Annotated in this window: 54 protein-coding genes, 1 pseudogene and 1 riboswitch (2 of these 56 cut by a window edge); of the genes and pseudogenes, 34 read left to right on the top strand and 21 right to left on the bottom strand. The window is 70.4% G+C overall.

What is annotated here, in order from left to right; translation table 11 throughout:
- Positions 1-910, top strand: the 3' portion of a protein-coding gene (locus HQQ85_RS05570) for a 4-hydroxy-3-methylbut-2-enyl diphosphate reductase (RefSeq protein ID WP_173181741.1). 125 nt of this gene lie to the left of the window's left edge; only the last 910 of its 1,035 coding nucleotides appear in the window; its start codon lies off the left edge, out of view; it ends in the stop codon at positions 908-910.
- Between the two features lie 73 nt (positions 911-983).
- On the opposite strand, the gene HQQ85_RS05565 is transcribed toward HQQ85_RS05570, so the two are convergent.
- Both HQQ85_RS05565 and fbaA read right to left on the bottom strand, forming a co-directional pair.
- Positions 984-1,643, bottom strand: a complete 660-nt coding sequence (locus tag HQQ85_RS05565) for a DUF6264 family protein (RefSeq protein WP_173181454.1) — start codon at positions 1,641-1,643, stop codon at positions 984-986.
- An 8-nt stretch (positions 1,644-1,651) separates the two neighbouring features.
- Positions 1,652-2,677 carry a class II fructose-bisphosphate aldolase gene (gene fbaA / locus HQQ85_RS05560; protein ID WP_173181453.1) on the bottom strand — a complete coding sequence of 342 codons (1,026 nt, stop codon included), beginning with the start codon at positions 2,675-2,677 and terminating at the stop codon, positions 1,652-1,654.
- A 177-nt stretch (positions 2,678-2,854) separates the two neighbouring features.
- On the opposite strand from fbaA, the gene glpX reads away from it, so the two are divergent.
- A complete protein-coding gene (gene glpX, locus HQQ85_RS05555; protein WP_173181452.1) occupies positions 2,855-3,835 on the top strand; it encodes a class II fructose-bisphosphatase in 981 nt (326 codons plus the stop codon).
- A gap of 190 nt (positions 3,836-4,025) precedes the next feature.
- Here glpX and rmuC read toward each other — a convergent pair whose 3' ends face one another.
- Positions 4,026-5,624: a DNA recombination protein RmuC gene (rmuC, locus tag HQQ85_RS05550; protein ID WP_173181451.1), complete on the bottom strand. Its 1,599-nt coding sequence runs from the start codon at positions 5,622-5,624 to the stop codon at positions 4,026-4,028.
- A gap of 209 nt (positions 5,625-5,833) precedes the next feature.
- Between rmuC and HQQ85_RS05545 the strand changes: the two genes are divergently transcribed.
- The 5 genes from HQQ85_RS05545 (at position 5,834) to HQQ85_RS05525 (ending at position 10,196) form a co-directional block, all read left to right on the top strand.
- Positions 5,834-7,348, top strand: a complete 1,515-nt coding sequence (locus HQQ85_RS05545; RefSeq protein WP_173181450.1) for a CoA-acylating methylmalonate-semialdehyde dehydrogenase — start codon at positions 5,834-5,836, stop codon at positions 7,346-7,348.
- Between the two features lie 96 nt (positions 7,349-7,444).
- Positions 7,445-8,518, top strand: coding sequence for a redox-regulated ATPase YchF (ychF, locus tag HQQ85_RS05540; protein ID WP_173181449.1), 1,074 nt, complete (start codon positions 7,445-7,447; stop codon positions 8,516-8,518).
- A gap of 39 nt (positions 8,519-8,557) precedes the next feature.
- On the top strand, positions 8,558-9,019 hold the full coding sequence (locus HQQ85_RS05535; protein ID WP_173181448.1) for a hypothetical protein: 462 nt from the start codon (positions 8,558-8,560) through the stop codon (positions 9,017-9,019).
- Positions 9,020-9,135: 116 nt separating this feature from the next.
- The gene (locus tag HQQ85_RS05530) at positions 9,136-9,624 is read left to right on the top strand and encodes a helix-turn-helix domain-containing protein (protein WP_173181447.1); all 489 of its coding nucleotides are present in this window, start codon (positions 9,136-9,138) and stop codon (positions 9,622-9,624) included.
- Complete coding sequence (locus HQQ85_RS05525; protein WP_173181446.1) at positions 9,621-10,196, top strand: DUF6036 family nucleotidyltransferase; 576 nt, start codon at positions 9,621-9,623, stop codon at positions 10,194-10,196. The genes HQQ85_RS05530 and HQQ85_RS05525 overlap by 4 nt, the downstream gene beginning before the upstream one ends.
- A gap of 22 nt (positions 10,197-10,218) precedes the next feature.
- Here the strand turns inward: HQQ85_RS05525 and HQQ85_RS05520 are convergent, their stop codons facing one another.
- Positions 10,219-10,392 (bottom strand): hypothetical protein, encoded by a 174-nt coding sequence (locus HQQ85_RS05520; RefSeq protein ID WP_173181445.1) that lies wholly within the window; start codon positions 10,390-10,392, stop codon positions 10,219-10,221.
- 178 nt (positions 10,393-10,570) lie between these two features.
- Between HQQ85_RS05520 and HQQ85_RS05515 the strand changes: the two genes are divergently transcribed.
- Entirely contained in the window at positions 10,571-11,959 is a 1,389-nt protein-coding gene (locus HQQ85_RS05515) for an FAD-binding oxidoreductase (protein WP_173181444.1), read from the top strand.
- On the opposite strand, the gene HQQ85_RS05510 is transcribed toward HQQ85_RS05515, so the two are convergent.
- Positions 11,945-12,442 (bottom strand): DUF427 domain-containing protein, encoded by a 498-nt coding sequence (locus tag HQQ85_RS05510; protein ID WP_173181443.1) that lies wholly within the window; start codon positions 12,440-12,442, stop codon positions 11,945-11,947. The two genes, HQQ85_RS05515 and HQQ85_RS05510, sit on opposite strands and share 15 nt — an antisense overlap.
- Positions 12,443-12,493: 51 nt before the next feature.
- Between HQQ85_RS05510 and HQQ85_RS05505 the strand changes: the two genes are divergently transcribed.
- A complete protein-coding gene (locus tag HQQ85_RS05505) occupies positions 12,494-13,162 on the top strand; it encodes an LON peptidase substrate-binding domain-containing protein (protein ID WP_254069120.1) in 669 nt (222 codons plus the stop codon).
- A gap of 13 nt (positions 13,163-13,175) precedes the next feature.
- On the opposite strand, the gene HQQ85_RS05500 is transcribed toward HQQ85_RS05505, so the two are convergent.
- The 3 genes from HQQ85_RS05500 to HQQ85_RS05490 all read right to left on the bottom strand — a co-directional run bounded on the left by HQQ85_RS05500 (position 13,176) and on the right by HQQ85_RS05490 (position 14,937).
- Positions 13,176-14,120, bottom strand: a complete 945-nt coding sequence (locus HQQ85_RS05500) for a homocysteine S-methyltransferase family protein (protein ID WP_173181442.1) — start codon at positions 14,118-14,120, stop codon at positions 13,176-13,178.
- 108 nt (positions 14,121-14,228) lie between these two features.
- Positions 14,229-14,402, bottom strand: coding sequence for a hypothetical protein (locus tag HQQ85_RS05495; protein WP_173181441.1), 174 nt, complete (start codon positions 14,400-14,402; stop codon positions 14,229-14,231).
- A 79-nt stretch (positions 14,403-14,481) separates the two neighbouring features.
- Positions 14,482-14,937, bottom strand: coding sequence for a hypothetical protein (locus HQQ85_RS05490; protein WP_173181440.1), 456 nt, complete (start codon positions 14,935-14,937; stop codon positions 14,482-14,484).
- A gap of 156 nt (positions 14,938-15,093) precedes the next feature.
- On the opposite strand from HQQ85_RS05490, the gene HQQ85_RS05485 reads away from it, so the two are divergent.
- Positions 15,094-15,876 (top strand): hypothetical protein, encoded by a 783-nt coding sequence (locus tag HQQ85_RS05485; protein WP_173181439.1) that lies wholly within the window; start codon positions 15,094-15,096, stop codon positions 15,874-15,876.
- Positions 15,877-15,920: 44 nt separating this feature from the next.
- Here HQQ85_RS05485 and lgt read toward each other — a convergent pair whose 3' ends face one another.
- The gene (lgt, locus tag HQQ85_RS05480; RefSeq protein ID WP_173181438.1) at positions 15,921-16,937 is read right to left on the bottom strand and encodes a prolipoprotein diacylglyceryl transferase; all 1,017 of its coding nucleotides are present in this window, start codon (positions 16,935-16,937) and stop codon (positions 15,921-15,923) included.
- A gap of 224 nt (positions 16,938-17,161) precedes the next feature.
- Between lgt and HQQ85_RS05475 the strand changes: the two genes are divergently transcribed.
- The 7 genes from HQQ85_RS05475 (at position 17,162) to HQQ85_RS05445 (ending at position 25,141) form a co-directional block, all read left to right on the top strand.
- The gene (locus HQQ85_RS05475; protein ID WP_173181437.1) at positions 17,162-17,368 is read left to right on the top strand and encodes a cold-shock protein; all 207 of its coding nucleotides are present in this window, start codon (positions 17,162-17,164) and stop codon (positions 17,366-17,368) included.
- 191 nt (positions 17,369-17,559) lie between these two features.
- Positions 17,560-18,654, top strand: a complete 1,095-nt coding sequence (locus tag HQQ85_RS05470; RefSeq protein ID WP_371741798.1) for a fatty acid desaturase — start codon at positions 17,560-17,562, stop codon at positions 18,652-18,654.
- A 37-nt stretch (positions 18,655-18,691) separates the two neighbouring features.
- Positions 18,692-19,444, top strand: coding sequence for a copper resistance CopC family protein (locus tag HQQ85_RS05465; protein WP_173181436.1), 753 nt, complete (start codon positions 18,692-18,694; stop codon positions 19,442-19,444).
- A gap of 101 nt (positions 19,445-19,545) precedes the next feature.
- Positions 19,546-19,635: riboswitch (glycine riboswitch) on the top strand.
- 168 nt (positions 19,636-19,803) lie between these two features.
- Positions 19,804-20,970 carry a glycine cleavage system aminomethyltransferase GcvT gene (gcvT, locus tag HQQ85_RS05460; RefSeq protein WP_173181435.1) on the top strand — a complete coding sequence of 389 codons (1,167 nt, stop codon included), beginning with the start codon at positions 19,804-19,806 and terminating at the stop codon, positions 20,968-20,970.
- 1 nt (position 20,971) lies between these two features.
- Positions 20,972-21,343 carry a glycine cleavage system protein GcvH gene (gene gcvH / locus HQQ85_RS05455; protein ID WP_173181434.1) on the top strand — a complete coding sequence of 124 codons (372 nt, stop codon included), beginning with the start codon at positions 20,972-20,974 and terminating at the stop codon, positions 21,341-21,343.
- 3 nt (positions 21,344-21,346) lie between these two features.
- Positions 21,347-24,301 carry an aminomethyl-transferring glycine dehydrogenase gene (gene gcvP, locus HQQ85_RS05450; RefSeq protein ID WP_173181433.1) on the top strand — a complete coding sequence of 985 codons (2,955 nt, stop codon included), beginning with the start codon at positions 21,347-21,349 and terminating at the stop codon, positions 24,299-24,301.
- A gap of 48 nt (positions 24,302-24,349) precedes the next feature.
- Positions 24,350-25,141 carry a pentapeptide repeat-containing protein gene (locus HQQ85_RS05445; RefSeq protein ID WP_173181432.1) on the top strand — a complete coding sequence of 264 codons (792 nt, stop codon included), beginning with the start codon at positions 24,350-24,352 and terminating at the stop codon, positions 25,139-25,141.
- Here HQQ85_RS05445 and HQQ85_RS05440 read toward each other — a convergent pair.
- Positions 25,138-25,917 (bottom strand): CPBP family intramembrane glutamic endopeptidase, encoded by a 780-nt coding sequence (locus HQQ85_RS05440; RefSeq protein ID WP_173181431.1) that lies wholly within the window; start codon positions 25,915-25,917, stop codon positions 25,138-25,140. The two genes, HQQ85_RS05445 and HQQ85_RS05440, sit on opposite strands and share 4 nt — an antisense overlap.
- A 196-nt stretch (positions 25,918-26,113) precedes the next feature.
- Between HQQ85_RS05440 and HQQ85_RS05435 the strand changes: the two genes are divergently transcribed.
- The 6 genes from HQQ85_RS05435 (at position 26,114) to HQQ85_RS05410 (ending at position 34,026) form a co-directional block, all read left to right on the top strand.
- Positions 26,114-27,730 (top strand): ABC transporter substrate-binding protein, encoded by a 1,617-nt coding sequence (locus HQQ85_RS05435; RefSeq protein WP_173181430.1) that lies wholly within the window; start codon positions 26,114-26,116, stop codon positions 27,728-27,730.
- A gap of 109 nt (positions 27,731-27,839) precedes the next feature.
- On the top strand, positions 27,840-28,769 hold the full coding sequence (locus tag HQQ85_RS05430) for an ABC transporter permease (RefSeq protein WP_173181429.1): 930 nt from the start codon (positions 27,840-27,842) through the stop codon (positions 28,767-28,769).
- Positions 28,759-29,709: an ABC transporter permease gene (locus tag HQQ85_RS05425; protein ID WP_173181428.1), complete on the top strand. Its 951-nt coding sequence runs from the start codon at positions 28,759-28,761 to the stop codon at positions 29,707-29,709. Before HQQ85_RS05430 ends, HQQ85_RS05425 begins: the two co-directional genes overlap by 11 nt.
- Positions 29,706-31,466 (top strand): ABC transporter ATP-binding protein, encoded by a 1,761-nt coding sequence (locus tag HQQ85_RS05420; RefSeq protein ID WP_173181427.1) that lies wholly within the window; start codon positions 29,706-29,708, stop codon positions 31,464-31,466. The genes HQQ85_RS05425 and HQQ85_RS05420 overlap by 4 nt, the downstream gene beginning before the upstream one ends.
- Positions 31,467-31,561: 95 nt before the next feature.
- A complete protein-coding gene (gene typA, locus HQQ85_RS05415; RefSeq protein ID WP_173181426.1) occupies positions 31,562-33,469 on the top strand; it encodes a translational GTPase TypA in 1,908 nt (635 codons plus the stop codon).
- An 89-nt stretch (positions 33,470-33,558) separates the two neighbouring features.
- Positions 33,559-34,026, top strand: coding sequence for a hypothetical protein (locus HQQ85_RS05410; protein WP_173181425.1), 468 nt, complete (start codon positions 33,559-33,561; stop codon positions 34,024-34,026).
- Between the two features lie 23 nt (positions 34,027-34,049).
- Here HQQ85_RS05410 and HQQ85_RS05405 read toward each other — a convergent pair whose 3' ends face one another.
- The 4 genes from HQQ85_RS05405 to efeU are packed head-to-tail and all read right to left on the bottom strand — an operon-like array spanning position 34,050 to position 38,880.
- Positions 34,050-35,477, bottom strand: a complete 1,428-nt coding sequence (locus HQQ85_RS05405; RefSeq protein ID WP_254069119.1) for an MFS transporter — start codon at positions 35,475-35,477, stop codon at positions 34,050-34,052.
- Positions 35,474-36,772: an iron uptake transporter deferrochelatase/peroxidase subunit gene (gene efeB / locus HQQ85_RS05400; protein WP_173181424.1), complete on the bottom strand. Its 1,299-nt coding sequence runs from the start codon at positions 36,770-36,772 to the stop codon at positions 35,474-35,476. Before efeB ends, HQQ85_RS05405 begins: the two co-directional genes overlap by 4 nt.
- A gap of 17 nt (positions 36,773-36,789) precedes the next feature.
- Positions 36,790-37,977 carry an iron uptake system protein EfeO gene (gene efeO, locus HQQ85_RS05395; protein ID WP_173181423.1) on the bottom strand — a complete coding sequence of 396 codons (1,188 nt, stop codon included), beginning with the start codon at positions 37,975-37,977 and terminating at the stop codon, positions 36,790-36,792.
- A 42-nt stretch (positions 37,978-38,019) separates the two neighbouring features.
- A complete protein-coding gene (efeU, locus tag HQQ85_RS05390) occupies positions 38,020-38,880 on the bottom strand; it encodes an iron uptake transporter permease EfeU (RefSeq protein ID WP_173181422.1) in 861 nt (286 codons plus the stop codon).
- A gap of 208 nt (positions 38,881-39,088) precedes the next feature.
- Here efeU and HQQ85_RS05385 point away from each other — a divergent pair, with 208 nt between their 5' ends.
- The 6 genes from HQQ85_RS05385 to HQQ85_RS05360 all read left to right on the top strand — a co-directional run bounded on the left by HQQ85_RS05385 (position 39,089) and on the right by HQQ85_RS05360 (position 45,415).
- A complete protein-coding gene (locus HQQ85_RS05385; protein ID WP_173181421.1) occupies positions 39,089-40,765 on the top strand; it encodes a helicase HerA-like domain-containing protein in 1,677 nt (558 codons plus the stop codon).
- Positions 40,766-40,896: 131 nt separating this feature from the next.
- On the top strand, positions 40,897-41,445 hold the full coding sequence (locus tag HQQ85_RS05380; RefSeq protein WP_173181420.1) for a DUF6113 family protein: 549 nt from the start codon (positions 40,897-40,899) through the stop codon (positions 41,443-41,445).
- A 20-nt stretch (positions 41,446-41,465) separates the two neighbouring features.
- Positions 41,466-41,786 carry a ferredoxin gene (gene fdxA / locus HQQ85_RS05375; protein ID WP_173181419.1) on the top strand — a complete coding sequence of 107 codons (321 nt, stop codon included), beginning with the start codon at positions 41,466-41,468 and terminating at the stop codon, positions 41,784-41,786.
- 27 nt (positions 41,787-41,813) lie between these two features.
- A complete protein-coding gene (gene dapC / locus HQQ85_RS05370) occupies positions 41,814-42,926 on the top strand; it encodes a succinyldiaminopimelate transaminase (protein WP_216851422.1) in 1,113 nt (370 codons plus the stop codon).
- Positions 42,927-43,017: 91 nt separating this feature from the next.
- Positions 43,018-44,307 (top strand): citrate synthase, encoded by a 1,290-nt coding sequence (locus HQQ85_RS05365; RefSeq protein ID WP_271206534.1) that lies wholly within the window; start codon positions 43,018-43,020, stop codon positions 44,305-44,307.
- A gap of 181 nt (positions 44,308-44,488) precedes the next feature.
- Complete coding sequence (locus HQQ85_RS05360; protein ID WP_173181417.1) at positions 44,489-45,415, top strand: endonuclease domain-containing protein; 927 nt, start codon at positions 44,489-44,491, stop codon at positions 45,413-45,415.
- Positions 45,416-45,508: 93 nt separating this feature from the next.
- On the opposite strand, the gene dapD is transcribed toward HQQ85_RS05360, so the two are convergent.
- Positions 45,509-46,462 carry a 2,3,4,5-tetrahydropyridine-2,6-dicarboxylate N-succinyltransferase gene (gene dapD / locus HQQ85_RS05355; protein ID WP_173181416.1) on the bottom strand — a complete coding sequence of 318 codons (954 nt, stop codon included), beginning with the start codon at positions 46,460-46,462 and terminating at the stop codon, positions 45,509-45,511.
- Between the two features lie 39 nt (positions 46,463-46,501).
- On the opposite strand from dapD, the gene dapE reads away from it, so the two are divergent.
- The 3 genes from dapE (at position 46,502) to HQQ85_RS05340 (ending at position 49,153) form a co-directional block, all read left to right on the top strand.
- Entirely contained in the window at positions 46,502-47,602 is a 1,101-nt protein-coding gene (dapE, locus tag HQQ85_RS05350) for a succinyl-diaminopimelate desuccinylase (RefSeq protein WP_173181415.1), read from the top strand.
- Positions 47,599-48,837, top strand: coding sequence for a mannosyltransferase family protein (locus tag HQQ85_RS05345; RefSeq protein ID WP_173181414.1), 1,239 nt, complete (start codon positions 47,599-47,601; stop codon positions 48,835-48,837). The genes dapE and HQQ85_RS05345 overlap by 4 nt, the downstream gene beginning before the upstream one ends.
- A gap of 142 nt (positions 48,838-48,979) precedes the next feature.
- A complete protein-coding gene (locus HQQ85_RS05340) occupies positions 48,980-49,153 on the top strand; it encodes a DUF3117 domain-containing protein (protein ID WP_022897336.1) in 174 nt (57 codons plus the stop codon).
- Positions 49,154-49,228: 75 nt separating this feature from the next.
- Here the strand turns inward: HQQ85_RS05340 and HQQ85_RS05335 are convergent, their stop codons facing one another.
- On the bottom strand, positions 49,229-49,858 hold the full coding sequence (locus HQQ85_RS05335; RefSeq protein WP_371741772.1) for an O-methyltransferase: 630 nt from the start codon (positions 49,856-49,858) through the stop codon (positions 49,229-49,231).
- A gap of 255 nt (positions 49,859-50,113) precedes the next feature.
- Between HQQ85_RS05335 and HQQ85_RS05330 the strand changes: the two are divergent.
- Positions 50,114-50,366 (top strand): annotated as a pseudogene (locus tag HQQ85_RS05330) (Sec-independent protein translocase TatB); the annotation flags it as partial.
- A gap of 381 nt (positions 50,367-50,747) precedes the next feature.
- On the opposite strand, the gene HQQ85_RS05325 reads toward HQQ85_RS05330, so the two are convergent.
- The 4 genes from HQQ85_RS05325 to HQQ85_RS05310 are packed head-to-tail and all read right to left on the bottom strand — an operon-like array spanning position 50,748 to position 54,937.
- Positions 50,748-51,746 carry a hypothetical protein gene (locus HQQ85_RS05325; protein WP_173181413.1) on the bottom strand — a complete coding sequence of 333 codons (999 nt, stop codon included), beginning with the start codon at positions 51,744-51,746 and terminating at the stop codon, positions 50,748-50,750.
- Positions 51,743-52,978, bottom strand: coding sequence for an Mrp/NBP35 family ATP-binding protein (locus HQQ85_RS05320; protein ID WP_371741797.1), 1,236 nt, complete (start codon positions 52,976-52,978; stop codon positions 51,743-51,745). Before HQQ85_RS05320 ends, HQQ85_RS05325 begins: the two co-directional genes overlap by 4 nt.
- Positions 52,979-53,022: 44 nt before the next feature.
- A complete protein-coding gene (locus tag HQQ85_RS05315) occupies positions 53,023-53,613 on the bottom strand; it encodes a DUF1003 domain-containing protein (RefSeq protein WP_173181412.1) in 591 nt (196 codons plus the stop codon).
- Positions 53,600-54,937, bottom strand: a complete 1,338-nt coding sequence (locus HQQ85_RS05310) for a magnesium transporter MgtE N-terminal domain-containing protein (protein ID WP_173181411.1) — start codon at positions 54,935-54,937, stop codon at positions 53,600-53,602. The genes HQQ85_RS05315 and HQQ85_RS05310 overlap by 14 nt, the downstream gene beginning before the upstream one ends.
- Positions 54,938-55,168: 231 nt before the next feature.
- Between HQQ85_RS05310 and HQQ85_RS05305 the strand changes: the two genes are divergently transcribed.
- Positions 55,169-55,657: a general stress protein gene (locus HQQ85_RS05305; RefSeq protein WP_271206536.1), complete on the top strand. Its 489-nt coding sequence runs from the start codon at positions 55,169-55,171 to the stop codon at positions 55,655-55,657.
- Positions 55,658-55,696: 39 nt separating this feature from the next.
- Here the strand turns inward: HQQ85_RS05305 and HQQ85_RS05300 are convergent, their stop codons facing one another.
- On the bottom strand, positions 55,697-56,107 hold the final stretch of the coding sequence (locus tag HQQ85_RS05300) for an aminopeptidase P family protein (protein ID WP_173181410.1). 1,068 nt of this gene lie beyond the right edge of the window; 411 of the gene's 1,479 nt are visible here — the last part of the coding sequence; its start codon lies off the right edge, out of view; the stop codon is at positions 55,697-55,699.

Raw genomic sequence — 56,107 nt, 5'->3', positions numbered from 1 at the left:
GAAGGCGCTCGAGAACTACGGCGCCCCGGTCTATGTGCGCAAGCAGATCGTGCACAACGTGCACGTCGTCTCGACGCTCGAGAAGCGCGGTGCCATCTTCGTCGAGGAGATCGACGAGGTGCCCGAGGGCGCCCACGTCGTGTTCTCGGCCCACGGCGTCTCGCCGGCGGTCGTGCAGGGTGCCGCTGACCGGGGCCTCCAGGCCATCGACGCCACCTGCCCGCTGGTCACCAAGGTGCACCGCGAGGCCGTGCGCTTCGCCCGCGACGACTTCGAGATCCTCCTCATCGGCCACGAGGGCCACGAAGAGGTCGAGGGCACGGCGGGCGAGGCCCCCGAGCACATCACCCTGGTCGGCAGTCCGGATGCGGTGGCCGACATCGAGGTCAAGGACCCCGACAAGGTGGTCTGGCTCTCGCAGACGACGCTGTCCGTCGACGAGACCATGGAGACGGTGCGCCGGCTGCGGGAGAAGTTCCCCAACCTGCAGGACCCGCCGTCCGACGACATCTGCTACGCCACCCAGAACCGCCAGGTCGCCATCAAGAAGGTGGCGCAGGGCGCCGACCTCGTGATCGTGGTCGGCTCGGCCAACTCGTCCAACTCGGTGCGCCTCGTCGAGGTCGCCCTCGAGTACGGGGCGAAGGCCGCGTACCGCGTCGACTACGCGCACGAGGTCAAGCAGGAGTGGCTCGACGGCGTCGAGACGGTCGGCGTCACCTCCGGCGCCTCTGTGCCCGAGGTGCTCGTGCAGGAGCTGCTGGATGACCTCGCGGCCGCCGGCTACGGCGACATCGAGACCGTGCAGACGGCGGAGGAGGACCTCGTGTTCTCGCTGCCCAAGGAGCTGCGTCGCGACACCGCGGGCAACCGCGACGCCCGCGCGCTCGGCGGCCGCCACAGCGCCTAGCGGCTGCGGCGTAGGGCTCGCGCCGCCGAGCCGGGGCGTCCCGCGCCGGGCCGCCCCGGCGCAGGTCCGGTCGCTACGGCGTCGGCGTGATGGTCACGACCGCCGGCAAGGTCGTCAGCGAGTCGAGCAGCTCCGGCGCCTGCGAGAACGCGATCGCGACGCAGATGCAGGTGATCAGGAACGACACCACGGCCGCCGTCAGCGGCACCCAGAACGCGAGCTTCTGCCGCTTGATGCGCCGGATCGACAGCCACACCGTTCCCGCGATCAGCAGCACGTGCAGCACGGCGCCGGTCACGCCCGTGACGCGGGTCACCTCGTTGGCGGGATAGCCGCCGAGCCCGAAGGCGGCTCCGGCCGTCGTCATGTAGCCGTTCAGGTCGAGCAGCGTGGCGACGCTCGACCCGACCGAGAGGGTGCCGAGCACCAGCAGCACGATCGTGATGTTGACGTCGACGGCGAGGCCGCGCCTCGGGGCCGGGACGTCAGACGGTTCGGCACCCGGGGCGGGGTCGCCCGACGGGGCACCCGTCGAGGAGCGCGCGGCACGAGCATCTGGAGCCGGCCAGCGCGGATCGACCGGGGGCCGGCCCGACGGACGAGCGGCCGGAGCCGGTGCCGGAGGGGTCTCGGCCTCGGGGACGGGGTCGGGGGTCGCCTCTTTCGGCGGCTGCCAGACCCAGCCCTCGGGGGCCAGTTCTCCGTACTTGGGCTTCGGTCGCTCGTCGGTCACGCGGTTCCCTACTTGCCGGAGTGGCCGGCGGAGCCCAGCTGCTGGGTGGCCTCGACCACGCGAGCGGCCATGGCGGTCTCGGCGATCTTGCCCCAGGCGCGCGGGTCGTAGACCTTCTTGTTGCCGACCTCGCCGTCGACCTTCAGGACGCCGTCGTAGTTCTTGAACATGGTGTCGGCGATGGAGCGGGTGAAGGCGTACTGGGTGTCGGTGTCGATGTTCATCTTCACGACGCCGTTCTGCACCGCCTCGTGGATCTCGGCGTCGGTCGAGCCCGATCCACCGTGGAAGACGAGGTCGAGCGGCTTCGGGCCGTGTCCGTACTTGGCGGTCAGGCCGTCCTGGATCTCCTTCAGGAGCTCGGGCTTCAGCTTGACGTTGCCGGGCTTGTACACGCCGTGCACGTTGCCGAAGGTGAGGGCGGCCATGTAGCGGCCGTTCTCGCCGAGGCCGAGCGCCTCGACCGTCGCGATCGCGTCGTCGAGCGTGGTGTAGAGGTGCTCGTTGATGTCGTGGCTGACACCGTCCTCCTCGCCGCCGACGACGCCGATCTCGACCTCGAGGATGGCGTTGATGGCCTTGGTGCGCTTCAGCATGTCTTCCGCGATGCGGAGGTTCTCGCCGAGCGGCACGGCCGAGCCGTCCCACATGTGCGACTGGAAGATGGGGTTGCGGCCGGCCTTGACCTCCTCCTCCGAGGCTGCGATGAGCGGCAGCACGAAGTCAGCGAGGGCGGGCTCGGGGCAGTGGTCGGTGTGCAGCGCGACCGTGATGGGATAGTTCTTCGCGACCTCGTGCGCGAACGCGGCGAAGGCGAGGGCGCCGGTGGCGCGGGCCTTCACGGTCTGGCCGGCGAAGTAGTCGGCGCCACCGGTGGTGACCTGGATGATGCCGTCCGACCCGGCCTCGCTCAGGCCCTGCAGCACGGCGTTCAGCGTCTGCGACGACGAGACGTTGACGGCGGGGTAGGCGAAGGCTCCGGCCTTGGCCTTGTCGAGCATCTCGGCGTACTGGTCGGGGGTTGCAATGGGCATGTCATCTCCTTTGGTGGGCAGAGCGGCCGGCGAGCGAAGCCGTGCGCTCCAGCCGGTGCCGTGTCAACGACGAGTCTAGCCAGCCGCCGGGTTCCAGCCAGGCGGATGCGCGTGGGCGGCGGTTCCCGCCGCGGCCCACCCGGATAGGCTGGCGGGGAACCCTCGGAAGGAACGTCGATGAACGACAGTGCACCTCTCTATGAGAATCCCGACCGCAACCTGGCGATGGAGCTGGTGAGGGCCACCGAGGCCGCCGCCATCCGAGCCCAGCCCTTCATCGGCAAGGGCGACAAGAACGCCGCCGACGGTGCTGCCGTGGATGCGATGCGCAAGTTCCTCGGAACCGTCGACTTCGCCGGGGTGATCGTCATCGGCGAGGGCGAGAAGGACGAGGCGCCGATGCTCTTCAACGGCGAGCACGTCGGCACCGGCCGCGGGCCCTCCTGCGACATCGCGGTCGACCCCATCGACGGCACCTCGCTCACCGCCGCCGGCCGCCAGAACGCCATCTCGATGCTTGCCGCCTCCGACCGCGGGTCGATGCTCGACGCCTCCAGCGTGTTCTACATGAAGAAGATCGTGACGGATGCGGACGGGATCGGCGTGATCGACATCGACCGGCCGATCGGCGACAACATCCGGGCGCTGGCGGCGGCGAAGGGCAAGGACGTCGGCGACATCCGCGTCGCCGTGCTCGACCGGCCGCGGCACGCGCAGCTGATCGAGGACATCCGGGCCACCGGCGCCGGCACCCGGCTGATGCTCGACGGCGACGTCGCCGGCGGGATCAACGCGGCCCGGTACGGCACGCGCATCGACATGTGCGTCGGGATCGGCGGGAGCCCCGAAGGCGTGGCCACGGCGTGTGCGATCAAGGCGCTGGGCGGGTTCATCCAGACGCGGCTCGCACCGAAGGACGACGAGGAGCGGCAGAAGGGGATCGACGCCGGACTCGACCTGGACATGATCTACGGGGCGGATGATCTCGTGCGGAGTGACAACACGTTCTTCGTGGCTACGGGGGTGACCGACGGGGGGCTCGTGGCCGGCGTGAAGCGGTTGGGGCCGATCATCCGGACTGAATCGATCGTGCTGCGGTCGCATTCGGGGACTATTCGGCGGATCGAAGCTGACCATCTTTTGGAGAAGTGGCTGTAGGTACCACTACCCGGCGGGCCGGGTGGATTTCCGCCTCAGCCTAGGGGTTGAGCGGAGCTCAAAGGCGGCTGAGACAAAAACCCACCCGGCCCGCCGGGCGCCGCCGCGGGATGGTGGAGTAGGGGCTGCGCCCACTACCCGTGGGATGGTGAGGTAGGGGTTGCGTCCACTACCTGCGGGTGGGTGGGGGTCAGGCGTTGGCGGCTTTGTCGTCGCCGAAGTCGAGGGTGACCACTGTGGAGGGGGCTTCCGGGTGGGAGGACTCGTGGGCGAGGTAGTCGGCGTCGCGCTTGGTGTCGGTGTCGGGGGCGGCTGCCTCTAGTTCGGCCAGGAGTTCGTGGCCCGAGAGTTCGCGGGGGGTTTCTTCGAGGGGGGCGAGCTCGGGGAAGAGGCTCTCCGAGGAGAGGGCGCCCAGCTTGCGGGCGGTGGGGAAGACCTGGCGCTCGAAGGAGCCGATGAAGGCGTTGTAGTCCTTGACCGTTCGGTCGATGGTGCGGCCCAGCTTGTCGATGTGCGAGGCCGTCTTGCCGAGGCGCGTGTAGAGCTGCTGGCTCAGGTCGAAGAGCTGGCGCGCCTCTTGGGTCAGTACGTCTTGCTGCCAGCTGAACGCGACGGTCTTGAGCACCGACCACAGCGTGACCGGTGACGCGAGCGCCACGCGCTTGCCGAAGGCGAACTCCATGATCGACGGGTCGGCCTCGAGCGCGCTCGACACCAGCGACTCGCTCGGGATGAACGCGATCACGAGCTCGGGGGAGGCCTCGAGCCCGTTCCAGTAGCCCTTCGTGCCGAGCGCCGTGATGTGGCTGCGCAGTGCGGCGACGTGCTTCTTCATCAGCTGGGTGCGGCGGTCGCCCTCGGCACCGGTGGCCGAGGCCGGGATGGACGAGGCCTCGAGGTACGCGTCGAACGGCACCTTCGCGTCGACGGCGATGTTCTTGCCGCCGGGCAGGTGCACGACCATGTCGGGCCGGCCCACGCCCGAGTCGCTCTGGATGCTCGTCTGCACGTCGAAGTCGACGCGCTCGATGAGCCCGGCCGCCTCGACGACACTGCGCAGCTGGGTCTCGCCCCAGACACCGCGTGTGCTGTTCGATCGGAGCGCCGAGGCCAGCGACTCCGCTGTCGAGCGCAGGCGTTCCTCGGACTCGGTGGCCGACTTCAGCTGCTGCGAGAGCTCGCCGTACTGCTGCTGGCGCTGCGTCTCGAGCTCGACGACCTTCGCCTGCACGGCCTTCAGGCTCTCCTGCACGGGGCTCAGGGCCACGAGCACCTTGCTGTCTTCGTCGATACGGGCGGCCTCGGCCTCCTTCAGCTCGGCGAGCCGGCGCTGGAAGTCGCTCAGTCGCTCCTCGAGGCTCGCGATCTGCGCCTTGTACTGCGCATCCTGCTGGGCCAGGCGCTCGCGCGCCTGCTCCTTCGCGAACGTGAGCTGCGCCTCGAACTGCGCGGCCGCCGCGGCGGCCTGCTCGCGGTGGGCGCGGGCGGCCGACTCGATCTGCTCGCGGTGGGCGAGCGAACCGATGTCGACCTGCTCGCGCAGCGCGGTGGCCGTGGCGTCGACCGCAGCGAGCCGGCTCTGCAGCGCCGCCCGCTCGTCGACGAGCTGCTCGACGCGACCGCGCACCTCGGTGAGGTCGGCGGTGCGTTCGGCCAGTGCGGCTTCGACGGCCGGGTCGGCCGCGGAACGAGCATCCGCCCGCCGACTGCGTGCGAGCAGCCACCCGCCGGCCACGCCGAGCGCGAGGCCCAGGAGGAGACCGATGACGAGGGGGAGGAGTGCGTCCATGCCCCCAGTGTGTCAGCGGCCACCGACAACGGCGGATCGCCACGTCGACACGCCCTCCCAACGTCGGCCCGAAGCCCTAGGCTGGCGTGATTCAGCTCCATCGATGAAGCACCCGTTCCACCGAAGCACCCGTTCCACCGAAGCACCCGTTCCACCGAAGTGACCCGTTCCATCGAAGCAACCCGTTCCCACCGAAGAAGTCAGGAATCATGTCAGACGATGTCTCCACCGGCCAGCTGCCCGTCGTGAACCACTGGGTCGGCGGGGCCGAGCTCGTGTCGACGAGCGGCCGCACCGCCCCCGTGTTCGATCCGGCCCTCGGTCGCCAGTCCAAGAGCGTCGCGCTCGCGAACGGCGCCGAGATCGATGCCGCCGTCGCCGCCGCGAAGGCCGCCTTCCCCGCGTGGCGCGACACCAGCATCACGAAGCGCCAGCAGGTCATGTTCTCGTTCCGCGAGCTGCTGAACGCGCGCAAGGGCGAGCTCGCCGAGATCCTCACCGCCGAGCACGGCAAGGTGCTCTCCGACGCCGCCGGTGAGATCACGCGCGGCCTCGAGGTCGTCGAGCTGGCCACCGGCTTCCCGCACCTCCTGAAGGGCGAGTACTCCGAGAACGTCTCGACCGGTGTCGACGTCTACTCCACCAAGCAGCCGCTCGGCGTCGTGGGCATCATCAGCCCCTTCAACTTCCCGGCGATGGTGCCGATGTGGTTCTTCCCGATCGCTATCGCGGCCGGCAACACGGTCGTGCTGAAGCCCTCCGAGAAAGACCCGAGCGCCGCCAACTGGCTCGCCGCCCTGTTCTCCGAAGCGGGACTGCCCGACGGCGTCTTCAACGTGCTGCACGGCGACAAGGAGGCCGTCGACGGCCTGCTGAACCACAGCGACGTCAAGAGCATCTCCTTCGTCGGCTCGACCCCCATCGCGCACTACATCTACGAGACCGCCGCCCGCAACGGCAAGCGCGTTCAGGCCCTCGGCGGGGCGAAGAACCACATGCTGGTGCTGCCCGACGCCGATCTCGACCTGGCCGCCGACGCCGCCATCAACGCAGGCTTCGGTTCGGCGGGCGAGCGCTGCATGGCCATCTCGGTGCTCGTCGCCGTCGACACGATCGCCGACGAGCTGGTCGCCAAGATCCAGCAGCGGATGTCCGGCCTGAAGATCGGCGACGGCCGCCGCAACTGCGACATGGGCCCGCTCGTCACCGAGGTGCACCGCGACAAGGTGGCGTCCTACATCGACATCGCGGCGGCAGACGGCGCCACCGTGGTCGTCGACGGCCGCGGCATCGAGGTCGACGGCGAGGCCGACGGCTTCTGGCTCGGCCCGACGCTGATCGACAACGTGCCCACCACGAGCAAGGTCTACCTCGACGAGATCTTCGGCCCGGTGCTCTCGGTCGTGCGCGTGCACTCCTACGAGGAGGGCGTCGACCTGATCAACAACGGCGCCTACGGCAACGGCACGGCCATCTTCACCAACGACGGCGGGGCGGCCCGCCGCTTCCAGAACGAGGTCGAGGTCGGCATGATCGGCATCAACGTGCCCATCCCCGTGCCGGTCGCATACCACTCCTTCGGCGGCGTCAAGGACTCCATCTTCGGCGACTCGAAGGCCTACGGCCTCGCGGGCTTCCGCTTCTTCACCCAGGAGAAGGCGATCACGTCGCGCTGGCTCGACCCCTCGCACGGCGGCATCAACCTGGGCTTCCCCCAGAACTAGCGAAATGCTCCGGATGCGCGGGGCGCTGCTTCGGGCGGGCAGGCCCCGCGCACCCCGAAGCTCGGCTCGCGCATCCGGAAGCTAAGCTTGACGCTCGTGGCTCTTACTATCGCGATCGTCGGACTGCCCAATGTCGGCAAGTCCACCCTGTTCAACGCCCTCACCAAGAACCAGGTCCTGGCGGCGAACTACCCGTTCGCCACCATCGAGCCGAACGTCGGGGTCGTGAATCTGCCCGACCCGCGGCTGGACAAGCTGGCCGAGATCTTCAGCAGCGAGCGCATCCTGCCGGCGCCGGTGTCGTTCGTCGACATCGCGGGCATCGTGAAGGGCGCGAGCGAGGGCGAGGGGCTGGGGAACAAGTTCCTCGCGAACATCCGCGAGGCCGACGCCATCGCGCAGGTCATCCGCGGCTTCGTCGATGACGACGTCGTGCACGTGGACGGCAAGGTCGACGCCGCGAGCGACATGGAGACCATCAACACCGAGCTCGTGCTCGCCGACCTGCAGACCCTCGAGAAGGCGGAAGCGCGCTTCGAGAAGGAGGTCAAGGGCAAGAAGCTCGAGCCCGTCGTGCTCGCCACCGCGCAGGAGGCCCGCGCCTGGCTCGACACCGGCAAGCCGCTCTCGGCGTCGTCGATCGATCTCGCGCCCATCAAGGAGCTGGGCCTCTTGACGGCCAAGCCCTTCATCTACGTCTTCAACGTCGACGAGGCCATCCTGAACGACCCGGCCCGCAAGGGTGCGCTCGCCGACCTCGTGGCCCCGGCGAAGGCGATCTTCCTCGACGCGAAGCTCGAGTCGGAGCTGATCGACCTCGACCCCGCCGACGCCGCCGAGCTGCTCGAGTCGACCGGCCAGGAGGAGAGCGGCCTCGACCAGCTCGCCCGCATCGGCTTCGACACGCTGGGCCTGCAGACCTACCTCACCGCGGGCCCCAAGGAGTCGCGCGCCTGGACTATCGGCAAGGGCTGGACGGCGCCGCAGGCGGCCGGCGTCATCCACACCGACTTCCAGAAGGGCTTCATCAAGGCGGAGGTCATCTCGTTCGACGACCTCGTCGAGACCGGCTCGATCGCCGAGGCCCGCTCGCGCGGCAAGGCCCGCATCGAGGGCAAGGACTACGTCATGCAGGACGGCGACGTGGTTGAGTTCCGCTTCAACAACTGACCGCTCCTCCGTGTGCTCGCCCTGAGAGAAGGACCGTCGATGACGTCGTCACCCACCGCCCCTGACCTCCGCTCCGTCGGCGGTCTCGCCATAGCGGCCGGAGGCCTCTTCGTGACCGTCGGAGCAGGTGCCTGGATCGCCGTGGCCACGCAGTTGCGCGCGGAGAAGATCGACGTGCCGGGCAACGCACCGATGCTCAAGGGCAAGCGGGTGCAGGGCCCGGTCACGGCCTACGTCGAGGCACTCGTCATCAAGGGCAACGCCGAGCGCGGGGCGGGCGGGCGCACCTTCGCCGCCATCAGCGCCGCCCTGCGCGGCGTGGACGGCGCGAGCGACGAGGCGGCCGAGCTGCGCAAGCAGAGCGCGGCCCTGTCGACGGCGGCGGCGCTCCGCACCTCGCTGATGACGGCGGTGCTCGCCTTCGGCGTGAGCGCCTTCGCGGGCGGCATCGGCACCCTCCTCATCGCGACGGGAACGCTGCTCCGCCGCTCCGGCCGCTGACCCTGCGGCGCCTGTCCCGGCGGACCGGGTAGAGCTTGCCTTAATTCTGGGCAGTCCATAGCATTCACTGCTATCATCGCGCCATGCAAGAACGCGCAGCGGTCCTTCGGGAGGTGATGGCGGCGACCGGCACGAGCCAGTCGTCGCTCGCTCGCATGAGCGGGGTGCGGCAGCCGAGCATCAGCCAGTTCCTGAGCGGGCGCACGTCGTTCAGCGAAGAGATGCTGGCGCGGCTCCTCGCGTGCATGGGGCATCGCTCGGAGACGGTCCGTGTGGTGGAACCGGTCGAGTTCTCGCGGTCCGACCGGCTTCGGTGGGCGCTGCATCGTCGGCTGGCCGAAGATCTCGACGCCGAGTCTCTGGTGCTCTGGCTGCCGGTCATCGACCGCAATCTGGAACGGCTGGCTCGAGGTGTCCAGGGTGAGCCTCACACGGGGAATCTGCGCGTCTGGGAGCAGCTGATCCGAGAGCACGACCTGCGCGGCCTCCGCGATGCCATGATCGGGGTCGACGAGAGGTCGCAGCAGCTGCGCGAGGTCTCGCCCTTCGCGGGCGTGCTGCCTCAGGATGCCCGCGCCGAGGTCATCCGCCGGCTGGCTGCATGAGGCGCGATCAACTCGAGCACGCGATCCGGGCCGCTTGCCAGATCATCGGCGCGTCCGAGGTCATCGTGGTCGGGTCGCAGTCGATCCTCGGCAGCTACGACGAGAGCGTGCTGCCGCGGGCGGCGACGATGTCGCTCGAGGTCGACGTGCTGCCGATCGCGCCGAGCAACGCCGAGACCGCAGAACTCGCCGATCTGATCGAAGGCGTCGCGGGCGAGTGGTCGCCGTTCGAGCAGCAGCACGGCTTCAGCATCGACGGAGTGGACCTCGAGACCGCGATCCTGCCGCTGGGCTGGCGAGACCGGTTGGTCAAGGTGCAGAACGCGAACACGGCAGGCGTCTCAGGAACCCAGTACACGGGGTGGTGCCTGGACAAAGAGGATCTCTGCGTCGCGAAGCTCTGCGCGAATCGGGAGAAAGACGTGAACTTCGTGCACGCTCTGCTCGGGGAACGCTTGGTCGACGGTCGTCTCATCGCGGAGCGCCTGACCATCGTGCCGGACCGGTACTCCGTGAACGCGAGGCGAGCCGAACGGTGGCTCGCGGCGGCCCTCCGAGGGCTCGATCGTTGAAGTCCCGGCAGGTGGGCTGACGTCAGTCCTCGGCGCCTGAGCCGTCGGGGGCGCCCGGGGCGCCCACGGGTGGGGTGATCGTGGGCTCGTCGGTGAGCTGGTCGGGCACGGCGGTGCCGGCGGCGAGTTCCGGATGCTCGTCGGGCTCGGTTCCGTCGGGCGCGGTGTCAGGGGCGGGGGTGCCGGCGTCGGTCATGAGGGACTCCTTCGTGGGTCGGTCGGGGCGGCAGGCCCGAGGGCCGGATCGTGACCTCAACCTAGGACCGCGGCGGCGGGGCGGCAACGGCGGCCCCGTTCTAGGGCGCGCGGGGTGGGGAGCCGGCGGCCCCGTTCTGGGGCGGGCGGGGCGGGGGAGCGGTGGATAGCGTGAGGCCGTGACCGCTGAGCAGAGTCCCGAGACCATCCGTGCCGGGGACGAGGGGTTCGAGGGGGCCGTCGTCGAGGGCGTGTTCAACGCGATGGTGGTCAGCGGGCGGCCGGTGGCGGTGGTGCGGCCGCGCACCGAGGCCGAGGTCGTGCAGGCCGTGCGGGATGCCGCCGCGGCGGAGGAGCGGGTCGCCGTGCGCTCCGGCGGGCACAGCTGGGTGGCCGCGTCGGTGCGCGAGGGCGGGGTGCTGATCGATCTGGGGGAGCTCGACGGGATCGCCGTCGACGCCGAGGCGATGGTCGCGACGATCGGGCCGGGCGTTCGGGGGAAGGTCCTGTCGGCGACGCTCGAGGCCCACGGGCTGGCGTTTCCGGTGGGGCACTGCGGTGATCCCGGGGTCGGTGGCTTCCTGCTCGGGGGAGGGCTCGGCGTGAACTGGGGGGCGTGGCTGCCGTCGTGCTTCTCGATCCGGAGCCTCCGGGTGGTGACGGCGGACGGAGAGCTGCGGACGGCGTCCGTCGACGAGAACGAAGAGCTGTTCTGGCTGGCGCGCGGCGCCGGGCCGGGATTCCCGGGCGTCGTGACGTCGTTCGAGGTGCAGCTCCGGCCGGCGCCGGCCGCCGTGCGGGTGAGCACGTGGACCTATCCGCTCGAGGAGCTGGACGCCGTCACGAGGTGGGTGACCGAGGCCTCGGCGGGGCTGGCGCCGAACGTCGAGGTGGCGGTGGTGACGCAGGGTGTGGGGCGGCCGGGAGGGACCGCCGAGCATCCGCTGGTCGTGGGAGTGGCTGCCGCGGTCGTCATCGAGGCGGACGGCGCCGTCGACGGCGACGCACTCGCACCGCTCGGCGACGGCGCGGCCGGGCTCGTGTCACTGGAACGGTTCGAGGGGCCGGCGCGGCTGAGCGAGCTGCACGTGCCCGTCGACGCCACCTACCCCGAGGGGGCGCGGTACCTCGCCGACACCTTCTGGACGCACCTGCCCCTCGACGAGGCGATGGCACCGCTCATGGCGCTGATGGCCTGCGCGCCGTCGGGCGAAAGCTACGTGCTGACCGGGATGCCGGCGAACGGCCGGGGTGCCGAGCTGCTGCCCGTGGGCGAGGCGGCCTACGGGATGCACGACACGACGCTCCTGATCGTCTACGTGATCTGGGACGACCCGGCCGACGACGCCGCCAACCGCGCCTGGCTCGACGAGGTCGCCGCTGCGCTGCTGCCGACGTGCACGGGGCACGTGCTGAGCGAGGCCGACATCCGCGAGCACCCGGAGCGCATCGCGCGCTCGTTCCGGGAGGAGGACTGGCCGCGCATCCAGAGGCTCATCGCCCGCTTCGACCCGGCCGGGCTCTTCCACGGCTTCCCCGCAGCGCCCCCGCGTTTACCAGCCGAATGACCCGGGCGTGCCTTTGAAGGGCCCGACGACGGCGCGGGTGATCCAGCCCCCGTAGAAGCCTCCGGGTTGCGGCGTCACGACCTCGCCGTCGACCGTGCACTCGTCCATCTGCTGGGCGTAGACGGCGACGCGGTCCCGGAGCTGCTCGAACCCGGGAGACGGCTGCGGGTAGTTCCACGCGCAGGCCGGGCGCACCTCGTTTCCGCCGCGCACGTCGAGGTACCGTGCGGTGCCCTTGAACTCGCAGAACGACGAACCGGCGGCGGCGGTCAGGGTGCCCGGTGCGAAGTCGGCGATCGGGAGGTAGTAGACCGGCGGATGGCTGGTCTCGAGCACCCGGACGGCGTCTCGGGTCTCGACGATGAGTTGCCCGCCCAGACGGATCGTGACGGGCGCGGTGACCCGCTCGATGCGCGGCGGCCGCGGGTAGTCCCAGACGGATTCCTGCCCTGATGCGGGGATCTCTGGACGCGGTCGGGGCACCTCTTCACCCTATGTCAGCTTCACTCCGCACCAGCAGTGCTTCACTGGAGCATGGCCGCCTCACCGATGTTCCCGCTCGGATCAGTGCTGTTCCCCGGCGTGCCCATTCCGTTGCGGGTGTTCGAGCCCCGGTACCTCACCCTGGTTGGGCGGTTGCTCGACGAGGACGAGCCGGGGTTCGAGTTCGGCGTCGTCCTCATCGAGCGCGGACCGGAGGCCGGGGGTGGCGACGAGCGCGCCTCGGTCGGAACGATCGCGCGTCTCGTGAGCGTCGCCGCGGGTGCCGATAGCCTTCTCATCGTCGGCCTGGGCACCCGGAGGTTCACGGTCGAGCGCTGGATCGACGAGGACCCGTACCCCCGGGCCGAGCTCTCGATGCTGCCGGAGCTGGAGTGGTCGGAGGAGCTCGCAGCTCTGCGGGAGGAGGCTGAAACGGTCGTCCGGCGCGCGATCGCCCGCGTCGCGGAGTCGGAGCCGGAGCTGGAGCCGGACTCGGGGCCGCAGGCGGAGACGGGGTCGCAGGCAGAGTCGGGGTCGCAGGCCGAGGACGACCTCGAGCTGTCGGAGGATCCTGTGACGGCCGTGTGGCAGCTGGCGGCGATCGCTCCGCTCGGAGAGTACGACCGGTACGCGCTGTTGACGTCCACTTCGATGGAGGATCTTCTGCGTCAGCTGATCGGCCTGGTCCTCGAGGCGGAGGTGCTCTGGTCCGCCGAGTGAGGCCTCACTGGCGTCACCTCGTCGAGTCGGGCTCCGCCGACGGTTGAGCGGCGCCGACGTCGCCGGACCCCGCACCCCAGAGCGCCGCGACGTGGCGGCTGTCGGTGCCGCAGCATCCGCCGAGCACGGCGAGCCCGGGGAGCTCTGCCCGCACGGCGTCGGTGGCGCTCACGAGCAGCGGCAGGTCGCCCGCATCCAGTTCCTCCGCCTCGTCGAGCTCGGCGTGGGACAGCACCGACGCGTTGGGGCGGAAGAACTCCAGGTGCTCCTGCCAGGCTCCGCCGTCGAGAGCGGCCAGGAGGTGAAGCGGGTGCGCGCAGTTCACGCCGTAGAAGTCCGCCGGGTCGGCGGCTTCCATGGCGGAGATCGCGTCCGCGAGGGTACCGCCGTCCGGAAGCCGGCCATCGGTCTCCACTGTGAACGAGACGGCGACCGGCGCACCGGCCGAGCGCGCCGCTCGCACCACACCGATCGCTTCCGCCGAAGTGGTCATGGTCATCGCATGCACCAGATCCACCCCGGCGGCCGCCAGAGATCGCACCTGTGGCGAGTGGTATTCGGCGGCCTCAGCGGCGTCGTGACCGGCCGCGCGATACCCGTCTCCGCGGGGACCGACACACCCCGAGACACGCCGGTCGACGACGTCGGCGGCCGTGGTCGCCGCACGGACGAGGTCGACCGAGGCGCGATTGGCCCGGTCGAGCGCGCGAGCGTCGTAGCCGAGCGCGCGGCCCCAATCCGGATTGGCGCGCCAGGTCGGCGTCTCCAGGAGCAGACCGGCTCCCACCTCGGCGGCGATCTCCGCGTACCGGGCGTAGTACCGGGTCAACAACGCCGCGCCTGCAGGCTCGTCGAGGAGCGGGAAGGCCGCGAACTCCGGCAGATCGACGCCGTGGTTGAAGATCAGATCGGTCTCGAGACCGCCGTCGGTGACCCAGGTCGTGTGCCGGAGCTGCATCGGGAATCCCTTCGCCGCTCCCGTTCTAGCAGACGCGCTCCCGACGCGGTCGGCGCCACCCTGCTGCCGACGGGCACCCGCGAGGTGGCGTGATCTGCGAGGGCCGCGTCAGGCGTCGGCGACTGAGCCGTCGAGGGCGCCCGGGGCGCCGACGGGTGGGGTGATCGTGGGCTCGTCGGTGAGCTGGTCGGGCACGGCGGTGCCGTCGGCGAGTTCCGGATGCTCGTCGGGCTCGGTTCCGTCGGGTGCAGTCTCAGGCGCTGGGGTGCTGGCGTCGGTCATCGGTCCTCCAGAGTCTTCTGCGACCAAACCTAAGAGGGTGCGCCGCTGGCGGCAACGGCGGCCCCGACGGCTTCCCGGCTCAACCGATCGAGTAGATCAGGGCCAGCCCGGCGCGGGCGTACTCGTCGCACCTCTGCCGGGCCCGGTCGAGCATCTCGCCGAGGTAGCCGTATTCGTCAGCGCGATCGGAGGCACTGTCGTCGAGATGATCGTCGTCAGGCGAACGAGGGAGCACGACCGACCGCAGATCGTCGGCGACCGCCCGCACCTCGTCGGGGTCGAGCACGCCGTAGTGGCTGCGCCAGCCGCAGCAGGTGTGGGTGACGTTCCCCGCCACGAGGCGGCCGGCCGGGCGCTCGCCGAAGATCGCCTGGAAGTCCCGCCAGGCCTTGTCCAGATCGATGGCAACGGGGAGCGGGTCGCCGTGATGTGCGAACGCGTGGTGCCGGTCGCTCCACAGGTGGGCGACAGGATCAGCGCGCGCCTCGGCGACGGCGGCGGGGTCGAGCGGTTGTGCGAAGTATCGGATTCCCATGGGGAGACGCTGCCGGACGGGCGGGCAGGCCGTCGAAGCTGTCCCCGATCTGTGGACGCGAGCTGCCGAAGCCCGATCGGTGCAGGAGGCAGCGAGCCGCTACTCTCGGAGGCGCGAGGGTCGCGGAGGGCGGCCCCGGCCCGGGGGAGCAGCGCCATGCAGACGCACGTCAGCCATCACAACCACATGATCACCGTCGTGAAGAACGGCAAGCTGAACCCCGACGTGCGGCTGTGGACGGGCATCGCCGCGATCAGCGTCGCCGTGCTGACCGCGAGCGAGTTCCTCGTTCAGGTGCTGCTGGTGGGCGCCCGGCCGCCCCTCGACGACGACGTCGCGCTGGTCGAGTTCATGGCCCGAACGGCGAATCAGACGCTGTTCACGATCCTGATCGACACCTTCCTGATGGCGGCGCTGCTCGTCTTCCTCTCGGGCTTCCGGCAGCTCATCACGCACACGCGGCCCGACCTGCAGTGGGTGGCGAACATCGCCTACGGCGCCGGGGTGCTCTTCATCGCCGTGACGCTCGTGGGCGACGGGCTCGAGGGCGCGACCGCGCTCGACACCACCGACCTGCGGCCCGACGCGTCCTCGCTCCGGGCGTTGACCGTGGGCCACACCCTGATGTTCGGGTCGATCGGATGCACGCTGAATGCGCTCGTGGCGGCGGCCGCGGGGTACGTGACCCTCGCATCCGGTGCCCTGCCGAAGTGGACGGGGTACATCGCCTATTCCGTGGCGGTGCTCAACGTGCTCACCGTGCCGATGATGTTCGGAGGCACCAGCCCCGACAGCTTCTTCGCTGCCGGGGGAGCGGCGACCGCCATGCTCGCGACTTTCCCGTGGCTGGTCTGGGTGACCTGCGTGGGGATCGTGGCGATCCGCGACCGGCGGCGGCTCGAGCACCTCTCGCCCGACGTGCGCGCCGCGCTCGACTGAGGCGGGGCGGGCGCGAGGCAGCGACGCCGCGCAAGCAGCGCGGGTCAGCGCAGCGGCGCCGAGGTGCCCGAGGCCGCCTTGAGCTCGTCGTCGGTCCACCGCTCGCCCGAGCCCTCGCCGGATGCGGCCGACTCGTCCACCGACTCGAGCCCGGTCGACACCTCGTCGTCGGCACCCTTCTTCTTCTTGTTCACGACCGGACGCGGCCCGCGGCCGGCGCGGTACACCGAGGTCTCGATGCCCGGGTGACGGCGGCTCTGCACCACGAACAGGATGATGCCGAGCAGCACGGCCGCGAACGAGGCCCACACGTTGGCCGGAACGCCGAGGAAGCCGTCGCTCGACGGATCGATGCGGATCGACTCGAGCCAGGCGCGGCCGAGGCCGTACCAGACGAGGTAGAGGGCGAACAGCTTGCCCCAGCGCAGACGGAAGCGGCGCTCGAGGGCGAGCAGCAGCACGACACCGACGAGGTTCCAGATGATCTCGTACGCGAACAGCGGGTGGAACAGGGTGCCCTCGGGCAGGCCCACCGGGAACGCGCCGTTGGTCGACTCGATCTCGAGCCCCCACGGCAGCGTGGTGGGAAGACCGAACAACTCGTGGTTGAACCAGTTGCCGAGACGGCCGATGGCCTGGGCCACGAGCATCGCCGGCGCGAGCGTGTCGGCGAACGACCAGAGCCGGATGCCCGCGAAGTGGCAGCCGATGGCCGCACCGATGGCGCCGCCGATCAGTGAGCCGTACAGGGCGTTTCCACCGTCCCAGATCTGCACGACACGCCAGAGGTCGGCGCCCTCGTAGAAGTAGTCGCTGCCGTGCGTGAGCACGTGATAGATGCGGGCTCCGACGATGCCGAGCGGCACCGCCCAGAGCACGATGTCGATCACGACGCCCGGCTCGCCACCGCGCTTGGTGAGGCGGTGGTTCACCATGAGCATGGCGGCCACGATGCCCGCGAGGATGAAGAGCGCGTAGATGTGGATCGTCAGGGGCCCGATCTGGAACTGCGAGAACTCCAGGGGAGGGCTGGGAATGCTGAGCGGGCTGAGAGAAGGCACGCTGAATTCTAAAGCTTCACGACACGAGAAAGAGAACCTAGTAGCCGTGGGGCCGGGTTAGCGGCTAAGCTGATCTCAGTTGTTGTGTTACCCATGAATCTTGAATAGGGTCATTCGCCGCTTTTCTCGCGGCGAGCGGCTTGCTTTTCTGAGGAGCGGAACAAAGTGCACCGCGACGGTAGGTTCCGACAAGCGGAACCGCTTACCTCGAAAAGAGAAAAATAATGGCTCAAGGCACCGTGAAGTGGTTCAACTCCGAAAAGGGCTTCGGCTTCATCTCCCCCGATGACGGTGGAGAAGACGTCTTCGCCCACCACTCGGGCATCAACGGCTCCGGCTACAAGAACCTCGAAGAGAACCAGCGCGTCGAGTTCGACGTGACGCAGGGCCGCAAGGGCCTGCAGGCCGAGAACATCACCCCCCTGGGCTGATCTCGCCTCACCCCCATCGCCGTAGGCGGTGAACGAAGAACCCGTGTCCTGAAAAGGGCGCGGGTTCTTTTTTCGTCCCCTGCCGGGGGTTACGCAGGTTCGGCCCTTAGGTTGAGATCATCTACAGGGCATCTGCTCGAACACCGCGGTTGTGAAGCCGAACCCGAATTCAGTGACGAGGCCTTGTGACCATCACGAGCAACCCGACCCCGCGCGCGACGACTCCCCGTAAAGCCGGTGCCGCGCATCCCACCGCCGCCTATTCCGAGCTGCTGTCGACCGTGCGCGACATGGGCCTGCTGCGCAAGCGCCAGGGCTTCTACATCGGAATGTTCGTGGCCCTCATGCTCGCCCTGGGCGGAGCCGTGACCGGCTTCGTGCTGCTCGGCGACACCTGGTACCAGCTGCTGATCGCCGGCGCGCTCGGCATCATCTTCACCCAGTTCGCCTTCCTCGCCCACGAGGCCTCGCACCGCCAGGTCTTCGCGTCGAACAAGGCCAACGACCGCGCGGGCCGCACGCTCGCCACCGCCTTCGTGGGCATGAGCTACACGTGGTGGATGTCGAAGCACACCCGCCACCACGGCAACCCGAACACCGTCGGCAAAGACCCCGACATCGACCGCGACACCGTCTCGTTCCTCGAGAAGGACGCCGCGGCCACGAAGGGCGTCGCCGCCCTGATCACGCGCAAGCAGGGCATCCTGCTCTACCCGCTGCTGCTGCTCGAGGGCTTCAACCTGCACTTCCACTCGTTCAAGACCCTCTTCAGCCGCAAGCCCGTCGAGGGCCGTGCGCTCGAGCTGACCTTCATCGGCATCCGCCTGATCGCCTACCTCGCCGTGGTCTTCTACTTCCTGCCGCTCGGCATGGCCTTCGCCTTCGTCGGCGTTCAGGTCGCCGTCTTCGGCTTCTACATGGGTGCCTCGTTCGCCCCGAACCACATCGGCATGACGATCTTCCCGGCCGGCTCGCGCATCGACTTCCTGTCGAAGCAGGTGCTCTCCTCGCGGAACATCGGCGGCGGCTGGGCGATGACCATCGGCATGGGCGGGCTCGACCTGCAGACCGAGCACCACCTGTTCCCGAACATGGCCCGCCCGAACCTCGTGAAGGCTCGCCCGGTCGTGCAGGAGTACTGCGCGACGCACAACATCCCCTACACCCAGGTGTCGCTGCTCGCGGCGCACAAGGCGGTCGTGGTCTACATGAACAAGGTGGGCCTGTCGGCTCCCGACCCGTTCGACTGCCCGCTGGTCAACCAGTACCGGGTGCGCCGCAGCTAGACCGCCCGCTGTCAGGGGCCCCGGCTATCGTGAAGACGTGAGCCGCACCCACCGCCCCCTGACCCTTGTCGCAGCGACCGCGCTCGCCGGCACGGCCCTCCTCTGGGCCGGGTTCGGCGGCGCGGTCGTTTCGGCGTCCGCCCACGACTCGCTGGCCAGCGCGACGCCCGGCGACGGCGACTCCATCACCGCCGACCCCGGCTCGGTGGTGCTCGGCTTCACCGACGAGCTGCTCGTGCAGCCGGGCGGAACGACCGACGGCTTCGCGGTGCAGATCGTCGACAGCGAGGGCCTGCACTACGAGTCGGGCTGCGTCAGCCTCGACGGCAGCAGCGTCGCCGCGCCCATCGCCCTGGGCGACGCGGGCGGCTACCAGGTGCTCTGGCAGGTCGTGTCCTCCGACGGCCACCCGACGAGCGGCCAGTACAGCTTCGACTACGAGCCGACCTCGCTCGAGGGCGCCCACGACGGTCTGACGAACGCCCCCACCTGCGGCGCACCCTGGGCGGGCGAGCCCGACGGGGGAGCCCCGGCGGTGGCCACCCCGTCCGACGCGGCGGCTGCTCCGACCGAGGCGGCGGCGACGGATGCTCCCGCCGCCGACGAGGCTCCCGCCACCCTCCAGGCCACCGAGACGGCCGGGCCGGTCTCGGGCGAGCTGCAGCAGGCCGGGGCGATGCTGCCGTGGCCGGTCATCGTGCTGATCGTCCTCGTGGGGCTCGGTGCGATCGCCGCCATCGTGGTGCTCACCCTCCGCCGGAGCCGCGGTGGGGGCTTCGGCGGCAGCTGAGCCCGCGCTATGCTGGCCCGAGCACGTCTGGGCACTGCCTCCGGGCAGCACCTCACGGCACCGCCTCCGGGCAGCGCCTTCAACTGAATACCGCTGGCCACTAGGCCGACGCGGGAGAGCCCGGCACGACCGGGCACCGAAGGAGCAATCCTCCCCGATAATCTCTCAGGTCCTCGTACCGCGTCGAACTGGCCACTCTGGAAAGCAGTCCGCGGCATCGACGGCGGCTCGCCCATGGTGAAAGCACCCGTTCACGGGTGTGAAACTCTCAGGCACGATGACAGAGGGGGAGTTCTCGCAGGGCGCCACCGCGCCCTCCTCTCGCGAAGCCCCGCTTCGCCGAACGGAGAACTCCACTCGTGACCGACGCACCCGCCACTCCCGCTTCACCACCGTCCCGGCTCTCGCCGCCGTCCCGCTTCTCACCGCTCGACGCGGTGCACCGCGCCGCCGGCGCCACCTTCACCGACTTCGCCGGCTGGCAGATGCCGGTGCGCTACTCCAGCGACCTCGCCGAGCACCACGCCGTGCGCTCGGCAGCCGGCCTCTTCGACCTCTCGCACATGGCCGAGTTCCGGGTGAGCGGCCCCGACGCCGCCCCGTTCCTCGACCACGCACTGGCGGGGCTGCTGTCGGCCACCACGATCGGCCAGGCCAAGTACTCGCTATTGCTCGCCGAGGAGGGCGGGGTGATCGACGACGTCGTCGTCTACCGCCTGGGCGACGAGGAGTTCCTCGTCGTGGCCAACGCCTCCAACCGCGAGCCGGTCGCCGCCGCGCTCGCCGAGCGCCGCGCCGGCTTCGACCTCGTGCTCGCCGACGAGAGCGACGACACGGCGCTCGTCGCCGTGCAGGGCCCGGCATCGCGAGAGATCCTCGAGCGCACCGAGGGCTTCGAGGCCCCCGGGCTCGACGAGCTGCGCTACTACCGCTCCACCCCCGCCCGCTTCCGCGGCGAGCCCGTGCTGCTCGCCCGCACGGGCTACACGGGCGAGGACGGCTACGAGCTCTACCTCGCCCCCGATCACGCCGAGGCCCTCTGGCGAGCCCTCGAGGCGGCGGGCGACCCCCTCGGCCTCGTGCCGGCCGGGCTCGCGAGCCGCGACACGCTGCGCCTCGAGGCCGGCATGCCGCTCTACGGCCACGAGCTGTCGCTCGAGACGCTGCCTGTGCAGGCGGGCCTCGGCCGCGTGCCGGCGCTCGCCAAGGAGTCCTTCGTCGGCCGCGACGCCCTGGTGGCCGGCCCGGACGAGGACGCCCCCGTACTCGTCGGCCTCGTCGCCGAGGGCCGCCGCGCGGCCCGCGCCGGCTACCAGGTCTTCCCGATCGACGGGGGTGCGGATGCGCCTCCCGCCGGTCTCGTCACGAGCGGTGCGCTCTCGCCCACGCTCGGGCATCCCATCGCCCTCGCCTACGTCGACCCCCGCCTCGCGGCCGAGGGCACGGAGGTCACCGTCGACATCCGGGGCACCCGCCTCGCGTTCCGCACCACGACCCTGCCGTTCTACCGCCGGAAGAAGGACTGACATGCCTGAGAACACCGAACTCCGTTACACCGCCGAGCACGAGTGGGTGCTCGTCGAGGGCTCGGTCGCCACGATCGGCATCACCGCGTACGCGGCGGCCCAGCTGGGCGACATCGTCTACCTCGACCTGCCCGACGCGGGCACCGAGGTCGCGGGCGGCAGCATCGTCGGCGAGATCGAGTCGACGAAGTCGGTCGGCGAGCTCTTCGCCCCGGTCGACGGCACGGTCGTCGAGAAGAACGAGGCCGTCGAGAGCTCGCCCGAGCTCGTCAACAGCGACCCGCTGGGCGAGGGCTGGCTGCTCAAGGTGGAGTTCACCGAGCTGCCCGAGCTGCTCTCCTTCGACGAGTACACCGCGCTGATCGGGGGCTGACGGATGACCGACCTCCTCGAGCCCGTCGTGGCCACCTCGCCCGGCGGCACCCTGACCGACCGTCCCGCCGCCTCCGGCCTGTTCTCGGCCCGCCACATCGGCACCGACGCCGCGGCCCAGGCCCGCATGCTGGAGGCCGTCGGCTACTCCAGCGTCGCCGAGCTGATGCGGGCGGCCGTGCCGACCGCGATCCAGTTCGACCGCTCGCTCGCCGATTCGCTCGTGCCGCCGGCCGCCACCGAGCGCGAGGCGATCGACGAGCTGCGCGCGCTCGCCGGCCGCAACACCGTCTCCACCTCCTACCTCGGGCTCGGCTACTACGGCACCGTCACGCCGGCGGTCATCCTGCGCAACGTGCTCGAGAACCCGAGCTGGTACACGGCCTACACGCCGTACCAGCCCGAGATCTCGCAGGGCCGGCTCGAGGCGCTGATCAACTTCCAGACGATGGTCGCCGACCTCACCGGGCTCGCCACGGCGAACGCGTCGATGCTCGACGAGTCCACGGCCGCCGTGGAAGGCATGCTCCTGGCGCGCCGCGCCTCGAAGTCGAAGTCCCACCGCTTCCTGGTCGACGCCGACGCGTTCCCGCAGACGAAATCGTTGCTGAAGGCCCGCGCGGAAGCCGTCGGCATCGAGATCGTCGAGACGGTGCTCGACGCGGTCGACCACCCCGCGCATCCGCTAACCGGTGACGACGTCGACGCCTTCGGCGTGTTCGTGCAGTACCCGGGCGCCTCGGGCCGGCTCTGGAACCCCACCGACGTCATCGCCCGGGTGCACGCCTCAGGTGGCATCGCGGTCGTGGCGGGCGACCTGCTCGCCCTCACGCTGGTCGCCTCCCCGGGCGAGCTCGGGGCCGACGTGGCCGTCGGCACCAGCCAGCGCTTCGGCGTGCCGATGGGCTTCGGCGGACCGCACGCCGGGTACATGGCGGTGCGCGCCGGGCTCGAGCGCCAGCTCCCCGGCCGGCTCGTCGGCGTGAGCGTCGACGCGGCCGGTCACCCGGCCTACCGGCTCAGCCTTCAGGCGCGGGAGCAGCACATCCGCCGCGAGAAGGCGACGTCGAACATCTGCACCGCACAGGTGCTGCTGGCCGTGATGGCGGGCATGTACGCGGTCTACCACGGCCCGGAGGGGCTCCGCGCGATCGCCGAGCAGGTCAACGCCACCGCACGCTCCCTAGCGGCCGCGCTCGCGGCGGCGGGCCTCGAGATCGTTCACGCCGACTACTTCGACACCGTGCAGGTGCGGGTACCGGGCCGCGCCCGGGGTCTCGCCGAGCACGCGCACTCGCGGGGCATCCTGCTGCACGTCGTCGACGACGACACGGTGAGCATCGCGGTCGACGAGACGACCCGCGATCGCGAACTGCTCGAGCTGGTGCGCGTGTTCGACGCCTCGCCGCGGGCCGACGGGTCGGCCCTCGTCACGAGCATCCCGGATGCCCTGCTCCGCACCTCGGGCTACCTGACGCACCCCGTGTTCAGCGCCCACCGCTCGGAGACGAGCATGATGCGCTACCTCAAGCGCCTCGCCGACGCCGACTACGCACTCGACCGCGGCATGATCCCCCTGGGGTCCTGCACGATGAAGCTCAACGCGGCGAGCGAGATGGAAGCGGTGACCTGGCGGGAGTTCTCGGGCATCCATCCCTTCGCCCCCAGGGAGGACGTGGGCGGCTACCTCGAGCTGATCGCCCAGCTGGAGCGCTGGCTCGCCGACGTCACCGGCTACGACTCGGTCTCGCTGCAGCCGAACGCGGGCAGCCAGGGCGAGCTCGCGGGACTCCTGGCCATCCGCGGCTACCACCGCTCGCGCGGGGACGTCGACCGCACGGTGTGCCTGATCCCGTCGAGCGCGCACGGCACGAACGCGGCCTCCGCGGTGCTCGCCGGCATGAAGGTCGTCGTGGTCGCCTGCGACGAGCTCGGCAACGTCGACCTCAACGACCTGCGCGCGAAGATCGAGGCGCACGCCGCCGACCTCGCCGCGCTGATGATCACGTATCCGTCGACCCATGGCGTCTACGAGCACGAGGTCGCCGAGATCTGCTGGCTCGTGCACGCCTCGGGCGGCCAGGTGTACGTCGACGGCGCGAACCTCAACGCCCTGCTCGGCTTCGCCCGCTTCGGCGACTTCGGCGGAGACGTCTCGCACCTGAACCTGCACAAGACCTTCTGCATCCCGCACGGCGGCGGCGGTCCTGGTGTCGGACCGGTGGCCGCGAAGGCCCACCTGGCTCCATTCCTTCCGGGGCATGTGTTCGCGCAGGAGGTCGAGCACCTCCAGGCCGACGGCACTCCGGACGTGCACGGCGGCGGGCCGATCTCGGCCGCGCCCTACGGCAGCCCGAGCATTCTGCCCATCAGCTGGGCCTACGTGCGGATGATGGGGCTCGAGGGCCTCGCCGACGCCACGGCGTCGGCCGTGCTCGCCGCCAACTACGTCGCCGCCCGCCTGGCACCGCACTTCCCGGTGCTCTACACGGGCGACAACGGCCTGGTGGCGCACGAGTGCATCCTCGATCTGCGGGGCATCACCGCGGCGTCGGGCGTCTCGGTCGACGACGTGGCGAAGCGGCTCGTCGACTACGGCTTCCACGCCCCGACGATGAGCTTCCCGGTGGCCGGCACGCTGATGGTCGAGCCGACCGAGAGCGAGGACCTCGCCGAGATCGACCGTTTCATCGACGCGATGATCGGCATCAAGGCCGAGATCGACGCGGTCGCCGCGGGGGAGTGGCCGGTCGAGGACAACCCGCTCCGGAACGCGCCTCACACGGCGCAGTCGGTGATCGAGGGCGAGTGGTCGCACCCCTACGACCGGGAGCGCGCGGTGTACCCCGTGAGGAGCCTGATCCGGGGCAAGTACTGGCCCCCGGTGCGGCGCATCGACCAGGCCTTCGGCGACCGCAACCTGGTCTGCGCGTGCCCGCCGCCGGAGGCGTTCGCCTGAGCGTCCCCTGCCGGGCGCGCGTCGGGGCGGTGAGGTAGGGTTCGGGTCATGCCCGCCCCGCTCGACACCCGTCCTCGTCGACCCCGGGGGAGGGCCATCGCCGGTGCCGGCGTGCTGCTCGGCGCGGTGCTCGCTCTGGCCTCGTTCGCGCCGGCGCATGCCGACCCGCTGTTCGCCGAGGGCGACTGCGTCATCTCGCCGATCAGCGACGGCGGCCCCGGCGGTGCCCAGTGCCCGGGCGTCGACCTGAGCGGCACGCGCTTCGGCGAGGGCGACTTCCGCACCGCGAACCTCACGGGAGCGTCCTTCGCGGGCGGCGACGTGCAGGGCGCGGTGTTCGAGGGGGCGGTGCTCGAGGGCGCCGACTTCAGCGGCACCCGCATCGTGGGCGCCGACTTCACCGGGTCGAGCATCCTGCCCGGCCAGCTCGACCTCGAGGCCGACGCGAGCGGCGCAGCGCCGGTGCCCATCCAGGCGGCGCTGCCCGCCGGGCTGACGCTCGACGGCTGCGCCATCGCCGGCACGCCCGTGGAGTCGGGTCAGGCCTTCCCGATCGGCACCTCGACCATCCTCTGCACGATCTCGAGCTCGTTCCAGGGCACGGCCTCGGCGCGGCTGACGGTGAACGTCACCGCGTCCGCCACGGCCACGCCCACGACGGAGCCGCTGTTCACGCCCGAGCCGGCGGCCACCGGGGGCGGTGGTTCGGACGGGGGAGCGGACTGGATCGCGATCGGCGGCTGGGCATCCGTCGCCGTGCTCGTCGGGGGAGCGGCCCTGATGGTCGTCACCGCGGTGCGGGGCGGCGGGTCGCGCCGGCGGCCCCGGCGTTCGGCCTAGCCGAAGAGCGCGGGCGCGAGGCCGACCGCGAGCGGGTAGCCGACGAACGAGATGATGTCGATGATCCAGTGCGCCACGACCAGCGGCATCACGCGGCCCCAGCGCCAGTAGCACCAGCCGAAGATCAGGCCCATCGCGACGTTGCCGACGAAGGGCCCCGGCCCCTGGTAGAGGTGATAGCTGCCGCGCAGCACGGCGGCGCCGGCGATGATCTGCCACTTCCGCCAGCCCAGCTGACGCAGGCGGGTGAAGAGGTACCCGACGACGATGACCTCCTCCTGGAGGGCGGCCCGCAGCGCGGCGAGCACCAGAACGGGCACGGTGTACCACTGGCCGTCGAGCGGCGCGGCGACGACCGCGGCGCTGAAGCCGAGCAGGCGCCACACGACGTAGAGGACGATGCCCGGCACGCCGACGACGAGCACCAGCAGGGCTCCGCGCCCGAGGTCCTGGCCCGGCCGGGTGAGGTCGAAGCCGATGCGGCGGAACGGGTTGCCGCCGGAGATCGCGAGCAGGTAGAGCACGAGCGCCACCGGCACCAGATCGAAGCCGATCGCGAGCAGCTGGTAGGTGAGATCGAGCCACGGACGGTCGCTCAGCGAGCCGTTGATGGTGGCTGTCTGATCGGCCAGCGCGGTGCCCGAGGTGGCCTTCGCGACGAGGCTCACGACGGAGTACACGGCGGATGCCCCGAGCGACAGCCCGAGCACCAGGAGGATCTCCGTGCCGAGTCGGCGGCGCCGCATCGGGAACCAGGATTCGGCTCGCACCATCATTTCGCTTTCTTGCGCCAGGCGCGGTTTTCGAGCGGGTACTGTCGAATGTGCACAAAGATCCTGCGGAGATAGTTTCGTGTATGTAACTTTTTCGGCCCGCATTTGATCTCGTGTTTACCCCCACTTAGGGTACTTCCTTAGGTCTCGGCCCTCACAAGGGGATCGTCGCCTGCCCCTATTCTGCACAGGAGGAAAATTGAAGAAGAGACGGTATGGCATCGGCGCTATCGCGCTGATCGCCGCGAGCGCGCTCGCACTGTCCGGCTGCGCCAGCGGCGGTTCGGACGACAGCTCGTCGGGCGACACCTCGGCGGTCATCACGGCGAACGGCTCCGAGCCGCAGAACCCGTTGATCCCCACCAACACGAACGAGACCGGTGGTGGAAAGATTCTCGACTCGATCTTCGCCGGCCTGGAGTACTACGACGCCACCGGTGCGCCGCAGCTCGACATGGCCGAGTCGATCGACACCGACGACTCCAAGACGTTCACCATCAAGGTGAAGGCCGACCAGACCTTCAGCAACGGCGACCCGGTCGACGCGGACAGCTTCATCAACGCGTGGCAGTACGGCGCCCTCCTGTCCAACGAGCAGCTGAACAGCTACTTCTTCGAGGACATCGAAGGCTTCAGCTATGACGCCGACAGCCCCCTCACCGGTCTGAAGAAGGTCGACGACCTGACCTTCACCGTGACCCTGAACGAGGCGCGCTCGGACTTCCCGCTGCGCCTCGGCTACTCGGCGTTCTACCCGCTGCCCAAGTCGGCGTTCGACGACATGGAGGCCTTCGGCCAGAACCCCGTCGGCAACGGCCCGTACAAGCTCGCCAGCGACACCGCGTGGGCTCACAACGAGAAGATCGACCTCGTCCCGAACGAGAGCTACCAGGGCGGCCGTCAGGCGAAGAACGGTGGCCTGTCCATCGTCTTCTACGCCTCGGAGGACGCGGCCTACGCCGACCTGCTCGGTGGCAACCTCGACGTGCTCGACGCCGTTCCCTCGAGCGCCTTCGGCAACTACGAGTCCGACCTGGGCGACCGTGCGGTCAACCAGCCGGCCGCCATCTTCCAGTCGTTCACGATCCCGGAGCGCCTCGCGCACTTCGGCAACGACGAAGAGGGCAAGCTGCGCCGCCAGGCCATCTCGATGGCCATCAACCGCGACGAGATCACCGACGTGATCTTCTCGGGCACCCGCACCCCGGCCTCCGACTTCACCTCCCCGGTGATCGACGGCTGGAGCGACTCGCTCGAGGGCGCCGACGTGCTGGCGTACAACCCCGACGAGGCGAAGAAGCTGTGGGCCCAGGCCGACGCCATCTCGCCGTGGTCGGGCTCGTTCCAGATCGCCTACAACGCCGACGGCGGCCACGCCGACTGGGTCGACGCGGTCTCGAACAGCGTCAAGAACACGCTCGGCATCGACGCGTCGGGTGCTCCGTACCCGACCTTCGCCGAGGCGCGTACCGCGATCACCGACCGCAGCATCCAGACGGCGTTCCGCACCGGATGGCAGGCCGACTACCCCGGTCTGTTCAACTTCCTCGGCCCGCTGTACGCGACCAACGCGTCCTCGAACGACGGCGACTACTCGAACCCCGAGTTCGACGCGCTGCTCCAGGAGGGCTCGTCGACCGCTGACGCGGACGAGGCGAACACCGACTTCCAGAAGGCTCAGGAGATCCTGCTGAAGGACCTCCCGGCCATCCCGCTGTGGTACTCGAACGTGGTCGGTGGCTACGGCGAGACCGTGCAGGACGTGGAGTTCGGCTGGAACTCGGTGCCGCTCTACTACGAGATCACCAAGAGCTAGTTCCCGCATCTACGGGGGCGGCAGCCATGCGCTGCCGCCCCCGTATCATGTTGTCTGTGATTCGCGCGGCGGCTCTCGCCCCTTAGTTTCGATTGGTTCGGTCTGATTCGTGGCCGGTTACATCCTCAGGCGTCTGCTCCAGGCGATCCCCGTCCTGCTGGGTACGACGTTCCTCATCTACTTCATGGTCTTCGCGATGCCCGGAGACCCCCTTCTCGCCCTGTTCGGCGACAAGACGCCCAACCCGGCACTGCTCGAGCGGCTCCGTCAGGAGTACAACCTCGACCAGCCGTTCATCGTGCAGTACTTCCTGTACCTCGGCGGCATCCTCCGCGGTGACTTCGGCACCTCCTTCTCCGGTGAAGCGGTGTCGGACATCCTCGCCCGCACCTTCCCGGTGACCATCCGCCTCGCCATCCTCGCGCTCATCATCGAGTTCGTCGGCGGCGTGCTGATCGGCCTCTACTCCGGTCTCCGCAAGGGCAAGCTGTTCGACGGCACCGCCCTGATCGTGAGCCTGGTGTTCATCTCCCTGCCGATCTTCGTGATCGCCTTCGTCGGGCAGTACGTGTTCGGCATCCAACTCGGCTGGGCCAGGACGACGGTGTCCAGCGGTGCCCCGATCCAAGACCTGATCCTGCCGGCCTTCGTGCTGGCGAGCATCTCGCTGGCGCAGCTGATCCGGCTCACCCGGGCCTCCGTCATCGAGACGGCGGGCCTCGACTTCGTACGCACCGCGTACGGCAAGGGCCTCAGCCGGCGGCGCATCATCCCGGTGCACATCCTCCGCAACTCGCTCATCCCGGTGGTCACCTACGCGGCGACCGACTTCGGCGTGCTGCTGGTCGGTGCGACCGTGACCGAGGGAATCTTCAACGTGCCCGGCGTCGGTCGCACGCTCTACCAGGCGATCATCCGAGGCGAGGGGCCCACCGTCGTCTCGTTCGTGACCGTCATGGTGCTCATCTACCTGGTGGTCAACCTCGTCGTCGACCTCCTGTACGGCCTTCTCGACCCGAGGATCCGCTATGTCAAATAAGCCACTCTCCCCGACGCACTTCGTCGCACCGCTGGAGGAGACCCCTCTCGTCGCGATCGACGCCGTCAACGTCGGCGAACGCAAGAGCAACCTCTGGATCGACGCCTGGCGCGACATGCGCCGCCGGCCCATGTTCTGGATCTCGGCGGTCATCATCCTGCTCGTGGTCGTCGTCGCCCTGTTCCCCGGTCTGTTCACGCCGGTGGCACCGAACTCCGACTGCCAGCTGTCCAACAGCAACGACGGCCCGACCGGCGAGCACATCCTCGGCTTCACCAAGCAGGGCTGCGACGTGTTCTCGCGCATCGTGCACGGCACCTCGACGTCGCTGTCGGTGGGCATCATCGTGACGATCCTCACGACGGTGCTCGGCATCCTGTTCGGCGCCTTCGCCGGCTTCTACGGCGGCTGGCTCGACGCGGTGCTCTCCCGTGCGGGCGACATCTTCTTCTCGATCCCCTACATCCTGGCCGCCGTGGTCATCATGTCGGTGTTCTCGGCCTACCGGAACGTGTTCGTCATCTCCCTGGCGATCGGCATCTTCGCGTGGCCGTCCACGGCCCGCGTGCTGCGGGCCGAGATCCTGAGGGTCAAGCAGAGCGACTACGTGATGGCCGCGCAGGCCGTCGGCGTCTCGAACTTCAAGATCCTGATGCGCCACGTGCTGCCGAACTCGATCGCCCCGGTGATCGTCGTCACCACGATCTCGCTCGGTGCCGCCATCGTCGCGGAGGCGACGCTGTCCTTCCTCGGCGTCGGCCTGCCGAACTCCACCATGTCCTGGGGCAACGACATCAGCGCCGCCCAGGTCGACCTGCGCAACGCGCCGCAGACCCTGATCTACCCCTCACTCGCGCTCTCGATCACCGTGCTCGCCTTCATCATGATGGGCGAAGTGGTTCGCGACGCACTCGACCCGAAGGCGAGGGCCCAGCGATGAGCGACCCGACACCCCGTTCCGCCGGCATCGCGCCGCTGCTGGAGATCAAGAACCTCGAGGTCGGCTTCCAGTCGACCAACGGCATCGTGCCGGCCGTGCGCGGCGTCGACCTGACGCTGATGCCCGGCCAGACCCTGGCCATCGTCGGCGAGTCCGGCTCGGGCAAGTCGACGACCGCTCACGCGATCATCAACCTGCTCCCGGGCGCCGGCCGCATCACCGGCGGCACCATCATGTTCGACGGCAAGGAGCTCAGCTCCTACTCCGAGAAGCAGATGGAGGACATCCGGGGCCGCGAGATCGGCTTCGTGCCGCAGGACCCGATGTCGAACCTCAACCCCGTGTGGAGCGTCGGCTTCCAGGTCGAGGAGACCATCCGGGCGAACGGCATCGCGTCGGGTCGCAAGGAGGTGCGGGCCCACGCCATCCAGGTGCTGAAGGAGGCCGGCCTCGCCGACGCCGACAAGCGCCTGAAGCAGTTCCCGCACCAGTTCTCGGGCGGTATGCGCCAGCGCGTGCTGATCGGCATCGGTCTGTCGTCGCGCCCGAAGCTGCTGATCGCGGACGAGCCCACCTCGGCTCTGGACGTGACCGTGCAGCGGCGCATCCTGGACCACCTCGAGACGCTGACCCGCGACATCGGCACCGCGGTGCTGTTCATCACGCACGACCTCGGCCTCGCCGCCGAGCGCGCCGAGCAGCTCGTCGTGATGTACAAGGGCCGCATCGTCGAGGCCGGGCCCTCGAAGGAGATCCTGCAGAACCCGGTGCACCCGTACACGCAGCGCCTCGTCGCCGCGGCACCGAGCCTCGCCTCGCGGCGCATCCAGAGGGCGACCGCCGAGTCGGAGACGCACGCCCTGAGCGACCTCGACTACGCGCCCACGAAGGTCACCGAGGGTCTCGACCTGATCGCGGCCGCCGAGGAGCGCGTCGAGCACCGCGCCGCGACCAAGCGCCCCGACGCGATCGTGGTGAAAGACCTCACGAAGGTCTACAAGATCCGCGGCCAGGGCAAGGGCTCCTCGGGCGAGCTCATCGCCGCCGACAAGGTCTCGTTCGCCGTGGAGAAGGGCACGACCACCGCGCTCGTCGGCGAGTCGGGCTCGGGCAAGTCGACCGTCGCCAAGATGATCCTGCGCCTGGAGAACCCGACGTCGGGTTCCATCCTGATCGACGGCACCGACGTGGCGCCGCTGAAGGGCAAGGAGCTGCTCGGCCTCCGCCGCCGCATGCAGCCGGTCTTCCAGGATCCTTACGGTTCGCTCGACCCGCTGCGGAACATCGGCAACACGATCGCCGAGCCGCTGCAGGTGCACAACGTCGGCGACCGAACCGCGCGCCGCGACCGCGTGCTCGAGCTGCTCGACCAGGTGTCGCTGCCGCAGTCGCTGATCACCCGCTACCCGAACGAGCTCTCGGGCGGCCAGCGTCAGCGCGTGGCGATCGCCCGGGCGCTCGCGCTGAAGCCCGACATCGTCGTGCTCGACGAGGCGGTGTCGGCGCTCGATGTGCTGGTGCAGGCGCAGATCCTGCAGCTTCTCGCCGAGCTGCAGAACGAGCTGGAGCTGACCTACCTGTTCATCACGCACGACCTGGCGGTGGTCCGGGTGATCGCCGACAACGTGTGTGTGATGCAGCAGGGACGCATCGTGGAGGCCGCTTCGACGGATGCCGTCTTCGACAACCCCAAGGAGCAGTACACTAGGGAGTTGCTGAACGCTATTCCGGGCGCTGGAATCACCCTGGGCGTTTAGCGGTCCGGGCCACGACGCCCACCCACACCCCGTTATTCGAGCCCGCGGGTGGCTTCTGCCATCAGTCCCGGGTTCAAGAGACCTGAGGACTCCCCATGGCACAAGCCACCCGCGACGACCTGCGCAATGTCGCGATCGTCGCCCACGTCGACCACGGCAAGACCACGCTGGTCGACGCCATGCTCACGCAGACCAACTCCTTCGACGCGCACTTCGACGCCGACGACCGGATGATGGACTCGAACGACCTGGAGCGTGAGAAGGGCATCACGATCCTCGCCAAGAACACGGCGATCTCCTACAACGGCAAGCACGCCGGCGACAAGCCGATCACCATCAACGTGATCGACACCCCCGGCCACGCCGACTTCGGCGGCGAGGTCGAGCGCGGCCTGTCCATGGTCGACGGCGTCGTGCTGCTCGTCGACGCGAGCGAGGGCCCGCTGCCGCAGACCCGTTTCGTGCTGCGCAAGGCGCTCGAGGCGAAGCTCCCCGTCATCCTCCTGGTCAACAAGACCGACCGCCCCGACGCGCGCATCGACGAGGTCGTGGGCGAGTCGCAGGACCTGCTGCTCGGCCTCGCCAGCGACATGTCCGACGACGTGCCCGACCTCGACCTCGACGCGATCCTCGACGTGCCCGTCGTCTACGCGTCGGGCCGCAACGGGGCCGCGAGCCTGAACAAGCCCGAGAACGGCACGCTGCCCGACAACGACGACCTCGAGCCCCTGTTCGGCGCCATCCTTGAGCACATCCCGGCGCCGACCTACGACGACGAGGCGCCCCTGCAGGCCCACGTCACGAACCTCGACTCCTCGCCGTTCCTCGGCCGCCTCGCCCTGCTCCGTGTCTTCAACGGCACGATCAAGAAGGGCCAGCAGGTCGCCTGGGTCAAGCACGACGGCACCGTCACGAACCAGCGCATCAGCGAGCTGCTGAAGACGGTGGCCCTCACCCGCTTCCCGACCGAGTCGGCCGGCCCCGGTGACATCGTCGCCATCGCCGGCATCGAGGACATCACGATCGGCGAGACCATCGCCGACCCCGACGACGTTCGCCCCCTGCCGGCCATCACGGTCGACGACCCGGCCATCTCGATGACCATTGGCACCAACACCTCGCCGCTCGTCGGCAAGGTCAAGGGCCACAAGCTCACCGCCCGCATGGTGAAGGACCGCCTCGACCGCGAGCTGATCGGAAACGTCTCGCTCCGCGTCGTCGACATCGGCAACCCCGCCGCCTGGGAGGTTCAGGGCCGTGGAGAGCTCGCGCTCGCCATCCTGGTCGAGAACATGCGCCGCGAGGGCTACGAGCTCACCGTCGGCAAGCCGCAGGTGGTCACCAAGCAGGTCGACGGCAAGACGCACGAGCCGTACGAGCACCTGACGATCGACGCCCCCGAGGAGTACCTCGGCGCGATCACGCAGCTGCTGGCCGCCCGCAAGGGCCGCATGGAGAACATGGCGAACCACGGCACCGGCTGGGTGCGCATGGAGTTCATCGTCCCCTCGCGCGGCCTGATCGGCTTCCGCACCGAGTTCCTCACCATCACCCGTGGCACCGGCATCGCCAACGCGATCTCGCACGGCTACGGCGAGTGGGCCGGCTCGATCGTCACCCGCAACAACGGCTCGATCGTCGCCGACCGCTCCGGCGTCGTCACCCCGTTCGCGATCATCGCCCTGCAGGAGCGCATGACGTTCTTCGTGAACCCGACCGAAGAGGTCTACGAGGGAATGGTCATCGGCGAGAACTCGCGCGCCGACGACATGGACGTGAACATCACCAAGGAGAAGAAGCTGACCAACATGCGTCAGTCGACCTCCGACACCTTCGAGTCGATGACGCCGTCGCGTCAGCTCTCGCTCGAGGAGTGCCTCGAGTTCGCCCGTGAGGACGAGTGCGTCGAGGTCACCCCTGAGATCGTGCGCATCCGCAAGGTCGAGCTCGACGCGAACGCGCGTGCCCGCCGCACCGCGAACCTCAAGCGCGCCAACCAGTAGTCGCCCGCCTCGAACGGCCGGCATCCCTCGGGGGTGCCGGCCGTTCTGCGTCTGGTGCCCGGTGCGCCCCGTCTGGGATGATCGGGGGCATGACGAAGAAGCCGGCCCTCATCCTCGCGCTCGCCCTGGCGGCCGTGCTCACCCCCGCGCTCAGCTCCTGCGCGAATCCGGTCGAGCAGATCGTCGAGGGCGCGGTCGAGCAGGCGGGCGGCGGCGACGTCGACATCAACTCCGACGGCGGCCTGCCCGACGGCTTCCCCGCGAACGAGGTGCCGCTCTACGACGGCGAGGTGATCGGTGGCATGGGCGCCGGCACGGTCGACTCCGGCGGCGGCTGGACCGTCATCGTCAAGGTCGACGAGGAACGGGAGCCCGCCTTCCAGTCGATCGACGCCCAGCTGAAGGAGGCCGGCTTCGAGGCCAGCTACTCCGGCTTCGTCGAGGGTGTCGGCAGCGGGGCCTACAGCGACGCCGCGTACTCGGTGATCGTCAGCGTGGCCGACGACGGCTCGGGCCAGAGCACCGCGACCTACATCGTGGGCGGCACCACCTCGTAGCGGGTGGGGTTCCGGATGCGCGGCTAGCCCCGTGCGCCGGCCGCCGCCGAGGGAGCCGTCCGCGGCGCCGCACCCCGCGCCAGTGCCACCGCCGCGACAGCCAGCAGCAGCCCCAGCCCGAACACCCCGGTGAAGCCGTCGACGCCCGCGGCCGGGAGGGCCTGGAAGGCGAGCCCGGCGACGGACAGCGCCACTGCGGGGCCGGCGGCATCCGCGATGTTGAGGGCGCTGCTGTTGAAGCCCTGGTCGTCGTGCGACGAGCCCGAGAGCAGCAGCACCGAGAGCCTCGGGTAGGCAAGGCCCATGCCCGTGCCCGAGAGGGCCCAGCCGGCGATCGCGACCCCGCCGGGCAGGCCGAGCGCGGCGGTCGCGAGCGTGACGGCCACGGCGGCGGCCACCAGCGCCGTGCCGGCGGTGAGCACGGCCCGGTCGCGGAGGCGAGCTGCGTAGCGGCCCTGGAGGAGTGACGCAGCACCCCAGGCGACGCCGCTCACCGACAGCGCGAGGCCGGCCTGGCCGGGGGAGAATGCGTAGTCGCGGGTGAGCAGGTAGGGCAGGTAGGTCTCGGTGGCGAAGAAGCCGCCGGCGAGCACGAGCCGGGTGAGCACGATGCGGGGCAGGCCGGTGCGGCCGGTGAGCGTGCCGCGGGGCACGAGCGGCCGGATCGCGACGACGGCCACAACGACCGCGGCGACGGCCACCACGAGCGCCGTCACGCCGCCGAACTCGGCCGAGACGCTGAGCGCGAGGATGCCCGCTGCGAGCAGCCCCGACCAGAGCAGCCGCGGGATGCGGAAGCCCGACGCCGTGCCGGTCTGCGCCTGCCGGAGCGTGCGCATCACGGGCAGCAGCAGTCCCAGTGCCGGCACGCAGATCAACGCGACCCCGAGGAACACCCAGCGCCACCCCACGGTCTCGCCGAGCACGCCCGCGATGAACGGCCCGACCAGCGCCGGGATCACCCACGCCGCCGACATCAGCCCGAACACCCGCGGCTGCAGCGCCCCGGGGAACACCCGCGCCACGATCACGTAGAGCGTCACGGTCACCCCGCCCGAGCCGAGCCCCTGCACGAGGCGCCCGACGACGACCTGCTCCATGCTCCCCGCGAGACCGGCGACGACGAGCCCTGCGATGAACAGGGCGACGGATGCGCAGAGCGGCACCCGGGGCCCGCTGGTGTCGCACCACTGACCGGCCGCGACCATCCCGACCACCGACACGGCGAGCGGAGCCGCGAAGGCGACGGCGTAGAGGGCGGAGCCGTCGAGCTCGGCGCTGATCACGGGCATCACCGTGGTGACCGCGAGGTTCTCGAAGGCGGCGACGAACACGAGCACGACCGTGCCGAGGGTGATCAGGCGAAAGGGGGCCGAGAAGGGCCCCTCGGGCTTGTTCGGCGCTGCGGGCTCGTTCGGCTTCCCGGGCCGGTGCGACTGCTCGGGTGTCAACCGAGCAGCGTCTCGCCGACCCAGCCGCCGCTGGAGGCGCCGGGCGGCACGGCCCAGAGCCCGGAGCCCACGTGGCGGAGGTATTCGTTCATCGCGTCGTTCTTGGCGAGGTTCATCTGGATCGGCACGAACTGCTTCGCGGCGTCGCGCTGGTAGGAGATGAAGAACAGCCCGGCGTTCAGCCGCCCGAGCTCGTCGTTGCCGTCGACGAAGTTGTAGCCACGGCGCAGCAGCTGCGCGCCCGCGTTCTGGGTCGGATGCGCGAGACGCACGTGCGAGTCGGCCGCGATCAGCGGGGCACCGCCCTGTCCTTCGGCCTCGAAGTCGGGCTCGCTGAACTCGGTGCCGCCGGAGTACGGGGCTCCCTCGCCCTTGGTGCGGCCGACGATCGCCTCCTGGTCCTTCAGGGAGGTGCGGTCCCAGGTCTCGATGGTCATGCGGATCTTCCGGGCGACGAGGTACGAGCCCCCGTGCATCCACGCGGCTCCGTCGTCGCGGGAGGCCCAGACCTGGTCGGCCACGACGTCGGACTGCTCGGCCTTGATGTTCGCCGTGCCGTCCTTGAAGCCGAACAGGTTGCGCGGGGTGACCTGCGCCGTTGTCGTCGAGCTGGTGCGGCCGAAGCCGAGCTGCGACCAGCGCAGTGACGCCCGCCCGAAGGCGATGCGGGAGAGGTTGCGGATGGCGTGCACCGCCACCTGCGGGTCGTCGCTGCAGGCCTGGATGCAGAGGTCGCCGCCCGTGAGCGCCTCGCTGAGCATGTCGCCCGGGAAGTGCGGCAGCTCGACGAGCGCGGAGGGGCGCTGGGCGGCCAGGCCGAACCGGTCGGTGCCGTCGGTGGCCGTGAAGAGCGTGGAGCCGAAGCCGAAGGTGATCGTGAGCCCGGCGGCCGGCAGGTCGAGCGCCTCGCCGGTGTCGTCGGGCGGGGCGGTGTACGGGCCGTTGACGGCGCCGTAGGTGCCGACCGGGGTGCCGGCGGTCATCAGTGCGGCGGCGGCGCTCCAGTCCTGCAGCAGGCCGACCAGCTCGGCGCGGGTGATGTCGGCGACGTCGAAGCTCGCGAAGTGCAGCCGGTCCTGCGCCGGGGTGACGATGCCGGCCTGGTGCTCGCCGAAGAAGGGGTAGACGGTGCCGGCCCCGGGTGCCGCGGAGGCGGACTGGGGGAGCGCGAAGCGGTCGACCGCGATGCCGCCGGCCAGGCCCGCCCCGGCTCCGAGCACGCCGGCGCCGGCGAGACCGAGCAGCCCCCGTCGGGAGATGCCCGGCTTCGCCGGTGTCGGATCGTGATCGGTCATGGTGAGAAGCCTAGGGCTCAGCCCACCAGAGTCGCCGTGAGGCGGCTGAGCGGCTCGCTGAGCGCGCTCACGCCGTCGGCCAGCTGCTTGACCTGGTCGGTGGTCAGCTCGTCGTAGTACACGAAGCCGGAGTCGAGGCTGCCGTACTCGGCGAGGGTCTTCTCGAGCGAGTCGAAGCGCTCGTCGATCGTGGTGACGAGCTCCGGGTCCTTCGCCTCCACGATGTCGCGCACGCCCTCGTAGGCGACGCGCGCGCCCTCGAGGTTCGCCTGGAAGTCCCACAGGTCGGTGTGCGACCAGATCTCCTCCTCGCCGGTGATCTTGCCGCTCGCGACCTCCTCGAGCAGGCCGATGGCGCCGTTCGAGATGGCGTCGATCGAGACGGTGTAGTCGTCGGCGTTCACGGCCTCGTAGAGCGACTGCGTGTCGGCCTTCAGCTTGTCGGCGTAGTACGTGCGCTCGTCGGAGGTGAGGGGCGTGTAGGCGGTGCCGCCGTTCTCGTCGGCGGTCGGCGGGAAGAGGTCCTTCTCGATCCGGTGCCAGCCGGTCCACTCGTCGCCCTCGGCGACGTCCGCCTCGCGGAAGTCGATCATCGGGTCGAGGTCGCCGAACGACTCGGCGACGGGCTCGATGCGCTCGTAGTTCGCACGGGTCGTCGCGTAGAGGCCGCGAGCGGTCTCGTCGTCGCCGGCGAGGTAGGCCTCGAGGAAGGTGTCGGTGCCCGTGACGAGCTGGCCGACCTGGTCCTTGATGTAGGCCACGTAGTTGATGGCGGCCTGGTCGACCTGCTCCTGCTGGTCGCCCGCGAGCTGCACCTTGTCGCCCGAGACGGTGAAGGCGGCGCGGCCGATGCCCTCGCCGACCATGCCCGGCTTGCAGACCGTGAAGTAGTCACCGGGCTGCGCCTGCACCACGAGGTCGCGGGAGATGCCGGGGCCGACGTTCTCGACCTCGCCGACTATGCGCAGGCCGTCGTCGGCGAGCAGGTAGAACTCGGTCACCTGGTCACCGGAGTTCGTGACGGAGAAGGTCAGCGTGCCGCTCGTGGCCGACGAGGCGCTCACCGAGCAGTCGTCGGAGCTGGAGTCGACGGTGATCGCACCGGCCGCATCCGTCGAGGACGCGGAGCTGTTCGGGACGCAGCCCGCGAGCGCGAGCAGGGTGACGGCGGCGCCGGCGGCGGCGAGGAGGGGCTTGGTCTTCACGTGGGGGCTCCTTGGAGGATGGCGGGGGTCAGGACGCGGGGGTCAGGATGCGGAGGCGACGGCGGGCGCGGGCGAGACGGCCGGAGCCGCCTTCTGCAGTCGGCCCCGACGCACCGCGCGGAGGAAGAGGAACATCGTCGGTACGAAGTAGGCGAGCCAGGCGCCGAGCTCGAACCAGGTGGTGGCGGGGGAGAAGTTCACGGTGCCCTTGAGGAAGGTGCCGAGCCAGCTGTCGGGCGGGATCACGCCGCTGACGTCGAAGGCGAGGCTGTTCAGGCCGGGCAGGATGCCCGCCTCCTGCAGGTCGTGCACGCCGTAGCTCAGCACGCCGGCCGCGACCACGATCAGAGCGGCGCCCGACCAGGCGAAGAACGCCGACAGATTGATGCGCACGAGGCCCTTGGAGATGAGGTAGCCGAGCGCGACGGCCGTCAGGATGCCCAGCAGTGCTCCGAGGAGCGGAAGGGTCGTCTCCCCGGTGGCCTGCGCGGCGGCCCAGATGAACAGCGCCGTTTCGATGCCCTCGCGCCCGACGGCTAGGAAGGCCACCAGCACGAGGCCCCAGCCGGCGCCGATCAGCGCCTTGTCGACGTCGGACTGCAGAGCGCGCTTGAGATTCTGGGAGGTGCGGAGCATCCAGAACACCATCCAGGTGACGAAGCCGGTGGCGATGATCGAGAGCGAGCCGCCGATGGCCTCCTGGGCCTCGAAGCTCAGGCCGTAGGCGCCGAAGGTGAGCACCGCGCCGAGCGTGAGGGCGACGAGCACGGCTAGGCCGACGCCGACCCAGAGCCGGGCGAGCACGTCGCGGCGACCGATCTTCGACACGTAGGCGATCAGGATGCTGACGACCAGGGCGGCCTCGAGGCCCTCGCGCAGGCCGATCAGATAGTTCGCGAGCACGGGTACCTGACTTCGGGGGAACGGGTGGGGGGACACAGCGCGCCGGGAGGCGTCGGCTGCTGGGTTGGGATGGCCTTACTTGGGTAAGCCTTGCCTTACCGACTGCGAGCGTAGCCCCGCGGGCCGCGCTTTGTCCACTCGCCCGGGCCGGTCATCAGGTACGGGTCGTCAGGCGCCGCTCACCGACCGGCGTGCCTAAGCTGGCGCCATGACGGATGACGAGGTTCGCACGGTGGCCGGCCCGCTCGACGAGGCCGCGGTCGAGGCGGTTCGGGCGGGGTACGACTTCGAGGGGCCGGCGCTCGAGATCGGTGCGCTCGTGAACGGGGAGGCGGTGCCGGGGGTGCCGGTGCGCATCCCGCTCGCCATGACCAATCGGCACGGCCTCGTCGCGGGGGCGACCGGGACGGGCAAGACCCGCACGCTGCAGGTGCTCGCCGAGCAGCTCGCCGCCGCCGGGGTGCCGGTGTTCGCCGCCGACATGAAGGGCGACCTGACCGGGGTCGCCACCCCGGGGGCGAGCAGCGAGAAGCTCCTCGCCCGCACGCGCGGCATCGGGCAGGACTGGACGCCGCGGGCGGCGACGGTCGAGTACTTCAGCCTCGGCGGGCTGGGAACCGGCGTTCCGGTGCGCGCCACGCTCACGGCCTTCGGCCCGTTGCTGCTGAGCAAGGTGCTGGGCCTGAACGACACCCAGGAATCCAGCCTCGGGCTCGTCTTCCACTACGCCGAGCAGGCCGGGCTGCCGCTCGTCGACCTGAGCGATCTGCGGGCGGTGCTGACCCACCTCACGAGCGACGAGGGGCGGATCGAGCTGAAAACGATGGGCGGGCTGTCGACGGCGACGGTCGGCGTGATCCTCCGCGAGCTGATCGCCTTCTCGGCGCAGGGCGCCGACGCGTTCTTCGGTGAACCCGAGATCGACACCTCCCTGTTCCTCCGCACCGCCGCCGACGGCTCGGGGGTGATCAGCCTGCTCGAGCTGCCCCGGGTGGCCGACAAGCCGGCGCTGTTCTCGACCTTCCTGATGTGGCTGCTCGCCGACCTCTACAACGACCTGCCCGAGGTGGGTGACCTCGACAAGCCCAAGCTCGTGTTCTTCTTCGACGAGGCGCACCTTCTCTTCGCCGACGCGTCGAAGGACTTCACCGCGGCGATCGTGCAGACGGTGCGGCTGATCCGCTCGAAGGGGGTCGGCATCTTCTTCGTCACCCAGACGCCGAAGGACGTGCCGGGCGACGTGCTCGCCCAGCTCGGCTCCCGGGTGCAGCACGCCCTGCGCGCCTACACGCCGAACGACGCCAAGGCGCTGCGGGCGACCGTGTCGACCTACCCGAAGTCGGGCTACGACCTCGAGGAGGTGCTGCCCGCGCTCGGCATCGGCGAGGCCGTCGTGACCGTGATGAACGAGAACGGCGCGCCGACGCCGGTCGCCTGGACGCGGGTGCGGGCGCCGCAGGGGTCGATGGCGCCGACGCCCGCCGCGGAGGTCGAGGCGGCGGTCTCCGCGTCGCCGCTCCTGGCGCAGTACGGCACTCCGATCGACCGGGAGTCGGCGCGGGAGATCCTGACGGTGCGACTGAACGCAGCGCTCGCCGCCGAGGAGGCGGCCGCGGCGGAGGCCGCCCGCGCGGCGTCGGAGCGGGGGGCCGCCGCGGAGTACGCCCGCCAGCAGAAGGAGATGGACGCGCAGCTGGAGCGCGACCGTCGCGCCGACGAGCGTTCGCGCTCACGCCGGGAGCCGTCGCCGCGCCCGCGCACCCGGCCGCGCAGCACGCCGTCCGACGCCGACATCCTCTCGGACGTGCTGCGATCGCGTACGACACAGACGATCCTGCGCGGGGTTCTGGAGGGCGTCTTCGGCACCCGCCGCCGGCGCCGCTGAGAGATCTCCCGGCAGCCCGGCGGCGCTGCCGCTGCAAGATCTCCCGGCCCCCGCGGCACCGCCGCTGGGAGATCTCCGGGCGCCACGGCGCGCACCCGTGGCGTACAGGATCGCGCGCCTAGACTGATCCGGTGCTCCCCGACCAGCCCGCGTACGGCGCCACCGCGCCAGGCAGCCCCGCGTACGGTGCCCCCGTGTACGGCGCTCCCGCGCCCACCCCGACCCCGGGCGACGTCATCGGCTCCAGTCGCGGGTCGCGCATCCTGGGCCATGTCGCCGCCCTGCTGCTCGGCGCGCTGTTCGGCGCCATCGGCACGGTCGTGCACCAGATCGACATCAGCGTGTTCGGGCTGTTCGACCTGCCCATCGGGCTGATCATCGCGCTCGTCGCGATCGCCCTGCTGCTCACCGGCCTGCGCATGATCGCGCCCAGCCGTCTCGCGTCGGCGCTCGCCGCGGCCGCCCTGATCGGCATGGTCGCGCTGCTCACGGTGGAGAGCCCCGGCGGCTCCATCCTCGTGCCGGCCGGGCCGACCGGGCTCGTATGGCTGTTCGGCAGCACGCTGATCGCGGTCGTCGTGATCGCGTGGCCGAAGCTCGGTGAGCGACGGAGGCCGGCCGGGACCGCCGGCACCGCGCATCCGGGAGCCCGCCCCGACGCCGTAGACTTGACCCGGTAATCGAAGGAGCCTGAACGACCGTGACCTATGTCATCGCCCTGCCGTGCGTCGATGTTAAAGACCGCGCGTGTATCGACGAGTGCCCCGTCGACTGCATCTACGAGGGTGAACGCTCCCTCTACATCCACCCCGACGAGTGCGTCGACTGCGGCGCCTGCGAGCCCGTCTGCCCCGTCGAGGCGATCTACTACGAAGACGACCTGCCCGAGGAATGGGCCGACTACTACAAGGCCAACGTCGAGTTCTTCGACGAGATCGGCTCGCCCGGCGGCGCCGCGAAGGTCGGCGTGATCAAGAAGGATCACCCCGTCATCGCGGTGCTCCCGCCGCAGGCGCACTGACGGCGCCGGCCTGATGGCACTGGTCTGATGGCACTGGGCGCGCTGCCCGACTACCCGTGGGACGAGATGGCGCCGTACGCCGCTCGCGCACGGGCCCACCGCGACGGCATCGTCGACCTCTCCATCGGCTCGCCGGTCGACCCGACCCCCGCTCTCATCGCCGACGCCCTGAAAGCGGCGACGGATGCGCATTCCTACCCGCAGACGGCCGGCACCCCCGCCCTGCGGAGCGCCATCGCGTCCTGGTTCGAGCGACGCCGTGGCGTACCCGGGCTGGGCGACGACAGCGTGCTGCCCACGATCGGCTCGAAGGAGTTCGTGGCGTGGCTGCCGTTCATGCTGGGGTTCGGCGAGGGGGATGTGGTCGCGCATCCGCTCGCCGCGTACCCCACCTACGAGATGGGCGCACGGCTCGCCGGCGCGACCCCGCTCGCGGCCGACGACCCCGACTCGTGGCCGTCGACGACGAAGCTCGTCTGGCTGAACAGCCCCGGCAACCCGGACGGACGGGTGCTCGACGTGCCGGCCCTGCAGGCGGCCGTCGCGCGCGCCCGTGCCCTGGGTGCTGTCATCGTCGGCGACGAGTGCTACGCCGAGCTCGGCTGGGACGGGCGCTGGGCGAGCGAGCCGATTCCGTCGATCCTCGACCCGCGGGTCACCGGGGGAGACCTCACGGGCGTGCTCGGCGCGTACTCGCTGAGCAAGCAGTCGAACCTCGCCGGATACCGCGCCGCCTTCGTGGCGGGTGACCCGGCTCTGATCGAGCGGCTGGTCACGGTGCGGAAGCACGCGGGCATGATCCCGCCCGCGCCCGTGCAGGCCGCGATGGAGGTCGCTCTCGGCGACGACGCGCACGTCGCCGCGCAGAAGGCGCTGTACGCCGCGCGCCGGTCCGTGCTGCGACCGGCGATCGAGGCCGCGGGGCTGCGGATCGACGAGAGCGTGGCCGGGCTGTACCTCTGGGCGACCGAGGGGCGCGACGCCTGGGACACCATCTCCGACCTGGCGTCGCTCGGCATCCTCGCGGGGCCCGGGCACTTCTACGGGGCGCACTTCCCCGAACACGTGCGCTTCTCGCTGACGGCCACCGACGAGCGCATCGACGCCGCCGCGTCGCGTTTGCGTTCGCGCGGACATTAGGCTGTATACGGGTCAACGCGGTCACGGTCTACAGATGCAGCCTGCGTCCCGCCACAGAAACCATGCAGGCAGGATCACTCAAGGAGGCTCCGTGACGGACGTCGAACAGAAGGCCACTCTGACCTATCCCGGTGGAACGGCCGAGTTCCCGATCCTGAAGAGCGTCGACGGGGCATCCTCGCTCGACATCTCGACCTTCACCAAGCAGACCGGTCTGACCACCGTCGACTACGGCTTCGTGAACACCGCCGCCACCAAGTCGGCGATCACCTACATCGACGGCGACCAGGGCATCCTGCGCTACCGCGGCTACCCCATCGAGCAGGTCGCGACGTCGCTGACCTACCTCGAGACCGCCTGGCTGCTCATCTACGGCGAGCTGCCCTCGGCGTCGGAGCTGTCGGAGTTCGACGAGCGCATCCGTCGTCACACCCTGCTGCACGAAGACCTCAAGCGCTTCTTCGACGCGCTGCCGCACAACGCGCACCCGATGTCGGTGCTGTCGTCGGGCGTCTCGGCGCTGTCGACCTACTACCAGGACTCGCTGAACCCCCACAAGCCGGAGGACGTCGAGATCTCGACCATCCGCCTGCTCGCGAAGCTGCCCGTGATGGCGGCGTACGCGCACAAGAAGAGCCTCGGGCAGGCGTTCCTCTACCCCGACAACTCGCTGTCGTTCGTCGACAACTTCCTGCGCCTGAACTTCGGCACCATGGCGGAGCCCTACGAGGTGAACCCGGTGCTGTCGAAGGCGCTGGAGCGGCTGCTCATCCTGCATGAGGACCACGAGCAGAACGCCTCGACCTCGACCGTGCGGCTCGTCGGCTCGACCGAGGCGAACATGTTCGCGTCGATCTCGGCCGGCATCAATGCGCTCTTCGGCCCGCTGCACGGCGGGGCGAACGAGGCCGTGCTCACGATGCTCGCGCAGATCCGCGACTCGGGCGAGGGCGTGGCGAAGTTCGTGGAGCGGGTGAAGAACAAGGAGTCGGGCGTGCGCCTGATGGGCTTCGGCCACCGCGTCTACAAGAACTACGACCCGCGCGCGAAGCTCGTGAAGGAGTCGGCCGACGAGGTGCTGCTCGCGCTCGGCGTGCAGGACCCGCTGCTCGACATCGCGAAGGAGCTCGAGCAGGTCGCCCTGTCGGACGAGTACTTCATCTCGCGGCGGCTGTACCCCAACGTCGACTTCTACACGGGAGTCATCTACAAGGCGATGGGCTTCCCGACGCGCATGTTCACGGTGCTCTTCGCGATCGGCCGGCTGCCGGGCTGGATCGCGCACTGGCGCGAGATGGCGACCGACCCCCAGACCAAGATCGGCCGTCCCCAGCAGCTCTACTTGGGCGCCCCGGCCCGCGACCTCCCCCCGCGCCCCTAGCCCCACCCCCCCCCCCCCCCCGCGCTCCTCCTCCCTCGCATCTTCCGCGAGTGGTCACTTTTGGCGCCAAGTCCGCGTGTTTCGCGCCAAAAGTGACCACTCGCCGTTGTGGAAAGTGGGGGTGGCGTCGTCGTCCTGGGGATAACGGTCTCGACGGGCGTTCGGCGCTCCACCATGGGGCATGCCTCGACGCGTGCCCTTGCCCCCGGAACTGCTCGGGCGGCCGTTCCATGTTCAGGAGGCGGTCGACTTCGGCGTCACCCTGGGGCGCCTGAGGGGAGCCGATCTAAACCGGCCTTTCTGTGGCGTGCGGGACATGCTCGGCGAGACAGGCGATCTCGTCGCCCGGTGCTCTGCCTACGCGACCCGGATGCGCGGCGACCAGGTCTTCAGCCACACGACCGCCGCGCGGCTGTGGGATGTGCCGTTGCCGCCCTGGATCGAGGACGAGCCGGTCGTCCACGTCTCGACCATCGGCGGTGGAACCCGGCCGCGACTGCCGGGAATCGTGGGGCATCGTCTCGTGGCGTCCACGCGCTGCGCCGTCCGCCGGGGCCTGCGAGTGACCGACGCCGGGGCCACGTGGCTGCAACTCGCCGAGGTGCTTCGTGACGACGACCTCGTGATCGCCGCCGACCACTTCATCCGCATTCCTCGCCACCCGGACCCGGGTGACCCTCGACCTCATATCGAGGCCGAGCAACTCGCGATGCGGGCCGGGAGACATCGCGGTCGGGGACGGCGTTCAGCGCTGAGAGCAGTCGAGCGGATGCGCGAGGGGTCGGACTCGCCGCGGGAGACCCGTCTGCGGCTCGCCCTGATCGCGGCCGGGCTCCCCGAGCCCCGCCTCAACCTTCGGATCGAGGCCGGAGGTCGCTTCATAGGCTTCGGCGATCTCGTATACCCCGAGTGGAAGGTCGTCGTCGAGTACGACGGCGAGCAGCACCGGCTCGACTCCGACCAGTACCGCCGCGATGTGGCGCGGCATGAGGCGCTGCTCGAGGCGGGCTGGGTGCATATCCGCGAGAGCCGCACCACACCGTTCTCGGGCCCCGACTCCGCCGTGTCCCGCACCCGGCGGGCTCTCGCCCTCCGTGGCTGGCGCTGACCCCGTGCGCTCCTCGCGAGTGGTCACTTATGGCGCGAAAGTGGCGTGTTTCGCGCCGAAAGTGACCACTCGCGGGGATGGGGGGAGGGGGGGTCAGGCGTGGAGGGTGGGGTTGAGGGTGACGCCGGAGCCCGAGCGGGGGGTCGCCTCGACCGCGCCCGTGAGGGAGTTGCGGCGGAAGAGCAGGTTGGGCACGCCCGAGAGCGCCACCGCCTTGACGATGCGGTTCTCGTCGTCGCCGTCGATCAGCACGACCTTGGTGCCGGCCGTGACGTAGAGGCCGGCCTCCACGACGGAATCGTCGCCGATCGAGATGCCGATGCCGGCGTTCGCGCCGAGGAGGGCGCGCCGTCCGATCGAGACGCGCTGCGTGCCCCCGCCCGAGAGGGTGCCCATGATCGAGGCGCCGCCGCCGATGTCCGAGCCGTCGCCCACTACGACGCCCTGCGAGATGCGGCCCTCCACCATGGAGGTGCCGACGGTTCCGGCGTTGAAGTTCACGAAGCCCTCGTGCATCACGGTGGTGCCCGGCGCGAGGTGCGCGCCCAGGCGCACCCGCGAGGCGTCGGCGATGCGCACCTTGGGCGGCGTGACGTAGTCGAGCATGCGCGGGAACTTGTCGACGCCGTAGGCCTGGATGCCCGCGCGCTGCAGTGCGGGCCGCAAGCGGTCGAAGGCGTCGGGATGCACGGGGCCGGCGTTCGTCCACACCACGATCGGCAGGTATCCGAAGATGCCGTCGAGGTTGATCGTGTTCGGCGCGACGAGCAGGTGCGAGAGCAGGTGTAGGCGGAGGTAGGCGTCCGGCGTCGAGCGGGGCGGGGCGTCGAGTTCGATGACCTCGGCGACGACCTCGACCGAGACGTCGCGACGCGCATCCGGAACCGCGTGCGCGATCAGCTCGGCGGGCGCGTGCAGCGTGGCGGCCTCGGGCGGGGAGCCCAGGGCGGGCGACGGGTACCAGGTGTCGAGCACGGTGCCGTCGGCCGCGATGGTGGCGAGTCCGTGGCCCCAGGCGTGGGTGGGGTTCAGTACTTCTTCAGGCATGACTCAAGCGTATGGGGCCGAGAACCCTAAACTTGGACAATGTCTCGTTTCGACCCCGCGCATCCGGTCTTCGACCTCACCGAATCATCGACCGTGCTGACGCAGCAGATCTGCGACGTCGAATCGGTGTCGGGTGACGAGACGCTGCTCGCCGACGCGATCGTCGCGTCGCTCGCCGGGGCGGATCACCTCGAGATCATCCGCGACGGCGACACGATCGTCGCTCGCACGAACCTCGGGCGGGCGCAGCGGGTCGTGATCGCGGGGCACATCGACACGGTGCCGCTGAACGACAACCTGCCGACCCGCTACGAGACCCTCGACGGCGAGGAGTACCTCTGGGGGCGCGGCACGGTCGACATGAAGGCCGGCGTCGCCGTGCAGCTGAAGCTCGCCGCCGAGCTGACCGAGCCCGTCGTCGACATCACGTGGATGTGGTACGACCACGAGGAGGTCTCGAACGAGCTCAACGGGCTGACCCGGCTCGCCGCGAACCGGCCCGACCTCTTCGCCGGCGACTTCGCGATCCTGGGGGAGCCGACGAACTCGCAGATCGAGGGCGGGTGCAACGGCAACCTGCGGGCGGAGATCCGCGCGTACGGGCTGCGGGCGCACTCGGCGCGCAGCTGGGTGGGCGACAACGCGATCCACAAGGCGGCGGCGATCCTCGCGATCCTCGACTCCAACGAGGCGCCCCAGGTCGAGGTCGACGGGCTGGTGTACCGCGAGGGGCTGAACGCGGTGGGCATCTCGGGTGGGGTGGCGGGCAACATCATCCCCGACGAGGTGATGGTGCACGTGAACTACCGCTTCGCACCGAGTCGCAGCGGCGACGAGGCCGTGGCGCACATCCGCGAGCTGTTCGACGGGTACGACGTGAAGATCGTCGACCTCGCGGTCGGGGCACGTCCCGGGCTGGACGCCCCGCTCGCTCAGCGCTTCCTGGCCGCCGTGGGAGGCGAGGCCAAGCCGAAGTACGGGTGGACCGACGTGGCGCGGTTCTCGGCCATGGGGGTTCCGGCGGTCAACTACGGGCCCGGCGACCCGCTCAAGGCGCACGCCGACGACGAGCGCGTGCGCGTGTCGCAGATCGTCAGCTGCGAGGCGGGCCTGCGGTCGTGGCTGACCGGCCGCGGGTGAGCGAAGAGCCCGGTCGGCTCGTGGTGGCTGACGACGAGCAGACGACGGATGCCCGTCCCGGCACCCTCTGGGCCAGAACGCCGTGGTGGGCGAAGGTGCTCGGCGTGTTCGCGCTGTCCCGGGTCGTCACCACGATCATCGTGCTGCTCTTCGCGCGCGCCCAGGGCCCCAACCCGTGGACCGGTGCGAACCCGCCCTACCTCAGCTACGCCGCCATTTGGGACGGCAACTGGTACAAGATCATCTCGTTCTACGGCTACCCCTCGGTGCTCCCCGTCACCGCCGACGGCCACGTGGGTGAGAGCGCGTGGGCGTTCATGCCGGGCTACCCCTTCCTCGTCTCGGGCCTGCGCGCACTGACCGGCACCAGCTGGGAGCTCGTCGCCGTCACCGTCTCGGTCCTCTGCGCCGCGGCCACCGCCGTCGTGTTCTACCGGCTGATGAACCACGTGCTCCAGGATGCGCGAGCCGCCCTCTTCGCGGTCGTGCTGTTCTGCGTGGCCCCGCTCTCGCCGCTGCTGCAGTTCGCCTACGCCGAGTCGATGAGCCTCCTGCTCGTCGTCAGCGCTCTCTACCTCGTGGTCACCCGGAGGTACGGCTGGGTGTTCCCGATCGTGGCCCTGATGGCGCTGACGCGGCCCTCGGGGCTCGCGTTCGCGCTGTTCCTCGTGCTGCACGTCGGGTATCGCTTCCTGACCCGCGGACGCGACCCGTTCCCGCTCCGTGAGCGGGTGACGGCATCCGCTCTCGCCGTGTTCAGCGGGGTGATGGGGCTGGCCTGGCTCGTGATCGCGGGCGTCGCCACCGGGTCGCCGACCGCGTACACCGACACCGAGCTCGCCTGGCGGGCCGCCTACATCGGCTACGGCGAGCTGGTGCCGTTCACCGCGTGGTTCGAGAGCGGCGTCTGGTGGCTCGGCGCGCCGTGGGGGCCGATCGTCGTGGTGCTGCTGATCGTGGGATTCGCGGCGTTCCTCTTCCTGCCGCCGGTCAAGCGGCTCGGGGTCGATCTGCGGTTCTGGCTCGCCAGCTACGCGCTGTACCTGCTGGCGGTGTTCTTCCCGCAGTCGAGCACGTTCCGGCTGCTCATGCCGCTGTTCCCCGCGCTCGGGGCCCTCGCGCTGCCGAAGTCGCCCGTGTACCGGGTGCTGATCGTGCTCGTGGCGATCGCGGGACAGGTGGGGTGGATGGCGATCGGCTGGGGCGTCGACGGGCGGGACTGGACGCCGCCGTGATCGGCTGCCGGCCCGCGGGGTGCGTCGCGTCGTCGTCGGGACGCGCATCCGGGGTCATCGTGACGCATGCTTTCGGGCCACTGGTTCCGAGCACGCGTCACTATCGGAGATAATGGAGATCACACCAGGAAAGGGGAGCCGAATGGCCGCCATGAAACCGAGGACCGGAGACGGGCCTATGGAGGCAGTGAAAGAAGGACGCCTCATCATCGTGCGAGTGCCGCTGGAGGGCGGGGGTCGCCTGGTCGTCTCCGTCAACGACGCGGAAGCGAAGGAGCTCCACGACGCACTTGCAGGCGTGGTCAATCCCGCCTAGCCGACAGGCTCGCGACGACCTCGGCGCACCGTTCCTCGGAGCGGGCGCCGGGGTCGTCGGCAGTTAACGCGCTGCCTACTCGACGATCTTCGTGACCTGCAGCAGGCCGTCGCCGGCGGGCGAGAGCGCCACGAGCACGGCGTCCGAGCCCGAGAGCTCGGCGATCAGGGTGCGGAAGTCGCCCACGGTGTCGCCCCGCTGGGCCGGGTCGGCGACCTTGTCCTTCCAGAGCGCGTGCGGCACGAGCACCGTGCCGCCCTGGCGAACCAGGCGCAGGCCGTGCTCGACGTACTCGATCACCGAGGCCGGGTCGGCGTCGACGAGCACGAGGTCGTAGGAGCTCTCGTTCAGGCGGGGCAGCACGTCGCCTGCCGTTCCGGTGATCAGACGGATTCGGTTGGCCGGCACCTTCGCGTCGAGCAGCGCCGCCCGGGCCACCTGCTGGTGCTCGAGCTCGGTGTCGATCGAGGTGATCGTGGCGTCGGGGGCTCCGCTGAGCATCCACAATGCGGACACGCCGAGCCCCGTGCCGATCTCGACGATCGACTTCGCGCGGGCCGCCGCAGCGATCACGGCCAGCTGGCTGCCGATCGCCGGGGAGACGGATTCGACCCCCACCTCGGCCGCGTGCATGCGCGCGGCGACGATCTGCGTCGTCTCGACGACGATGTCGTCGGCGAATTTCCAGCTGGCTTCTTTAGTCACTGATGGCCTCCGGGTTCAGCTTAGGCAGTGGCGGCGCGGGTGCCGGGGTGCCACGCGGCGCGGGGCCGTGCGGGGCCGTGCGGGGCGGTGCGGGGCCGTGCGGGGAGCGGGGCGGGGCCGTGCGGGGAGCGGGGCGGGGTCGGTGCCGCCCGGCTCGGTTTCTCGCTCGGGGGATTTGACGTTCTGCGGATGCCCGGGCCCGGTTCCCGGGGAACACCCGACCTGGGCGTCGCCCCGCGCGGCTATGATTCAAGAATGTTCGGGCTGACCTTCGAGAAGCTGCTCCTGATCGGGATCATCGCGGTGTTCCTGCTCGGCCCTGAGCGCCTGCCCGGGTACACGGCGAAGCTGGCGCAGTTCGTGCGCAGCCTCCGAGACATGGCGAACGGTGCGAAGAGCCGGATGCGCGACGAGATGGGCCCCGAGTTCGACGACGTCGACTGGAAGAAGCTCGACCCCAGGCAGTACGACCCGCGGCGCATCATCCGTGAGGCGCTGCTCGACGACGGGCCTGCCGACGGTGCGGCCGCCACGACCTCGGCGGTGCGTCCGCCGAACCGGCCGCGGCCGGAGCCGGCGTACCTGCAGCACAAGGCGAAGTCGGCCGGGGGGCCGGTGCCCGTGGATCTGCCGGGGGATGCCGGTGGGGCGGGCGTCGTCGGGGCTGCGGGGGCGGCCGTGGGGCTCGCCGGGGGCGCGGCTGCGGTGTCGGTCGCGGGTGCTGCGGGTGGCGACGGCGAGTCCGCCGGCGCTGGCGCTGCGGTTTCGCCTGGCAGCTCGAGCTCGAGCTCGAGCTCGGGCGAAGCGGCGCGTGCCGAGGCCACGGCGTACGACTCCGAGGCGACCTGAGCCGAGCATCCGTCGACCTGCTCGGAAGGGTGGTCGAAGGTCAGCCGTTCGGGACCGCGAAGCCGCAGGTGCTCGCGAGGTAGGCGTAGATCGCCAGACGGAGCGGGTCGCTCGACGGGATCGAGACCGTGCCCGCGGGGCCGCCGGCCAGTTCGAGGGTGACGGGGATGAAGGTGCCGCGCTTGTCCTCGGCGATGGCGTGTGGGTCGCAGCGGGCCGGCACGGCGTCGAGCGTCAGGGTCGCGGGGCCGTCGCCAGGCGCGACGTCGAGGTCGAGCGGCCAGTCGGCGCCATCGGCGGGCTCCAGGAGGATGGTCGACGCAGCGTGGTCGAGGTGGAGTGTGGCAGGGCCGTTACCGGACGGGGCCGCGGGCGCCGTGTCGCTGGCGCCGCCGGTGTCGGTGGTGACGCCCTTCGGGCGGGGTTCGACGATGAGGGCGAGGTGGGCTACGGCGTCGGGGCCATCGCCGGTGACTCGCAGAGTGTCGGAGAGGCGGAGGGTGGCCACGGCGGAGACGGCCACGTCGAGGCAGTCCTCGGTGGCTATGCGGTCGAGCACGCCGAAGGGGTCGGCGGGGCGTGCGGTGATGTCGCGGGACGCGCCCGTGGCGTCGGTGACCGTGACCGTCAGCTCGGGGACGATCGCGGGGGCGGGGCAGACCGCATCGGGGAGCGCGACCGGGAGGTAACGGGTGAGGCCGGCGGGCACGTCGGTGGACTTCTCCGCGGCGACCGGCGTAGTGAACTGGGGCGAGCTGAAGCGGGCCGCCGTGACCGTGACGGAGGCATCCGTCTCGTTCGTGATCGAGAGCTGCAGGCGGCGGGCGCCGTAGTCGGGGCGGTTCTGCAGGATCGCCAGGCCGAGGCCGTCGACCACGACAGGGGCGGTGTCGGGTGCTGTGGCGGACGTGTCCGAACCGGTAGGAGTAGGGGCGGCCGGAGCGGTGCTCACGGCGGGAGAGGGCGGGTTCGAGCATCCGGAGACCGCGACGAGCAGCACCGCGGTCAGCGCGGCGAGGACGGCGGCCCGGGCGCTCATGCCGGCGCGAGCCCCAGTTTGCGGCCCGCGAGACCGCGGCCGCGGCGGGCGATGCGGTCGGCGACCGACGCGATCGCGACGGCGGCCGGGTCGTCGGGGTGCGCCAGCACGACGGGGGCGCCGGTGTCGCCGCCCGAGCGGAGGGCGACGCTGATCGGAACCGACGCGAGCAGCGGCACGGCGCCGTCGTCGGTAGCGGGCGCGATGCCGGCCGTCGCGGCACCGGCAGCCGCGGTGCGGGCCGCCGTGGCCGCCTGCTGGCGGCCGGAGAGACGGCGGGCCACCTCGGCGCCCCCGCCCGAGCCGAAGAGGTCGACGACGGTGCCGTCGGGCGCCGCGTAGCCCGCCATGTTCTCGATCACGCCGTAGACGTGCTGTCCGGTCTGCATCGCGACGAGGCCCGAGCGCTCGGCCACGTCGGCGGCGGCCGGCTGCGGGGTCGTCAGCACGATCACCTCGGCGTTCGGCAGCAGCTGCCCGATCGAGATGGCGACGTCGCCGGTGCCGGGCGGCAGGTCGAGCAGCAGCACGTCGAGGTCGCCGAAGTAGACGTCGGTGAGGAACTGCGTGATGGTGCGGTGCAGCATCGGCCCGCGCCACGCGACAGCGCCGCCGGTGGCCGAGCTCTGCTCGGGGTCGATGAACATGCCGATCGAGATGACCTTCACCCCGTGCGCGACCGGCGGCAGGATCATGTCGTCGACCCGCGTCGGCCGGGCGGCCACCCCGTCCTCGTCGACGAGGCCCAGGATGCCCGGGATCGAGAACCCGTACACGTCGGCGTCGACCAGTCCGACCGCGAGCCCCCGCGCGGCGAGGGCGACCGCGAGGTTGGCGGTGAGCGTCGACTTGCCGACGCCGCCCTTGCCGCTCGTGACCGCGTAGACGCGGGTGAGGGAGCCGGGGCCGAAGGGCATCGCGCGCGGGCCGCCGGGGCCGCGGAGCTTCTCGGTGAGGGCCTGTCGCTCGTCCTTGGTCATCACCGAGACCGCAACGTCGACCGCCCGGACACCGGGCACGCCGGCGGCGGCCTGGCGGACGTCGCGTTCGATCGTGGAGGCGGCCGGACATCCGACGATCGTGAGCTTCAGGTCGACCGAGGCCAGCCCGGCCGCATCGACCTGCACCCCGCCGACCATGTCGAGCTCGGTGATCGGCTTGCGGATCTCGGGGTCGATGACGCGGGCGAGGGCGGTGCGGACGGCCCCGGCGAGAGCTGCGTGACGCCCCACGGCCTCGGCGCGAGCATCCTCACCCGGCTCGGGCCGAACGTCGCTCACGGCTTGACGACCGGCAGCGAGCCGGTCGGGGTGCCGCGGCCCGAACGGCTGCGGGCCGAGCCGGCGGGCGGAGCATCCGGAACATCGTCACGACCCCGATCGAGCTCCTCCAGCAGCGAGCGCAGCTCGGCGCGGATGAACTCCTTGCTCGCCATGTCCTGCATCGCGAGGCGCAGCGCCACGACCTCGCGGGCCAGGTACTCGGTGTCGGCGAGGTTGCGCTCGGCGCGCTGGCGGTCCTGCTCGAACTGCACGCGGTCGCGGTCGTCCTGCCGGTTCTGCGCGAGCAGGATGAGCGGGGCGGCGTAGGAGGCCTGCAGCGACAGGATGAGCGTCAGGGCCGTGAAGCCGATGGCCGCCGAGTCGAAGCGCAGGTCTTCGGGGCCGATGGAGTTGAACACGATCCAGACGACGCAGAACAGCGTCAGCCCGATCAGGAAGAACGGGGTGCCCATCGCGCGGGCGATCGCCTCGGTGGCGCGGCCGAAGCGGTCGCGGGAGGCCACCGGGCGGCGGGGGATGACGCTCGTGCGACGGCCCTTGGGTGCGTCGAGCGGGTTCTGGGGCTTGTTGTTACGACCGGCCATACGAGGTCCTCCTTCCGCGGGTGGTCAAGCGCGGGGCTATGGCCTGCGCTCGCGAGAGTGTGCGATCCGGCACCCGGGGGGTGTCGGGGTCGCTGTCGTTACTTCGCCAGTCGTCGGGCAAGAGGTAGTCGAGGACGTCGTCAATGGTCACCACCCCGACCAGGCGGTGGTTGTCGTCGACAACCGGAACGGAGACCAGGTTGTAGCTGGCCAGGATGCGCGACACGACGGCCGCGCTGGTGTCGGCCGTGACGGGCTCGAGCCCCTGGTCGAGGATGGTGCCGAGGCGCTCGTGCGGCGGGTAGCGCAGCATGCGCTGGAAGTGCACGACGCCGAGGAAGCGGCCGGTCGGCGGCTCATAGGGCGGCAGGGTGACGCAGATGGCGGCACCGAGCGCGGGCGCGAGCTCGTGCCGGCGGATCAGGGCGAGGCCCTCGGCCACCGTGGCGTCGGCGCTGACGATGATGGGCTCGGTGGTCATCAGGCCACCGGCGGTGTCGGGCGCGTAGGCGAGCAGCATGCGCACGTCGTCGGCCTCTTCGGGCTGCATCAGCTCGAGGAGGTGCTCGCCGCGCTCCTCCGAGAGCTGGGCGATGAGGTCGGCGGCGTCGTCGGGCTGCATCTGGTCGAGCACGTCGGCGGCGCGGTCGTCGTCGAGCTGGGCGAGGATCTCGACCTGCTCGCTCTCGGGCATCTCCTCGAGCACGTCCGCGAGGCGGTCGTCGGAGAGCTCCTCGGCGACCTCGAGCATGCGCGCCTGCGGCAGGTCGAGCAGGGTGCTGGCGAGGTCGGCGGGCTTCAGCTCGCTGTAGGTCGCGATCAGCTGCTCGGCCGACTGCGGCTGGCCGAGGGCGGTCTTCTCGCGCACGTCGTTCCAGCTGGCGTAGACGGTGGCGCCCTTGGCGAAGAGGCTCGCGCTCGTCTTCGGACGGCGCACGAAGAGCTGCACGATCGCCCACTCGCCGGGGCCGTGCTCCTCGATCGCGACGTCCTCGACGGTGGCCTGCCCGGTGCCGTCGGCGAACACGACGGTGCGGCCGAGCATCTCGGCGATGACGCGCACCTCGCCGCCGCGCTGCTCGAAGCGGCGCACGTTGATGAGCCCGGTGGTGATGATCTGGCCGCTCGAGATGCTCGTGACGCGGCCGATCGAGACGAAGACGTGACGCCGGCCGGGGATCTCGACGATGAGGCCGACCACCCGCGGCGGATCGCTCTTGCGGTACACCACGAGCACGTCCCGCACCTTGCCGAGACGGTCGCCGGCGGGGTCGAAGACGGTGCACCCCGCCAACCGGGCGACGAAGACTCTGGTGGCACTCACGACTACTAACTTAGACCCCCCGCATGCACGTCAGCCGGGCGGCGGCCGGGGTGTGGGGGCTCCGGATGCTCGTGCCGGGCGTTCGGCGTCACTCGGGTCGCGCGGCCGCTGCCGGGTCGGCGTGATTCGGGTCGCTCGCGTGCTGCCGGGGCGGCGTCATTCGGGTCGCTCGAGTGTCGCCGGGTCGGCGTCACTCGGGTCGCTCTGATGCGCCCGTGGGATGATCTGGGGGTGAGTGATCGATCCTCGTCCACCGGCCGCGGGCTGCCGCGCTTCCCGTCGATCCCGCGCGGGGAGGTGGTCGCCACCTTCGACAGCTACGACGACGCGCAGAAGGCGGTCGACACGCTCTCGAAGGCGGAGTTCCCGGTGAAGGAGGTGTCGATCATCGGCAACGACCTCGTGAGCGTCGAGCGGGTGACGGGCACGCTGAGCTACGGCCGGGCCGCGGGCACCGGCGCCCTGTCGGGACTCTGGATCGGGCTGTTCTTCGGTCTGCTGCTGACGCTGCTCTCGCCGAGCGCCTCGACGCTGCTGTTCATCGGCGCCGCGGCGCTGATCGGCGCCGGCTTCGGGATGTTCTTCAACATCGCGGTCTACAGCCTGAACCGGCGCCGCCGCGACTTCACCTCGGTGATGCAGGTGGTCGCGACGTCGTACTCGGTGCTCACGACGGGCGAGCTGGCGAACCGCGCCCGCAACCTCCTCGGCCAGGACTAGCGCCGCCGCCCCGCGCGAGCAGAGCGGCGGCGGCGCGGGTCAGGCCGCCGGGTTCTGGCGCGCGTACCAGGCCTCGACCTCGTCGGCCGTGCGGGGGAGCCCGATCGAGAGGTTCTCGGCGCCGTCGGCCGTGACCAGGATGTCGTCCTCGATGCGTACGCCGATGCCGCGGAACTCCTCGGGCACCGTGAGGTCGTCGGGCTGGAAGTAGAGCCCCGGCTCGATCGTGAACACCATGCCGGGCTCAAGCACGCCGTCGAGGTACATCTCGCGGCGGGCCTTCGCGCAGTCGTGCACGTCGATGCCCAGGTGGTGGCTCGTGCCGTGCACCATGTAGCGGCGGTGCTGCTGGTTGTCGGCCTCGAGCGCCTCCTCGGCGCTCACCGGCAGCAGCCCCCACTCGGCGGTGCGCTGGGCGATGACGCCCATCGCCGTCGCGTGGATCTCGCG

The organism is Herbiconiux sp. VKM Ac-2851, assembly GCF_013205105.1.
Taxonomy (GTDB): Bacteria; Actinomycetota; Actinomycetes; order Actinomycetales; family Microbacteriaceae; genus Herbiconiux; species Herbiconiux flava.
This window is presented reverse-complemented; position numbering and strand designations above follow the sequence as displayed.

Excerpts from the sequence above, each read along its gene's own strand:
- HQQ85_RS05530 (WP_173181447.1), top strand. The coding sequence starts at position 9,136 with ATGGCGGCGACCGGCACGAGCCAGTCGTCGCTCGCTCGCATGAGCGGG.
- gcvP (WP_173181433.1), top strand. The coding sequence starts at position 21,347 with ATGACCGACCTCCTCGAGCCCGTCGTGGCCACCTCGCCCGGCGGCACC.
- HQQ85_RS05315 (WP_173181412.1), bottom strand. The coding sequence starts at position 53,613 with ATGGCCGGTCGTAACAACAAGCCCCAGAACCCGCTCGACGCACCCAAG.
- HQQ85_RS05425 (WP_173181428.1), top strand. The coding sequence starts at position 28,759 with ATGTCAAATAAGCCACTCTCCCCGACGCACTTCGTCGCACCGCTGGAG.
- efeB (WP_173181424.1), bottom strand. The coding sequence starts at position 36,772 with ATGACCGATCACGATCCGACACCGGCGAAGCCGGGCATCTCCCGACGG.
- HQQ85_RS05385 (WP_173181421.1), top strand. The coding sequence starts at position 39,089 with ATGACGGATGACGAGGTTCGCACGGTGGCCGGCCCGCTCGACGAGGCC.
- HQQ85_RS05410 (WP_173181425.1), top strand. The coding sequence starts at position 33,559 with ATGACGAAGAAGCCGGCCCTCATCCTCGCGCTCGCCCTGGCGGCCGTG.
- dapD (WP_173181416.1), bottom strand. The coding sequence starts at position 46,462 with ATGCCTGAAGAAGTACTGAACCCCACCCACGCCTGGGGCCACGGACTC.
- HQQ85_RS05520 (WP_173181445.1), bottom strand. The coding sequence starts at position 10,392 with ATGACCGACGCCGGCACCCCCGCCCCTGACACCGCGCCCGACGGAACC.
- fbaA (WP_173181453.1), bottom strand. The coding sequence starts at position 2,677 with ATGCCCATTGCAACCCCCGACCAGTACGCCGAGATGCTCGACAAGGCC.
- glpX (WP_173181452.1), top strand. The coding sequence starts at position 2,855 with ATGAACGACAGTGCACCTCTCTATGAGAATCCCGACCGCAACCTGGCG.
- HQQ85_RS05505 (WP_254069120.1), top strand. The coding sequence starts at position 12,494 with ATGGCCGCCTCACCGATGTTCCCGCTCGGATCAGTGCTGTTCCCCGGC.
- gcvH (WP_173181434.1), top strand. The coding sequence starts at position 20,972 with ATGCCTGAGAACACCGAACTCCGTTACACCGCCGAGCACGAGTGGGTG.
- HQQ85_RS05440 (WP_173181431.1), bottom strand. The coding sequence starts at position 25,917 with ATGATGGTGCGAGCCGAATCCTGGTTCCCGATGCGGCGCCGCCGACTC.
- HQQ85_RS05420 (WP_173181427.1), top strand. The coding sequence starts at position 29,706 with ATGAGCGACCCGACACCCCGTTCCGCCGGCATCGCGCCGCTGCTGGAG.
- HQQ85_RS05500 (WP_173181442.1), bottom strand. The coding sequence starts at position 14,120 with ATGCAGCTCCGGCACACGACCTGGGTCACCGACGGCGGTCTCGAGACC.
- HQQ85_RS05485 (WP_173181439.1), top strand. The coding sequence starts at position 15,094 with ATGCAGACGCACGTCAGCCATCACAACCACATGATCACCGTCGTGAAG.
- HQQ85_RS05535 (WP_173181448.1), top strand. The coding sequence starts at position 8,558 with ATGACGTCGTCACCCACCGCCCCTGACCTCCGCTCCGTCGGCGGTCTC.
- HQQ85_RS05545 (WP_173181450.1), top strand. The coding sequence starts at position 5,834 with ATGTCAGACGATGTCTCCACCGGCCAGCTGCCCGTCGTGAACCACTGG.
- HQQ85_RS05340 (WP_022897336.1), top strand. The coding sequence starts at position 48,980 with ATGGCCGCCATGAAACCGAGGACCGGAGACGGGCCTATGGAGGCAGTG.
- HQQ85_RS05445 (WP_173181432.1), top strand. The coding sequence starts at position 24,350 with ATGCCCGCCCCGCTCGACACCCGTCCTCGTCGACCCCGGGGGAGGGCC.
- HQQ85_RS05475 (WP_173181437.1), top strand. The coding sequence starts at position 17,162 with ATGGCTCAAGGCACCGTGAAGTGGTTCAACTCCGAAAAGGGCTTCGGC.
- HQQ85_RS05525 (WP_173181446.1), top strand. The coding sequence starts at position 9,621 with ATGAGGCGCGATCAACTCGAGCACGCGATCCGGGCCGCTTGCCAGATC.
- HQQ85_RS05360 (WP_173181417.1), top strand. The coding sequence starts at position 44,489 with ATGCCTCGACGCGTGCCCTTGCCCCCGGAACTGCTCGGGCGGCCGTTC.
- dapC (WP_216851422.1), top strand. The coding sequence starts at position 41,814 with ATGGCACTGGGCGCGCTGCCCGACTACCCGTGGGACGAGATGGCGCCG.
- typA (WP_173181426.1), top strand. The coding sequence starts at position 31,562 with ATGGCACAAGCCACCCGCGACGACCTGCGCAATGTCGCGATCGTCGCC.
- HQQ85_RS05490 (WP_173181440.1), bottom strand. The coding sequence starts at position 14,937 with ATGGGAATCCGATACTTCGCACAACCGCTCGACCCCGCCGCCGTCGCC.
- dapE (WP_173181415.1), top strand. The coding sequence starts at position 46,502 with ATGTCTCGTTTCGACCCCGCGCATCCGGTCTTCGACCTCACCGAATCA.
- rmuC (WP_173181451.1), bottom strand. The coding sequence starts at position 5,624 with ATGGACGCACTCCTCCCCCTCGTCATCGGTCTCCTCCTGGGCCTCGCG.
- HQQ85_RS05325 (WP_173181413.1), bottom strand. The coding sequence starts at position 51,746 with ATGAGCGCCCGGGCCGCCGTCCTCGCCGCGCTGACCGCGGTGCTGCTC.
- HQQ85_RS05495 (WP_173181441.1), bottom strand. The coding sequence starts at position 14,402 with ATGACCGACGCCAGCACCCCAGCGCCTGAGACTGCACCCGACGGAACC.